At 66.2% G+C, this 56,731-nt stretch carries 51 protein-coding genes (2 of these 51 running past the window's edge); 32 read left to right on the top strand and 19 right to left on the bottom strand.

What is annotated here, in order from left to right:
- On the bottom strand, positions 1-430 hold the 5' end (the start) of the coding sequence (gene soxC, locus LPA45_RS28335; RefSeq protein WP_116319385.1) for a sulfite dehydrogenase. It extends 812 nt beyond the left edge of the window; 430 of the gene's 1,242 nt are visible here — the first part of the coding sequence; it begins with the start codon at positions 428-430; its stop codon lies off the left edge, out of view.
- Between the two features lie 236 nt (positions 431-666).
- On the opposite strand from soxC, the gene LPA45_RS28330 reads away from it, so the two are divergent.
- From LPA45_RS28330 to LPA45_RS28305, 6 genes are all read left to right on the top strand, one after another.
- On the top strand, positions 667-1,821 hold the full coding sequence (locus LPA45_RS28330; RefSeq protein ID WP_233528114.1) for an ABC transporter substrate-binding protein: 1,155 nt from the start codon (positions 667-669) through the stop codon (positions 1,819-1,821).
- Between the two features lie 4 nt (positions 1,822-1,825).
- Positions 1,826-2,668: an ABC transporter permease gene (locus LPA45_RS28325; RefSeq protein ID WP_116319384.1), complete on the top strand. Its 843-nt coding sequence runs from the start codon at positions 1,826-1,828 to the stop codon at positions 2,666-2,668.
- Between the two features lie 13 nt (positions 2,669-2,681).
- On the top strand, positions 2,682-3,479 hold the full coding sequence (locus LPA45_RS28320) for an ABC transporter permease (RefSeq protein ID WP_116319383.1): 798 nt from the start codon (positions 2,682-2,684) through the stop codon (positions 3,477-3,479).
- Between the two features lie 36 nt (positions 3,480-3,515).
- On the top strand, positions 3,516-4,304 hold the full coding sequence (locus LPA45_RS28315) for an ABC transporter ATP-binding protein (RefSeq protein ID WP_116319382.1): 789 nt from the start codon (positions 3,516-3,518) through the stop codon (positions 4,302-4,304).
- A gap of 42 nt (positions 4,305-4,346) precedes the next feature.
- The gene (locus LPA45_RS28310; protein WP_116319381.1) at positions 4,347-5,303 is read left to right on the top strand and encodes a TauD/TfdA family dioxygenase; all 957 of its coding nucleotides are present in this window, start codon (positions 4,347-4,349) and stop codon (positions 5,301-5,303) included.
- A 204-nt stretch (positions 5,304-5,507) separates the two neighbouring features.
- Positions 5,508-6,782: an O-acetylhomoserine aminocarboxypropyltransferase/cysteine synthase family protein gene (locus tag LPA45_RS28305; protein WP_116319380.1), complete on the top strand. Its 1,275-nt coding sequence runs from the start codon at positions 5,508-5,510 to the stop codon at positions 6,780-6,782.
- Positions 6,783-6,819: 37 nt separating this feature from the next.
- On the opposite strand, the gene LPA45_RS28300 is transcribed toward LPA45_RS28305, so the two are convergent.
- From LPA45_RS28300 to LPA45_RS28290, 3 genes are all read right to left on the bottom strand, one after another.
- The gene (locus LPA45_RS28300) at positions 6,820-7,809 is read right to left on the bottom strand and encodes a lysylphosphatidylglycerol synthase domain-containing protein (RefSeq protein WP_116319379.1); all 990 of its coding nucleotides are present in this window, start codon (positions 7,807-7,809) and stop codon (positions 6,820-6,822) included.
- A complete protein-coding gene (locus LPA45_RS28295) occupies positions 7,809-8,066 on the bottom strand; it encodes a hypothetical protein (RefSeq protein WP_199414576.1) in 258 nt (85 codons plus the stop codon). The genes LPA45_RS28300 and LPA45_RS28295 overlap by 1 nt, the downstream gene beginning before the upstream one ends.
- A gap of 65 nt (positions 8,067-8,131) precedes the next feature.
- Positions 8,132-8,473: a hypothetical protein gene (locus LPA45_RS28290; protein WP_116319378.1), complete on the bottom strand. Its 342-nt coding sequence runs from the start codon at positions 8,471-8,473 to the stop codon at positions 8,132-8,134.
- 179 nt (positions 8,474-8,652) lie between these two features.
- Here LPA45_RS28290 and LPA45_RS28285 point away from each other — a divergent pair, with 179 nt between their 5' ends.
- The 5 genes from LPA45_RS28285 (at position 8,653) to LPA45_RS28265 (ending at position 13,285) form a co-directional block, all read left to right on the top strand.
- The gene (locus LPA45_RS28285) at positions 8,653-9,468 is read left to right on the top strand and encodes a MetQ/NlpA family ABC transporter substrate-binding protein (protein WP_116319377.1); all 816 of its coding nucleotides are present in this window, start codon (positions 8,653-8,655) and stop codon (positions 9,466-9,468) included.
- Positions 9,469-9,670: 202 nt separating this feature from the next.
- The gene (gene pdhA, locus LPA45_RS28280) at positions 9,671-10,756 is read left to right on the top strand and encodes a pyruvate dehydrogenase (acetyl-transferring) E1 component subunit alpha (protein WP_116319376.1); all 1,086 of its coding nucleotides are present in this window, start codon (positions 9,671-9,673) and stop codon (positions 10,754-10,756) included.
- Positions 10,757-10,802: 46 nt separating this feature from the next.
- Complete coding sequence (locus tag LPA45_RS28275) at positions 10,803-11,780, top strand: alpha-ketoacid dehydrogenase subunit beta (RefSeq protein ID WP_116319375.1); 978 nt, start codon at positions 10,803-10,805, stop codon at positions 11,778-11,780.
- Between the two features lie 35 nt (positions 11,781-11,815).
- Positions 11,816-12,934, top strand: a complete 1,119-nt coding sequence (locus LPA45_RS28270; protein WP_116319374.1) for a dihydrolipoamide acetyltransferase family protein — start codon at positions 11,816-11,818, stop codon at positions 12,932-12,934.
- Between the two features lie 156 nt (positions 12,935-13,090).
- Positions 13,091-13,285, top strand: coding sequence for a ribbon-helix-helix domain-containing protein (locus LPA45_RS28265; RefSeq protein WP_116319373.1), 195 nt, complete (start codon positions 13,091-13,093; stop codon positions 13,283-13,285).
- Between the two features lies 1 nt (position 13,286).
- Here LPA45_RS28265 and LPA45_RS28260 read toward each other — a convergent pair whose 3' ends face one another.
- The gene (locus LPA45_RS28260) at positions 13,287-14,996 is read right to left on the bottom strand and encodes a SulP family inorganic anion transporter (protein WP_116319372.1); all 1,710 of its coding nucleotides are present in this window, start codon (positions 14,994-14,996) and stop codon (positions 13,287-13,289) included.
- A gap of 299 nt (positions 14,997-15,295) precedes the next feature.
- Here LPA45_RS28260 and LPA45_RS28255 point away from each other — a divergent pair, with 299 nt between their 5' ends.
- Positions 15,296-15,733 carry a universal stress protein gene (locus LPA45_RS28255; protein WP_116319371.1) on the top strand — a complete coding sequence of 146 codons (438 nt, stop codon included), beginning with the start codon at positions 15,296-15,298 and terminating at the stop codon, positions 15,731-15,733.
- Positions 15,734-15,819: 86 nt separating this feature from the next.
- Positions 15,820-16,476 (top strand): peroxiredoxin, encoded by a 657-nt coding sequence (locus LPA45_RS28250; RefSeq protein WP_116319370.1) that lies wholly within the window; start codon positions 15,820-15,822, stop codon positions 16,474-16,476.
- A gap of 358 nt (positions 16,477-16,834) precedes the next feature.
- On the opposite strand, the gene LPA45_RS28245 is transcribed toward LPA45_RS28250, so the two are convergent.
- Positions 16,835-17,791 (bottom strand): chemotaxis protein, encoded by a 957-nt coding sequence (locus LPA45_RS28245; RefSeq protein WP_116319369.1) that lies wholly within the window; start codon positions 17,789-17,791, stop codon positions 16,835-16,837.
- A gap of 246 nt (positions 17,792-18,037) precedes the next feature.
- Here LPA45_RS28245 and LPA45_RS28240 point away from each other — a divergent pair, with 246 nt between their 5' ends.
- Genes LPA45_RS28240 through LPA45_RS28205 form a run of 8 tightly spaced genes read left to right on the top strand, consistent with a single transcriptional unit; the run spans position 18,038 to position 25,421 of the window.
- Entirely contained in the window at positions 18,038-18,940 is a 903-nt protein-coding gene (locus tag LPA45_RS28240) for a GntR family transcriptional regulator (protein ID WP_116319368.1), read from the top strand.
- Positions 18,937-20,706 carry a fumarate reductase/succinate dehydrogenase flavoprotein subunit gene (locus tag LPA45_RS28235; protein WP_116319367.1) on the top strand — a complete coding sequence of 590 codons (1,770 nt, stop codon included), beginning with the start codon at positions 18,937-18,939 and terminating at the stop codon, positions 20,704-20,706. The genes LPA45_RS28240 and LPA45_RS28235 overlap by 4 nt, the downstream gene beginning before the upstream one ends.
- A 24-nt stretch (positions 20,707-20,730) precedes the next feature.
- Entirely contained in the window at positions 20,731-20,976 is a 246-nt protein-coding gene (locus LPA45_RS28230) for a ferredoxin family protein (protein WP_063237363.1), read from the top strand.
- A 50-nt stretch (positions 20,977-21,026) separates the two neighbouring features.
- Positions 21,027-22,451: an ABC transporter substrate-binding protein gene (locus LPA45_RS28225; RefSeq protein WP_116319366.1), complete on the top strand. Its 1,425-nt coding sequence runs from the start codon at positions 21,027-21,029 to the stop codon at positions 22,449-22,451.
- Between the two features lie 14 nt (positions 22,452-22,465).
- Positions 22,466-23,311, top strand: coding sequence for an ABC transporter permease (locus LPA45_RS28220; protein WP_317923733.1), 846 nt, complete (start codon positions 22,466-22,468; stop codon positions 23,309-23,311).
- Entirely contained in the window at positions 23,308-24,126 is an 819-nt protein-coding gene (locus LPA45_RS28215) for an ABC transporter ATP-binding protein (protein ID WP_116319364.1), read from the top strand. The genes LPA45_RS28220 and LPA45_RS28215 overlap by 4 nt, the downstream gene beginning before the upstream one ends.
- Positions 24,127-24,153: 27 nt before the next feature.
- The gene (locus LPA45_RS28210) at positions 24,154-25,152 is read left to right on the top strand and encodes a HEAT repeat domain-containing protein (protein ID WP_116319363.1); all 999 of its coding nucleotides are present in this window, start codon (positions 24,154-24,156) and stop codon (positions 25,150-25,152) included.
- On the top strand, positions 25,149-25,421 hold the full coding sequence (locus LPA45_RS28205; RefSeq protein WP_367395060.1) for a gamma-butyrobetaine hydroxylase-like domain-containing protein: 273 nt from the start codon (positions 25,149-25,151) through the stop codon (positions 25,419-25,421). The genes LPA45_RS28210 and LPA45_RS28205 overlap by 4 nt, the downstream gene beginning before the upstream one ends.
- A 12-nt stretch (positions 25,422-25,433) precedes the next feature.
- Here the strand turns inward: LPA45_RS28205 and LPA45_RS28200 are convergent, their stop codons facing one another.
- From LPA45_RS28200 to LPA45_RS28165, 8 genes are all read right to left on the bottom strand, one after another.
- The gene (locus LPA45_RS28200; RefSeq protein WP_317923735.1) at positions 25,434-29,003 is read right to left on the bottom strand and encodes an ImcF-related family protein; all 3,570 of its coding nucleotides are present in this window, start codon (positions 29,001-29,003) and stop codon (positions 25,434-25,436) included.
- Positions 28,984-30,153, bottom strand: a complete 1,170-nt coding sequence (locus LPA45_RS28195; RefSeq protein WP_233528113.1) for a hypothetical protein — start codon at positions 30,151-30,153, stop codon at positions 28,984-28,986. Before LPA45_RS28195 ends, LPA45_RS28200 begins: the two co-directional genes overlap by 20 nt.
- A gap of 119 nt (positions 30,154-30,272) precedes the next feature.
- A complete protein-coding gene (locus LPA45_RS28190; RefSeq protein ID WP_116319357.1) occupies positions 30,273-30,539 on the bottom strand; it encodes a PAAR domain-containing protein in 267 nt (88 codons plus the stop codon).
- Positions 30,536-31,051 (bottom strand): hypothetical protein, encoded by a 516-nt coding sequence (locus LPA45_RS28185; RefSeq protein WP_317923736.1) that lies wholly within the window; start codon positions 31,049-31,051, stop codon positions 30,536-30,538. The genes LPA45_RS28190 and LPA45_RS28185 overlap by 4 nt, the downstream gene beginning before the upstream one ends.
- Before the next feature lie 49 nt (positions 31,052-31,100).
- A complete protein-coding gene (locus tag LPA45_RS28180) occupies positions 31,101-33,458 on the bottom strand; it encodes a hypothetical protein (RefSeq protein ID WP_271815855.1) in 2,358 nt (785 codons plus the stop codon).
- A gap of 2 nt (positions 33,459-33,460) precedes the next feature.
- A complete protein-coding gene (locus LPA45_RS28175) occupies positions 33,461-35,791 on the bottom strand; it encodes a type VI secretion system Vgr family protein (protein WP_317923737.1) in 2,331 nt (776 codons plus the stop codon).
- Between the two features lie 574 nt (positions 35,792-36,365).
- Positions 36,366-36,626: a MoaD/ThiS family protein gene (locus LPA45_RS28170; RefSeq protein ID WP_116322394.1), complete on the bottom strand. Its 261-nt coding sequence runs from the start codon at positions 36,624-36,626 to the stop codon at positions 36,366-36,368.
- 13 nt (positions 36,627-36,639) lie between these two features.
- On the bottom strand, positions 36,640-37,785 hold the full coding sequence (locus LPA45_RS28165; protein ID WP_116322395.1) for a glycosyl hydrolase: 1,146 nt from the start codon (positions 37,783-37,785) through the stop codon (positions 36,640-36,642).
- Positions 37,786-38,011: 226 nt separating this feature from the next.
- Here LPA45_RS28165 and LPA45_RS28160 point away from each other — a divergent pair, with 226 nt between their 5' ends.
- The gene (locus LPA45_RS28160; protein WP_116322396.1) at positions 38,012-38,191 is read left to right on the top strand and encodes a glycosyl hydrolase; all 180 of its coding nucleotides are present in this window, start codon (positions 38,012-38,014) and stop codon (positions 38,189-38,191) included.
- Positions 38,192-38,349: 158 nt separating this feature from the next.
- Positions 38,350-38,982, top strand: coding sequence for an N-acetyltransferase (locus tag LPA45_RS28155; RefSeq protein ID WP_116322397.1), 633 nt, complete (start codon positions 38,350-38,352; stop codon positions 38,980-38,982).
- A 26-nt stretch (positions 38,983-39,008) separates the two neighbouring features.
- Here the strand turns inward: LPA45_RS28155 and LPA45_RS28150 are convergent, their stop codons facing one another.
- Positions 39,009-39,242 (bottom strand): hypothetical protein, encoded by a 234-nt coding sequence (locus LPA45_RS28150; RefSeq protein ID WP_116322398.1) that lies wholly within the window; start codon positions 39,240-39,242, stop codon positions 39,009-39,011.
- A gap of 478 nt (positions 39,243-39,720) precedes the next feature.
- Here LPA45_RS28150 and LPA45_RS28145 point away from each other — a divergent pair, with 478 nt between their 5' ends.
- Positions 39,721-41,115, top strand: a complete 1,395-nt coding sequence (locus LPA45_RS28145) for an NCS2 family permease (protein WP_317923741.1) — start codon at positions 39,721-39,723, stop codon at positions 41,113-41,115.
- A 127-nt stretch (positions 41,116-41,242) separates the two neighbouring features.
- On the opposite strand, the gene LPA45_RS28140 is transcribed toward LPA45_RS28145, so the two are convergent.
- Positions 41,243-41,653 (bottom strand): VOC family protein, encoded by a 411-nt coding sequence (locus LPA45_RS28140; protein ID WP_116322400.1) that lies wholly within the window; start codon positions 41,651-41,653, stop codon positions 41,243-41,245.
- A gap of 276 nt (positions 41,654-41,929) precedes the next feature.
- Here LPA45_RS28140 and LPA45_RS28135 point away from each other — a divergent pair, with 276 nt between their 5' ends.
- Positions 41,930-42,244, top strand: a complete 315-nt coding sequence (locus LPA45_RS28135) for an H-NS histone family protein (protein ID WP_116322401.1) — start codon at positions 41,930-41,932, stop codon at positions 42,242-42,244.
- A gap of 90 nt (positions 42,245-42,334) precedes the next feature.
- Here the strand turns inward: LPA45_RS28135 and LPA45_RS28130 are convergent, their stop codons facing one another.
- Entirely contained in the window at positions 42,335-42,895 is a 561-nt protein-coding gene (locus LPA45_RS28130; RefSeq protein ID WP_317923742.1) for a hypothetical protein, read from the bottom strand.
- Positions 42,896-43,446: 551 nt separating this feature from the next.
- Between LPA45_RS28130 and LPA45_RS28125 the strand changes: the two genes are divergently transcribed.
- A complete protein-coding gene (locus tag LPA45_RS28125; protein ID WP_116322403.1) occupies positions 43,447-44,457 on the top strand; it encodes an AraC family transcriptional regulator in 1,011 nt (336 codons plus the stop codon).
- 75 nt (positions 44,458-44,532) lie between these two features.
- Here the strand turns inward: LPA45_RS28125 and LPA45_RS28120 are convergent, their stop codons facing one another.
- Positions 44,533-45,453, bottom strand: coding sequence for a LysR family transcriptional regulator (locus LPA45_RS28120; RefSeq protein WP_116322404.1), 921 nt, complete (start codon positions 45,451-45,453; stop codon positions 44,533-44,535).
- 131 nt (positions 45,454-45,584) lie between these two features.
- Here LPA45_RS28120 and LPA45_RS28115 point away from each other — a divergent pair, with 131 nt between their 5' ends.
- Complete coding sequence (locus LPA45_RS28115; RefSeq protein ID WP_116322405.1) at positions 45,585-46,829, top strand: MFS transporter; 1,245 nt, start codon at positions 45,585-45,587, stop codon at positions 46,827-46,829.
- Positions 46,830-46,856: 27 nt separating this feature from the next.
- Here LPA45_RS28115 and LPA45_RS28110 read toward each other — a convergent pair whose 3' ends face one another.
- Positions 46,857-48,077, bottom strand: a complete 1,221-nt coding sequence (locus LPA45_RS28110) for an NnrS family protein (RefSeq protein WP_116322473.1) — start codon at positions 48,075-48,077, stop codon at positions 46,857-46,859.
- Positions 48,078-48,345: 268 nt separating this feature from the next.
- On the opposite strand from LPA45_RS28110, the gene LPA45_RS28105 reads away from it, so the two are divergent.
- The 5 genes from LPA45_RS28105 to narJ form a co-directional block, all read left to right on the top strand.
- Complete coding sequence (locus tag LPA45_RS28105; RefSeq protein ID WP_116322406.1) at positions 48,346-49,626, top strand: nitrate/nitrite transporter; 1,281 nt, start codon at positions 48,346-48,348, stop codon at positions 49,624-49,626.
- 53 nt (positions 49,627-49,679) lie between these two features.
- Positions 49,680-51,065: a NarK family nitrate/nitrite MFS transporter gene (locus LPA45_RS28100; RefSeq protein ID WP_116322407.1), complete on the top strand. Its 1,386-nt coding sequence runs from the start codon at positions 49,680-49,682 to the stop codon at positions 51,063-51,065.
- 187 nt (positions 51,066-51,252) lie between these two features.
- Positions 51,253-55,002 (top strand): nitrate reductase subunit alpha, encoded by a 3,750-nt coding sequence (locus LPA45_RS28095; RefSeq protein ID WP_116322408.1) that lies wholly within the window; start codon positions 51,253-51,255, stop codon positions 55,000-55,002.
- The gene (gene narH / locus LPA45_RS28090; RefSeq protein ID WP_317923746.1) at positions 54,999-56,549 is read left to right on the top strand and encodes a nitrate reductase subunit beta; all 1,551 of its coding nucleotides are present in this window, start codon (positions 54,999-55,001) and stop codon (positions 56,547-56,549) included. The genes LPA45_RS28095 and narH overlap by 4 nt, the downstream gene beginning before the upstream one ends.
- 27 nt (positions 56,550-56,576) lie before the next feature.
- Positions 56,577-56,731 carry the 5' portion of a nitrate reductase molybdenum cofactor assembly chaperone gene (gene narJ, locus LPA45_RS28085; RefSeq protein WP_116322410.1) on the top strand. The gene runs 511 nt beyond the window's last position, so 155 of the gene's 666 nt are visible here — the first part of the coding sequence; its start codon is at positions 56,577-56,579; the stop codon falls past the right edge of the window.

Below are 56,731 nucleotides of genomic sequence, written 5' to 3'. Positions count from 1 at the left end.
CCAGGAAATGGATGCGCGACACCGACGGCAGGCGCACCAGGTCGTCCATGGTGAAGATGCGTGGCCGCGCCACGAGTCCATGGACGGCAAGCCGGTGCTGCGCGGGATCGATCTGCGGGATGCCGGCGTGGTGGCGCTCGAACACCAGCCCGGTCGGCGTGATGATGCCGTGCAGGTCCTGCAGCGGCGTCATCGATGAATTGGCGCCGGGCAGCGGTGCCGCGCTGCGGCTGCGGCGCACCACGTTCTTCTCGAACGGGGACGGTTCGCCATAGGGATGCCACAGCACCGGCTCGCCGGGCGTGCGCGTCCAGGGGGGCACGGTCAGCGGCTCCGCACGCGCTGCGGTGACGGCCCCCGCAGCGGCGGCTCCGAATACGGCGCCGCGCCGCAGGAAGCGCCGGCGGCCGCCGGCAAGTTGGTCGCTCATGATGAAGGCGTCGCAGGCGAAATGCGCCTGCCGGGGATCGAAAGCGCTGACTGTAGGACACGGGCCTGCCTCGGCAAACGAAGAAGATCGCATGCCGATATGCCGGCGCTGCACGGCCTTGCACCAGGGTGCGCCATATGCGCCGAGCCGATATCCAATGCCGGAATCATTCGTTCAGGTGCGCGCGCGGCGCCGCTTATCGTGGAGCCGTCCTCCACTTCGAGAAGGTCTGCACGATGAAGACCCCGCGCCCCCGTTACGCCGCCGGAATCCACGGTACCGATGCACTGCAAGCCCGATTGAGCCGCCGCGACCTGCTGCGCGGCGCCGCGTGGTCCGGCGTCGGCCTGGCCGCATCGCTGTCGCCGCTATCCGCGTTCAGCGCAAGTCCGTCCGCACGTCCCGACGTGATCCGCATCGGCGTGGCGCAGCCGGCCACCGGCACGCCGCCCAGCTTTGCCGGCAGCTCGCTCGCCATCGCCCATGCACGCGGCTGGCTGGAGGAATCGTTCAAGCCCACCGGCACGCGCGTCGAGTGGTTCTTCTTCAAGGGCGCAGGCCCCGCGGTCAACGAGGCGCTGGCCAACCGCCAGCTCGACTTCGCGCTGCAGGGCGACCTGCCGTCGCTGGTCGGCCGTGCCGCCGGGCTGAAGACGCGGCTGGTGCTTGCTACCGGCGTGCGCGCCAACATCTATGTCGGCGTGCCGCCCGACTCGCCGCTGAAGACGCTGGCCGACCTGCGCGGCAAGCGCGTGTCGCTGTTCAAGGGCACCAACATGCATCTGCCGGCGCTGCGCCTGCTGGAGGCCAACGGCCTCACCGACAAGGATCTGCGCCTGCTCAACCTCGATACCGCGGGCTACCTCGCGGCGCTGTCCACGAAGGACATCGACGCGGCCATCGGCGCCATGGACATCCTGCGCCTGCGCGACAAGGGCGCGGTGCGCATCCTCTATTCGAGCAAGAACCAGTCCCCGGTCTACACGCGCCAGAGCCACGTGCTGGTGACCGACGATTTCGCCAGCCGCTATCCCGAGGCCACCCAGCACCTGGTGAAGACCGCGGTCGAAGCCGCGCGCTGGGCCTCCGATGAAAGCCATCGCGAAGAGGTCCTGCGCACCTGGGCCCGCGCCGGCACGCCGTACGAGCACTGGAAGGAGGACTTCGACGGCGAGCCGTTGCGCGTGCGCCTGAACCCGAACTTCGACCCCTTCCTGGTGAGCCGCTACAAGGACGCCGTGGAGCAGGCCTATCGCTTCCGCCTGAGCCGCGCGCGCTTCGATGTCGACCAGTGGATCGACCAGCGCTTCCTCAAGGCAGCGCTCAACGACCTGAGCCTGCAGACCTACTGGCCCGTGTACCAGCCCAACGGCAAGATCCTGGGAGCCTGATGCCATGTCCGTCGCCGACCTGTCGCTACCCGCCGCCGCACAGCGCGATGCCTCGCGCGCGGCCCCGCCCCGCAAGACCCTGAACTGGCGCCACGCCACGCGCTGGCTGCTGGCCTGGCCAGTGCCGCTGGCACTGCTGCTGGTCTGGTACGTGGCATCGCGCAATGCCTGGATCCCGCCGCAAGTGCTGCCCGCGCCAGAAGAGGTGGCGCACACGCTGGCCGACCTGTGGACCAGTGGCGAACTGCAGGCCAACCTTGCCATCAGCGCGCTGCGCGTGGCGGGCGGCTTCGGCGTGGGCCTGCTCGGCGGCCTCGCGCTGGGCGCGGCGATGGGGCTGTCGCCGACGTTGCGCGACTACGTGTACCCGACCTTCAAGGCCTTCAGCCAGGTGCCGGTGCTGGGCTGGCTGCCGCTGCTGATGCTGCTGGTCGGCATCGACGAGGCGCTCAAGGTGATCCTGATCGCCAAAGCGGCGTTCGTGCCGGTGGCGTTGAACACGTACAAGGGCATCGGCAGCGTGCCGGTGCGCTACCTGGAAGTGGCGCGCGTGCTGCAGCTGTCGCGCTGGCAGACGCTCACGCGCGTGGTGCTGCCCGCGGCGGCGGCGCCGGTGTGGAACGGCGTGCGCTACGGCCTCACGCATGCGTGGCTGGCGCTGGTGGTGGTGGAGCTGCTGGCCTCGTCCGAGGGGCTGGGCTACATGATCGTCTACGGCCGCCAGCTGTTCCAGCTCGACATGGTGCTTGCCGCGGTGGTGGTCGTAGGCGTGATCGGCTTTGCGCTGGACAAGGTGCTGGCGCTGGCCGAAGGCGCGGTGCTGCGCTGGCGCAAGCCGGGATTCTGAGACGGAGGCCACGATGACTGTATCCGCCAGGCGTTCCCGTTTCGTCGTGCCGCGCGTGTTGCGCGGCTGGATCCTGCCGCTGGTGCTGGTGGTGCTGTGGTGGGCTGCGGTGCGCTTCCAATGGACTACCTCGCCACTGCTGGTGCCGGTCTCCGCCGTCTGGGACACCGCGGTGCGCCAGGTGCAGAGCGGCGCGCTCCTGGTCTCGCTGTCAGCCAGCCTGTGGCGCGACGTGGCGGGCTTTGCGATCGGCGCCAGCGCGGGGCTGGTGTTCGGCGCGGCGCTGGGCCTGTCTCGGCTGTTCGAGCGGCTGGTCGGCCCGAGCTTCCATACCGTCAAGCAGATCTCGCTGTTCGCATGGATCCCGCTGATCTCGGTGTGGTTCGGGCTGGGCGACACGGCCAAGGTGGTGTTCCTGTCGCTGGCGGCATTCTTCCCGGTGGTGCTCAACACCTTCGAAGGCATCCGCGCGGTGCCCGCCGACCTGCTCGAAGTGGCCCGCGTGCTGCGTTTCAGCCGCGTCCAGGTGCTGTGGCGCGTGGTGCTGCCGTCGGCTGCGCCGTCGATCTTCGCAGGCATCCACCTGGGGCTGATCTATGCATGGCTGGCGACGCTGGGCGCCGAGTACCTGCTGGTCTCGGGCAAGGGCATCGGCAACACCATGATCGATGGGCGCGAGAACTTCTGGATGGATCTGGTGATCTTCGGCGTGATCGTGGTCGGCCTGGTCGGCTTCACGCTTAACTGGATCGCCAGCCGCATCGAACGACGGCTGCTCGCGTGGCGCGGCAGCTCGGTGGCGGCGGGCTGAACCGACCGCTTCCTCAAAATTTCTGGAGAGAACGACATGGCGCATGCCGGCACGCTCAGCATCGCTCACCTGCACAAGCAGTACGAGGTCAAGGGCCGCACCCTGCCCGTCCTCGAAGACATCACGCTGACCATCGCCCCGGGCGAGTTTGTCAGCATCGTCGGCGCCAGCGGCTGCGGCAAGTCGACCTTGCTGCGGCTGGTGGTGGGGCTGGAAGAAGACTACCGTGGCGAAATCCTGCTCGATGGCAAGCGCGTGGCCGGCACCAGCCTGCAGCGCGGCATCGTGTTCCAGGAGCACCGGCTGTTCCCGTGGCTGACGGTCGAGCAGAACATCCGGCTGGCGCTGCTGAACACCCCGGGCAGCGCGGCCGAAAAGGATAGCAATGTTGCCGAGCATATCGCGCTGGTCGGGCTGCGCGGCTTCGAGCAGGCGTATCCGCACCAGCTCTCCGGCGGCATGTCGCAGCGCGTGGCCATCGCGCGTGCGCTGGTGACGCGCCCCGAGATCCTGCTGCTAGACGAACCGTTCGGCGCACTCGACGCGATGACGCGCGGCTACCTGCAGCAGGAGCTGCACCGCATCTGGCAGGCCGAGGGCATCACCATGATTCTGGTCACGCATGACGTCGAGGAAGCGGTGTATCTCGGCGACCGCGTGGTGGTGATGGAACCCCGGCCCGGCCGCATCCGCCGCATCTTGCCGGTCGACCTGCCGCATCCGCGCGAGCGCGCCGGCCAGCCGTTTTCGCGCGTGCGCGATGCCGTGCTGCAGGAATTTGCCGGGCAGGCCATCGCCGCGGAAGCCATTGCCGAACCCGCCTGACCTGATTCGAACGATCACCCCACCCTCATTCCGGAGCCAGCGATGACCCAAGCAACCCAGCAAGACCAGGCAGTCCAGCTCGACATCCACCAGGTGGCCAGCCGCATCGGCGCTGAAGTGCGCGGCGTCGCCCTGCACGGCGACCTGCCTGCCGAGACCTTCGCCGCCATCCGTGCCGCGCTGCTGCAGCACAAGGTGCTGTTCTTCCGCGACCAGGTCCATCTCGACGACACCGCGCAGCAGCGCTTTGCCGCGCTGTTCGGCGAGCTGGTGCCGCACCCGACCGTGCCCTCGCGCGATGGCACGCAACTGCTCGAACTCGATTCCGAGCATGGCGGCCGCGCGAATTCCTGGCATACCGACGTGACCTTCGACCTGGCCTATCCGGCGGTGTCGGTGCTGCGCGCGGTGACCGTGCCGGCGTTTGGCGGCGACACCGTGTGGGCCAACACCGCCGCGGCGTACCAGGATCTTCCCGAGCCGCTGCGCGAGCTGGCCGACAAGCTGTGGGCGCTGCACACCAACGACTACGACTACGCGGCCACGCGCGTGAACGCCAGCAGCGAGGGCCTGAAGCGCTACCGCGAATTGTTCACCTCCGCGCTCTATGAAACCGAGCACCCGGTGGTGCGCGTGCATCCCGAGTCCGGCGAACGCACGCTGGTGCTGGGGCACTTCGTCAAGAAGCTGCTTGGCTATTCATCAATCGATTCGGCACACCTGGTGTCGGTGCTGCAGGGGCATGTGCACCGGCTCGAGAACACCGTGCGCTGGCGCTGGCGCGCGGGCGACGTCGCCATCTGGGACAACCGCGCCACCCAGCACTACGCCATCAACGACTACGGCGACGCCAAGCGCGTGGTGCGCCGTGCCACCGTGGCCGGCGCGGTGCCGGTCAGCGTGGACGGGCGCCACAGCGTGGCGGTCAAGGCCGCCGTGCGCCGCGACGGCACGGCACCGGCCAACCAGGCGGTCGATCAAGCCGTCGCGGCCGCGTAGCGCGCCGCTTAGGTTGTGCACGCGGCCGGCACGCTCGTGCCGGACGCATATCCAAATGCAATAAGGTTCCTTGCCTCGCTGGGGTGCCGTCGATGACCATAGCGCCCGGACTGCCCGGGCGGTGCGGCGGCCGGCTGGTACCATCGCACAGCCGGTGGCGCGCCGCGCCGCACGGCATGTCCGGCACACAACCCAGAGAAGAACATGAGACTCGAAACCCTGGCCGTCCATGGCGGCTACTCGCCCGATCCGACTACCCGCGCCGTGGCGGTGCCCATCTACCAGACGGTGGCCTACGCCTTCGACAACGCGCAGCACGGCGCCGACCTGTTCGACCTGAAGGTCGCGGGCAATATCTACAGCCGCATCATGAACCCGACCAACGACGTGCTGGAGCAGCGCCTGGCCGCGCTCGAGGGCGGCGTGGGCGCGCTGGCGCTGGCGTCTGGCATGGCCGCGATCACCTACGCGATCCAGACTATCGCGGAAGCCGGCGACAACATCGTTTCGTCGAGCCAGCTCTATGGCGGCACCTACAACCTGCTGGCGCACACGCTGCCGCAGTCGGGGATCGAGACCCGCTTCGCCGATGGCCGCAACCCGTCGAGCTTCGGCGACCTGATCGACGAACGCACCAAGGCCGTGTTCGTCGAGTCGGTGGGCAACCCGCTGGGCAACGTGGTCGACATCGAGGCGATCGCGCGCGTGGCGCATAACCACGGCGTGCCGCTGATCGTCGACAACACCGTGCCCTCGCCGTACCTGTGCCGTCCGTTCGAGCATGGCGCCGACATCGTCGTGCATTCGCTGACCAAGTACCTGGGCGGCCACGGCAACAGCGTCGGCGGCGCCATCATCGACAGCGGCAAGTTCCCGTGGGCGCAGCACAAGGCGCGCTTCAGGCGCCTGAACGAGCCGGACGTGTCGTACCACGGCGTGGTCTATACCGAGGCGCTGGGCGCGGCGGCCTACATCGGCCGCGCGCGCGTGGTGCCGCTGCGCAATACCGGCGCGGCGCTGTCGCCGTTCAACGCGTTCCTGATCCTGCAAGGCATCGAGACGCTGGCGCTGCGGCTGGACCGCATCACCGAGAACGCGCTGGCGATCGCGCGCCACCTGCGGCAGCATCCGAAGGTGGAATGGGTCAACTTTGCCGGCCTGCCCGACCATGCGGACCACGCGCTGGTGCAGAAGTACCTGGGCGGCCGCGGCCCCGGCATCTTGTCGTTCGGGCTGAAGCAAGGCGGCCGCGAAGGCGGGGCGCGCTTCCTGGATGCGTTGCAGTTGTTCACGCGGCTGGTGAATATCGGCGACGCCAAGTCACTGGCGACGCATCCGGCTTCGACCACGCATCGCCAGCTCAATGCCGAAGAACTGAAGGCGGCTGGTGTCAGCGAGGACATGGTGCGGCTGTCGGTGGGCATCGAGCATATCGATGACCTGATCGAGGACCTGGATCGCGCGCTGGCGGCAGCGTAAGGTTTGCTGCCCTCTCCCGCGCGGGAGAGGGCAGCGTTCACACCCGGCGTTGGCCTTCTTCGGCCTCCGTCCCCGCCGCCAGCTTCTTCCCCCGCGCCTCCAGCAGGAAATACCCCACCGTCCCCACCCCCAGCGGTATCAGGTAATACAGCGCCCGGTACGCAATCAACGCCGCCAGCAGCAGCCCGTGCGGCACCTGCCCGCCCAGCATCGTCAGGAACACCGTCTCGACCACGCCGAGCGCGCCCGGCACGCGGATCACCACGCCGGCGAGCCCGGAAGCGAGATACACGCCCAGCACCGTGAAAAAGTCCACATGCGTATGCAGGAAGGCATGCAGGATCGCCGCCACCGCCGCCCAGTTGCCTGCCGACACCAGGATCTGCATCAGGGCGAAGCGCGGCGACGGCACGTAGATGTCATGGTCGCGCACGGTACGGTGCCGTCCCTGCCACGCCGCGCACGCCGCCAGATAACCTGCCGGCGCGGCCAGCATCAGCACGCCGATCAGGCGCGTGGCTGCCGGCAGGATCCCCCACTCGGATGGCAGGACCACCAGTTGCGCGGCCAGGATCGTTCCCGCCAGCAGCGCATAGCCCAGCCAGTTGCTGGTGACCGCCACGGCAAAAACGCTCCAGATCTGTGGCGGGCTCAGCCCGGCGCGCGAGTACAGCCGGTAGCGCACGCCGGCGCCGCCCAGTGTCGCGCCCAGGTTCAGGCTCATCGTGTAGCTGACATAGGCGATCGCCATCACCCGGCGTACCGGCAGCGGATGGCCAGCGTAGCGGCAGCCCAGCACATCGAACTGGGTGTACAGCAGCCCCGTCAGCACCACGAAGCCGGCAGCCGGCAACAGCGAGCGGCGGTCGAAGCCGCGCAGCGCGGCGAGCACCGCATCCCAGTCGATGGTTCCCAGCTTGCGCGCGATCAGCGTCAGCACTGCGGCGATGAACAGGATGCCCAGCGCGCGCCGCCACATCGGCCAGCGCGCGTGGTTCCGGATTGCCGAAAGCGCCTGCGCGACCATCACGTGCCCTCCCCTGGCCCAGGGGGCAAGTGATGCGCGCCGAAGCCATCCACGATGACGGCCACGCGCACGCCACGCCGCGCGGCAGCCAGCGGCGCGGCGTGCAATTTCTTTCCCGCCTCGTCGTCGAACAGGATAAAAGTTTCCATCGGCACGCTTTCCGGCGTGCGCGCAATCGCCTCGAATGCGCGCGGGAAGTACTGTTCTCCCTTCTCCAGCAGGCGGATGCTGTCAGGGGCATACGGCAACGGTGTCATGGCCCGCGATTGCGCCGCAAACACCATGCCAGCGCCGGGGTGTTGCCAGGGGACGCCTGAGCCGCTCAGCCAGGCCCGCGCCGTCGACGGACCACCAGGGCCGTCAGCAGTACCCCGGCCAGCATGCCCGCCGTGCCCACGCCGGCCAGGGTGAGCGGAGGCATCCCGGGATTGGGCGGCGGGCCCGCCTGCTGTGCCAGGGCGCGCCAGTCGGCGGCTGTGATCTGCGTCATCGTGATGGCGTTATCCAGCCCGTAAACGCAGACTTCGCCGCCGGGCAGCTTGCAGAAGCGCTCGCGCGGACAGGCCTTGAGGATCTCCTGCGGTACGCCTTCGCCGCAGCGAGCGCCGGCGCTGCGCAATACCTGCAGCGTGACGTCAGGATGCCGGGTCAGTTGTTCGGGCATGTCGGCCTCCGGGCAAGATGGGCTGGACGTCCTTCAGCGTAGTGCACTGAGCTGCCACGATGCGGTCTATATGCGCTTTGGGTATATCAGCATGATTAAGTACTCGTTCGCCAGATGACTTGGCTTCCATACAATGGGCTCTCCAACGAACGACCAACGAACAACAGGGGAGCGCTTTGATGCGATACGGGAAATTCGGCTTCGCGGTGGCCGCGGCAGTGCTGGCGCTGGGCGTGATGCAGGGCGCAAGCGCCGCCGATCCGGACAAGAAGGAAATCCGCTTCGGCGCCACCGCCGGCCCGTACGCCGACCAGATCCGCTATGGCGTGAAGCCGGTGCTGGAAAAGCGCGGCTACAAGGTCACGATCATCGAGTTCAGCGACTACGTGCAGCCCAACCTGGCGCTGGCCGACGGTGCCATCGACGCCAATGCCTTCCAGCACGTGGCTTACCTGAAGAAGTTCTCGGCCGACCGCAAGCTGCAGCTGACCGACATCATCCAGGTCCCGACCGCGCCGATCGGCATCTACAGCCACAAGCACAAGACCCTGGCCGAGGTAAAGCCGGGCAATACCGTATCGCTGCCGAACGACCCGACCAACCTGGCACGCGCCATCGCCATCCTGCAGCAGGTGGGCTGGGTCACGCTCAAGCCGGGCACCGACCCGATCCGCGCCAGCGAGCGCGACATCGACGCCAACCCGCACAAGCTCAAGCTGATCCAGCTGGAGGCCGCGCAACTGCCGCGCTCGCTCGACGACGTCGACTACGCCTTCGTCAACGGCAATTTCGCGCTGGCCGCGGGGCTGAAGCTGACCACCGCGCTGGCGCTGGAAAAAATCCCCGACTACTACATGAACCTGGTGGCGGTGAAGACGGCCGACCTCAACAAGCCGTTCGTCAAGGACATCAAGGAAGCCTACCAGTCGGCCGAGTTCAAGGCAGTGACGCAGCAGCGCTTCGCGGGCTTCGTGCCGCCGCCGTACCAGCGCTGATCCGGTCCGGAAACCCTGCAAAGGGGCTCCCGCATGGGAGCCCCTTTTCGTTGGTCGTGCCTGGACCCGGCTCCCGTTGTGCGCAGCAAGACAATTGGCCCGCTAAGCCGCCGCAAATACCCTACACTCGACTACACATGCCGCGCGCGCCCACAAAGCACGCCCGGGATCACAACACGACACGCGCATCAAGAGACCTGCCATGTCCATGGTTGCGAGCTTCGAGATCGGCTATACGCGTTATCTCGCCCCGCCGGGCGAACCCTCTTCCCCCACTTCCCCGCCCCCGCCCCTTGCCAGCGACCCGGACGCGCTGCTGCCGCTGTACCAGGCCATGGTACTGACGCGCCAGTTCGACCTGAAGGCGATCGCGCTGCAGCGCACCGGCAAGATCGGCACCTTTGCCTCGGCCCTCGGGCAGGAGGCCATCGGCGTCGGCGTGGCCTGCGCGATGCGGCCCGAAGACGTGCTGGTGCCCTCTTACCGCGACCATGCGGCGCAGTTTGTGCGGGGCGTCACGATGACCGAGAGCCTGCTGTACTGGGGCGGAGACGAACGCGGCAGCGGTTTTGCGGCGGCGCCGCATGACTTTGCCAACTGCGTGCCGATCGGCACCCAGGTATGCCATGCCGCCGGCGCTGCCTATGCCTTCCAGCTGCGCAACGAGCCAAGGGTGGCAGTGTGCCTGCTCGGCGACGGCGGCACCTCGAAGGGCGATTTCTACGAAGGCATGAACATGGCCGGCGCGTGGCGCGCGCCGATGGTCATCGTGATCAACAACAACCAGTGGGCAATCTCGATGCCGCGCAGCGGGCAGACCGCGGCGCAGACGCTGGCGCAGAAGGCCATCGCGGCAGGCATACCGGGCGAGCAGATCGACGGCAACGACGTGGTCGCGGTGCGGCACCGCGTGGGCGAGGCCATCGAGCGCGCGCGCGCAGGCGGCGGGCCCGCGCTGATCGAGGCCATCACCTACCGGCTGGGCGACCACACCACCGCGGACGATGCCTCGCGCTACCGCGACGAGGCCAGCGTCAAGGCGCACTGGCAGGAAGAGCCGCTGCTGCGCCTGCGCACGCATCTGCTGTCGCTGAACGCCTGGGACGCGGCCCGCGAAGAGGCGCTGGTCAAGGCCTGCTCGCAGCAGGTGGCGCAGGCGGTGGAAGCCTACCTGGCGCTGCCGCCGCCGGATCCCGCGGCAATGTTCGACTGCCTGTACGCCACCATGCCGCAGGCGCTGCAGGCGCAACTGGAGACGGCGCGGCGCTATCCCGCGCAGCACGGCTAGCGCCCGACCAACCCTGACGGCGTTCAACGACCAAAGCGAGCTAACCATGGCGGAAATCAATCTGGTCGAAGCGGTCAACCTGGCACTGGGCCATGCGCTGGAGAGCGATCCCGACGTATTGCTGCTGGGCGAGGACATCGGCGTCAACGGCGGCGTATTCCGCGCCACCGCCGGCCTGCAGGCGCGCTTCGGCGCGGCGCGGGTCATGGATACGCCGCTGGCCGAGGGCGGCATCGTCGGCGCCGCGATCGGCATGGCGGCGATGGGGCTCAGGCCCGTGGCCGAAATCCAGTTCACCGGCTTTATCTATCCGGCCATCGACCACATCATCAACCACGCCGCGCGCATGCGCCACCGCACGCGCGGGCGGCTGAGCTGCCCGCTGGTGGTGCGCTCGCCGTGCGGCGCGGGCATCCACGCGCCCGAGCATCATTCGGAAAGCCCGGAAGCAATGTTTGCGCACATGCCAGGGCTGCGCGTGGTGGTGCCGTCGTCGCCGGCACGCGCGTACGGGCTGCTGCTGGCCGCGATCGCCGATCCCGATCCGGTGATCTTCCTCGAGCCCACGCGGTTGTACCGGCTGTTCCGCCAAGAAGTGGCCGACGACGGCGCGGTGCTGCCGCTCGATACCTGCTTCACGCTGCGCGAAGGGAGCGACATCACGCTGGTGACCTGGGGCGCGATGGTGCAGGAGACGCTGACCGCCGCCGACGAACTGGCCGCCGAGGGCGTGAGCGCAACTGTGATCGACGTCGCCACGCTCAAGCCGCTCGACATGCAGACTATCCTCGAAGCGGTGGCGCGCACCGGACGCTGCGTGATCGTGCACGAAGCGCCACGCACCGCTGGCTTTGGCGCCGAGATCGCGGCGGAGCTGGCCGATGCCGGGCTGTATTCGCTGGCAGCGCCGGTGCAGCGCGTGGCCGGCTTCGACACCGTGGTGCCGCTGGCGCGGCTGGAATACACCTACCTGCCCAGCGCCGCGCGCATCGCCGACGCGGCACGCAAGGCCATGGCCGCCTGACTGACGCCGAGCAGCACCGAGCCAAGGAAGCGCCGATGAGAGTCTTCAAGCTGCCCGACCTGGGCGAAGGCCTGCAAGAGGCCGAGATCGTGAACTGGCACGTCAAGGTGGGCGATGCGGTCGCCGCGGACCAGCCGCTGCTGTCGGTGGAGACCGCCAAGGCCATCGTCGAAATTCCCTCGCCTTACGCGGGCACGATTGGCAAGTTATACGCGCAGCCCGGCGATATCGTCCATCTGGGCGCGCCGCTGGTGGGCTTCGAGGGCGCGGGCGAGGATGCCGATGCCGGCACCGTGGTCGGCTCGGTCCAGGTCGGCGCGCGCGTGGCCAGCGAAGCCGCGCCGCAAGGTACGGCCGCGCCCGCCACCGGCATGGGCGCGCGCATAAAGGCCACGCCAGCGGTGCGCGCGCTCGCACGGCGCCTTGGCGTCGACCTGGCGATGACCACCGCGTCGGGGCCGGAAGGCACTGTTACCGCCGCAGACGTCGAACGCGTTGCCGCCGCGCTGGCCGAACTTGGCGCGCCCGAAGAACTGCGCGGCGTGCGCCGCGCGATGGCGCAAAACATGGCGCGCGCGCAGAACGAAGTAGCAGCGGCCACGGTGATGGACGATGCCGATATCCACGCCTGGCAGGCGGGCGCCGACGTCACCATCCGGCTGGTGCGCGCGCTGGTGGCCGGCTGCCGAGCCGAGCCGGGCCTGAACGCCTGGTACGAGGGCCAGACCGGCCGCCGCCATGTGCTGAAGAAGATCGACGTCGGCATTGCCGCCGACCTGCCCGAAGGGCTGTTCGTGCCGGTGCTGCGCGACGTGGGCACCCGCGACGCGGCCGACCTGCGCCATGGGCTCGACCGCATGCGCGCCGACATCCGCGCGCGCACCATCGCCCCCGAAGAGATGCGCGGCAACACCATCACGCTGTCCAATTTCGGCATGATCGCGGGGCGCTACGCGGCGCCGATCGTGGTGCCGCCAACGGTGGCGATCCTTGGCGCGGGACGGGTGCGGGACGAGGTGGTCGCGGCTGGCGGTGTGCCGGCGGTGCATCGGGTGATGCCGCTCAGCCTGACGTTTGACCACCGGGTGGTGACGGGGGGTGAGGCGGCGCGTTTTCTGGCGGCGGTGATTGCGGATCTGGAGAAGCCGGCTTAGCGGGACATCGGGGACAGCGCCTGCAAACCCTGCTGCCCGCTTTGTGAACGCTCCCCTCTCCCGCGAAGTGGGAGAGGGGAGCAAACCGGCGCGATTTGGCAGGTTTGCGCTGTATATAATGCCGTCGATCCCCGCCGCCGGACCGCCTGACCGCTCATGGAATCCAAAACCGCCCGCCTGACCATCCTGATCGACCCGGTTAAGAAGAAGGCCTTCGAAACCCTGTGCGCCGCGCAGGACCTGACGCCATCGCAGGTGGTGCGCCAGCTGATCCGCGAATACCTGGCCCAGCATGGCGTGGAGTACGCCACCAAGCCACGGCCCGCCGGCAGCGGACGGCAGAAAAAGTAGCTCAGCGGGGGGCGCCCGTATCCCCGCGATCCCGTTCCACACCGCCCTCGCCCGCCAGCACGCCGCAGCGCTGCACCGCCTGCGCCAGCGCGTCCGCGTAGTTCTCCTCGCCCAGTTCCGCCAGCACCCCGGCCCGCGCCAGCTTGTGCCGCACGCGCGCATTGGCCTCGGCCAGTACCACCGCCACGCCGCGCCGGCGCAGCGTGCGGATCACGGCTTCCAGCGTCTGCAAGCCGGTCATGTCGATGAACGGCACCCGGCCCAGGCGGATCAGCAGCACGCGCGGCTCGGTATGGGTGTGCACCAGCGCCTGCTCGCAGGCCTCGACCGCGCCGAAGAAGAACGGGCCGTCGATGGCGTAGACCAGCACGCCCGGCGGGATGCGGGCAGCCAGAGGATCGGCCGCGCCCGCTTCGAAGCTCAGCTCGCGCTCGATGCCCGTCGCGTCCTGGCGCGTCACTTCCACCGACGCCGACATGCGCCGCAGGAACTGCAGCATGGCCAGGATCACGCCGATATTGACCGCGACCACCAGGTCGGTCAGCACGGTCAGCGTGAAGGTGATCAGCAGGATGACCACGTCGGCGCGCGGCGCGCGCCGCACCATGCGCGCAAACTGGCGCGCCTCGCTCATGTTCCACGCCACCACGAACAGTATCGCCGCGAGCGTAGCCAGCGGCACGCTCGCCGCCAGCGGTGCCAGGAACAGCAGCACCAGCACCAGCGTCAGCGCATGGGTGATGCCGGCCAGCGGGCTGTTGCCGCCGTTGCGGATATTGGTGGCGGTGCGGGCGATGGCGCCGGTCGCGGCAAACCCGCCAAACAGCGGCGCCAGGATATTGGCGATGCCCTGCCCCACCAGTTCCTGGTTGGAATCGTGCCGGGTGCCGGCCATGCCGTCGGCCACCACCGCGGACAGCAGCGATTCGATCGCGCCCAGCATGGCGATGGTGAAGGCGGGCCCCGCCAGTTCGATCAGGCGCGCCAGCGTGACTTCCGGCAACGCCGGCACCGGCAACCCGCGCGGCAGGCCGCCGAAGGCGCTGCCGATGGTGGCTACGCCATCGAAGCGGAACAACGCCTGCACCGCGGTCGCCACCACCAGCGCCACCAGCGGGCCGGGAATGCGGTGCAGCCAGCGGATCCGCGGCGCACCCAGCACCAGCAACAGGCTCCCCAGCGCCAGCGCGGTGGTGGCCGCGTGCCACTGTGGCAGCGCCTGCAGCAGGTGCCACAGCTTTTCATGGAAGTGGGTGCCGGCTACCGGCGGCAGCCCGAAGAAGTCGCGCCATTGCCCGACAAAGATGATCACGCCAATGCCAGCAGTAAAGCCGACGATCACCGGCGCGGGAATGTAGCGGATCACGCCGCCCAGCCGCGCCAGGCCCAGCGCCAGCAGGATCAGCCCGGCCATCAGCGTGGCGAGTTGCAGCCCGCCAATGCCATGGCGCGCGGTGATGGCGGACAGGACCACGATGAACGCGCCGGTGGGGCCGGCAATCTGCAGCCGGCTGCCGCCGAACAGCGACACCGCCAGCCCGGCGACGATGGCCGTGTACAGCCCTTGCTCGGGCTTGGCGCCGGATGCGATCGCAAACGCCATCGCCAGCGGCAGCGCCACCACGCCCACGATCACGCCCGACACCAGGTTGGGCAGCCAGTTGCCGCGGCGGAACAGCCCGGCCTGCCATGCTTCGCGCAGCGCGATCATGCGGAAATTCCTTGCAGTGGGTCAACGTTGGAGGGAGGGGCACAGGTGCATCGAATGATAACAACATGTTAATGAAAGTGACATGTGACACCGGCACTTGCCGCTTGCGCCGGCTCCGCGCTGGCGACTCGGCAAGGGCCAGCGCAAGGGTCTCCGCAAAGGGCCGTGCGAAGGCGTTGTAAAGCCTGCACGCGACCTGTCGCTATCACCGGCCAATTCCTATACTGGAGTGGCTCGTCCGGACGGCCCGGGCGGAAGAGCCCGGCGGACGCGGTCACTCACTGCAATCGGAGGCCATCATGTTCACGCACCTCCTTGTGCCCACCGACGGCTCCGCACGTGCCGAAGCGATGGTGGCCCGCGCCATGGCCTTCGCCAGCCGCATCGGCGCCCGCGCGACCGGCCTGCATGTGATTCCCGAGTACCACGTCATGACATACCGGCTGACCAGCCTGCAGGACACCAAGGAGTCCTTCGCGGCAGAGGCCGCACGCCATGCCGATACCTTCCTGGCCGCGGTCACGCGTGCGGCCAGCCAGGCCGGCGTGCCATGCGACACCGTCACCGCCACCGACGATCACCCCTGGCAGGCCATCGTCCAGTGCGCCGAACAGCGCGGCTGCGACCTCATCGTGATGTCGTCGCACGGGCGGCGCGGATTGCAGGCCTTGCTGATCGGCAGTGAAACGCAAAAAGTCCTGACGCACAGCACGATCCCGGTGCTGGTCCTGCGCTAGGCGGCAGCCAATCGCACGCGGTGCCGGCCGGCACGCCGGCACCGCGCTTTTTCCACCCCCCAATGCCAACCGCAAGGAGCGCAACCATGGCGATTCGACTGGGCGAACAAGCCCCGGATTTCACCGCAGACACCACGGAAGGCAAGCTCAGCTTCCATGAATGGATCGGCGACAACTGGGCGATCCTGTTCTCGCACCCAAAGGACTTCACGCCGGTCTGCACCACCGAACTGGGTTACATGGCGCGGCTCAAGCCCGAATTCGACAAGCGCAATACCAAGATCATCGGCCTGAGCATCGATCCCGTCAGCGACCACCAGCGCTGGGCCAAGGACATCGAGGAAACCCAGGGCGCCGCCGTCAACTATCCGATGATCGGCGACGCCGACCTGACCGTGGCCAAGCTCTACGACATGATCCACCCCGAAGCCAGCGGCAGCGGACCGCGCACGGCGGTGGACAACGCAACCATCCGCTCGGTGTTCATCATCGGCCCGGACAAGAAGGTCAAGGCGATGCTGGTGTATCCGATGAGCGCGGGGCGCAATTTCGATGAAGTGCTGCGCCTGCTGGATTCGCTGCAGCTCAATGCCAAGCACACCGTGGCCACGCCGGTGAACTGGAAGCCGGGCGAGGATGTCATCATCCCGACATCGGTCTCGGACGAAGATGCGAAGAAGAAATACCCGCAGGGGTTCAAGACGCTGAAGCCCTACCTGCGCACGGTGGAGCAGCCCAAGTAAAGGCGCCGGGCAGGCCCGGGCAAGACCAGACAAGGGAGAGAGCGAGCAAGGGAGCGCGGCAGGGCGTGGAGGTCACGCAAGACCGCGGGCAGGCGTCCCGGGCAGTGCCAGCCGGGACGCCTGACTTGTCCACAGGGAACTATCCACAGGTTCAGTGGATATCCCCCCTCTTGACAACCGCCAAGGGCGCGCCGGCCTTGGCTCGTACTGGAGTGCCCGTTTTATAGGCAACCAGTTAACGTAAGGGAATGCTTGCAGCCTGAAGGGTTTTGTGCCTTGTGCTGCCTAAGACCACCCAGGTTGTGCTCTCGGGCACCGAACTCAGGCACTCAACTCAGGCACCCGACTCACGCAGCGCTCATCGCGTCAGCACCTGGCGAATGGTATCGGCCAGTTCCTTGGCGACGAACTTCGCCACATAGGCATCCGCCCCTACCTTGCGCACATGCTCTTCGCTGGCCTCGCCTGACAGTGACGAGTGAATCACCACCGGCAGCTGCTTCAGGCGGCTGTCGGCCTTGATCTTGCGCGTCAGCGTAAAGCCGTCCATTTCGGGCATTTCCAGGTCGGTCAGCACCAGCGCCACCTCGTCCTGCACCGACTTGCCGTGGCTGGCCGCCTCGGCAGCGATGCGGTCGAGCAGCTCCCACGCTTCCTTGCCCGACTTGGTCATCAGCACCGGCGCGCCCAGCGCCTTCAGGCCCTGCTCGATCAGGCCGCGCGCCAGCGCGGAATCGTCGGCGGCGATCACCTTCAGGCCCGGACGCAGGTTCAGCTGCGGGCCGACCGAGCCCGGCTCGACGTCCGGCTGCCGCGTCGGCAGCACATCGCGCAGGATCTGCTCCACGTCGAGTACCTGGACCAGGCGCGCCTGGTCCGTGCCGGCGTCCAGCTTGGCGATGCTGGTGACATGGCCGGTGCGCACGCTGGCCTCTGCCGAGTGCACCTGGTTCCACTCCAGGCGCACGATTTCCTCCACCGCCTCGACCGCGAAGCCTTGCGTCGAGCGCGCGTACTCCGTGACCAGCAGGATGCCGAGTCCGTTGCGCGGGGTGCAGCCCACCAGCCGGGGCAGGTCGATCACCGGGATCACCTGCCCGCGGATATCGGACATGCCCAGGATCGACGGGTCGGCCCCGACCACCGTCGTCACCGGCGGCATCACCAGGATTTCGCGCACCTTGAAGACGTTGATGCCGAACAGCTCGGACTGGCCGGTGTGCTCGGCATCGCCCAGCCGGAACAGCAGCAGTTCGAACTGGTTGTTGTTGGTGAGGTTAGTCCGTTCGTCGATGTCCCTCATGGAACTGCTCATGCGTCGCTCCCGTACCGTGCGTTGAATGATCTGTGGCCGCCGTTTGTGCCTTGCCCTGCTGCCGCGGCGGCTGGCGGACGGCAGGAGTCATGACTGGATATCGGCCCGGGGACTGGAGAGTTGAGGGAGGCCGCCACGGGGGCATGTTCGGATTTCATCGTTGGATATCCGGATTGCTTCGTTCCTTGGCGGCGGGGTCGTCCATATAGTTGTTCCCAACTTGTCATAACAAGATGGATCGATCCGATGACGAACCGGACCCAGCCCCTCCCCGACCTTTCCGCCCTTTCCACCCTTCCCGCCCCCACCGCGCCTGCGGATTCCGCCCCGATCCCGCTGCCGCTCTATACCCAGATCAAGGAGGCCCTGCGCGCACGCATCCTCGACGGCACCTACCCGCCGCACCACCAGATGCCGTCGGAAAACGAGCTGTGCGAGCTGTTTTCCACCAGCCGCATCACCGTGCGCCAGGCGCTGGGCGACCTGCAGAAAGAGGGCCTGATCTTCAAGATCCACGGCAAGGGCACCTTCGTGTCCAAGCCGCGCGCGTTTCAGAACGTGACCTCGCTGCAGGGCTTCGCCGAGGCGATGTCGAGCATGGGCTACGAGATCCTGAACCAGGTGCGCAGCTGCAAGACCGTGCCCGCGACGCGCCAGGTGGCAGCGCAGCTGCGGCTGCGCGAGGGCGATCCGGTGGTGGAGATCCGGCGCGTGCGCCTGCTCAACCGCGAACCGGTATCGCTGGAGCTGACCTGGGTGCCGGAAGCCGTCGGCAAGCGGCTGCTCGGCGCCGACCTGGCCACGCGCGACATCTTCCTGATCCTGGAGAACGACTGCGGCATCCGCCTCGGCCATGCCGACCTGAGTGTCGATGCCATCCTGGCCGACGAAGACCTGACCCAGGCGCTGCGCATCCAGGAGGGCGCGCCGGTGCTGCGCATCGAGCGCCTGACCCACGATGCGCAGGGCACGCCGATCGACTACGAATTCCTCTACTTCCGCGGCGACGCCTTCCAATACCGGCTGCGCGCCGAGCGCCACAAGGCGCAGCCATCTAATTCACCAGCAGCGCCGGCCACGCCCGCACCCAGGCGGACGGGCACCGCGCGGTCCCGCAAACCTGCCAGCAAGGGAAAAACCAACGCATGAACACCCTGACCCACGAATACGACATCGTCGTCGTCGGCGGCGGCACCGCCGGCCCGATGGCCGCGATCAAGGCCAAGGAGCGCAACCCCGCGCTGCGCGTGCTGCTGATCGACAAGGCGCACGTCAAGCGCAGCGGCGCGATCTCGATGGGCATGGACGGCCTGAACAACGCCGTGATCCCCGGCCACGCCACGCCCGAGCAATACACCCGCGAGATCACCGTGGCCAACGACGGCATCGTCGACCAGTCCACCGTCTATGCCTATGCGCGCCACAGCTTCGCCACCATCGAGCAGCTCGACCGCTGGGGCGTGCGCTTCGAGAAGGACGAGACCGGCGACTACGCGGTGAAGAAGGTCCACCACATGGGCTCGTACGTGCTGCCGATGCCGGAGGGCCACAACGTCAAGAAGGTGCTGTACCGCCAGCTCAAGCGCGCCCGCGTGGAGATCACCAACCGCATCGTCGCCACGCGCGTGCTGACCGATGCCACCGGCGCCGCCTGCGGCGTGATGGGCTTCGACTGCCGCAGCGCCGACTTCCACGTAGTACGCGCACGCGCCGTGATCCTGTGCTGCGGCGCCGCCGGCCGCCTGGGCCTGCCCGCGTCCGGCTACCTGATGGGCACCTACGAGAACCCGACCAATGCCGGCGACGGCTATGCCATGGCGTATCACGCCGGCGCGGCGCTGGCCAACCTGGAATGCTTCCAGATCAACCCGCTGATCAAGGACTACAACGGCCCCGCCTGCGCCTACGTGACCGGCCCGCTGGGCGGCTATACCGCCAACGGCAAGGGCGAGCGCTTCATCGAATGCGACTACTGGAGCGGCCAGATGATGTGGGAGTTCTACCAGGAACTGCAGGGCGGCAACGGCCCGGTGTTCCTGAAGCTCGACCACCTCGCCGAAGAAACCATCCAGACCATCGAGACCATCCTGCATACCAACGAACGCCCCAGCCGCGGCCAGTTCCACGCCGGGCGCGGCACGGACTATCGCCGGCAGATGGTGGAGATGCATATCTCGGAGATCGGCTTCTGCAGCGGGCACAGCGCCTCCGGCGTGCATGTCAACGAGCGCGCCGAGACCACCGTGCCGGGCCTCTATGCCGCCGGCGACATGGCCGCGGTGCCGCACAACTACATGCTGGGTGCATTCACCTATGGCTGGTTCGCCGGGCAGAACGCCGCCGACTACGTCGCCGGGCGCGCCCTGCCTGAAGCGGATGCGGCACAGGTCGACGCCGAGCGCGCGCGCGTGTTCGCGCCGCTGGCGCGCGAGCACGGCCTGCCGCCGGCGCAGGTGGAATACAAGCTGCGGCGCATGGTCAACGACTACCTGCAGCCGCCCAAGGTCACGCGCAAGATGGAAATCGGCCTGCAGCGCTTCGATGCCATCGCCGAAGACATCGGCCAGATCCGCGCCGCCAATCCACACGAGCTGATGCGCGCGGTCGAGGTCATGGCGATCCGCGACTGCGCCGAGATGGCGGCGCGCGCCTCGCTGTTCCGCACCGAGAGCCGCTGGGGGCTGTACCACCACCGGGTCGACTACCCGCAGCGCAACGATGCCGAATGGTTCTGCCATACGCACCTGATCAAGGATGCTTCGGGCCGCATGGTCAGCCACAAGCGCGCGATCGAGCCCTACGTGGTGCCGGTGGAAGGCGATGACGCCACCGCCTACCAGCGGCTGCGCGTCAGCCGCGCCGATGCCACCACCGCCCCCACCACAGCTGCCGAACCCACCCTGGCAGCCGCATGAAGCCTGCAACGAGGAAACCGAGCCATGGCCTACACCCCGCATGAGATCGCCCAGCGCAGCAGCGCGCCGGTCACCATCGATGAAGACAAGTGCATTGCCGACAAGGGCTGCACGGTGTGCGTCGATGTCTGCCCGATGGACCTGCTGGCCATCGACGTGAGCAAGGGCAAGGCCTACATGCAGTTCGACGAATGCTGGTACTGCATGCCTTGCGAGAAGGATTGCCCCACCGGCGCGGTACGGGTCGAGATCCCGTATTTGCTGCGCTGACTGCATTGCCTGACGACAACCGCCCTACAGGGACCTACCGGGAACGCCCCATGAAGACTTCTCACAGCATTCGCCTGCTGCTGGCGCTGGCCGCGGCAAGCCTGGCCGGCAGCGCCGGCGCCGAGACCATCCGCATCGCCATCGGCACGCAGGACACCACCATCAACTGCGCCACCGGCGGCCTGCTGATCCGCGAACTGAAGCTGCTCGACAAATACCTGCCGCGCACCGGCAAGTACAAGGACGTCACCTACGACGTGCAGTGGAAGAACTTCACCTCGGGCCCGCCGCTGACCAACGAGATGGTGGCCGACAAGCTCGATCTCGGCGCGATGGCGGATTTTCCCGGCTCGCTGAATGCGGCGGCGTTCCAGAAGGCTGGCAAGAAGAGCCTGTTTATCGCGCCGCTGTCGGGCAATGCCATCGGCACCGGCAACGGCATCGTGGTGCCGGCCGATTCGCCGATCCAGTCGCTGGCCGAGCTCAAGGGCAAGACCATCTCGGTGCCGTTCGGCTCCACCGCGCATGGCATGCTGCTGCGCGCGATCAGGCGGCAAGGCTGGGATCCGGACAAGGACGTGACGCTGGTGTCGCAGTCGCCGGAGGTGGGCGGCTCGGCGCTGCAGGCGCACAAGGTCGACGGGCATGCCAACTTCGTGCCGTTCCCCGAGTTGTTCACCTTCCGTGGCTTCGCCCGCAAGATCTATGACGGCTCCCAGGCCGAGGCGCCAACCTTCCACGGCGCGCTGGTCAATGCGGCCTATGCGCAGAAGTATCCGGAGATCGTGGTCGCCTACCTGCGCGCCGCGATCGAGGCCGACCGCCTGATGGCCGCCGAGCCTGAGAAATACAGCGAGCTGATCGCGAAGGTGACCGGCATCGACGCCGAGGTGGACTACCTGTTCCACGGCCCGCTCGGCCTCCAGAACCGCGACTACACGTGGAAGCCGGAATACCGGCAGGCCTTGCAGACCTCGATCGAGACGCTGAAGCTGCTCAAGCGCACCGATGCCGACCTGAATGCCGACGGCGTGATCGACGACCGCTATATCCGCGAAGCATTCAAGCTGGAAGGTCTCGACTACGACGCCCGGCTGAAGTCGTACGACAAACAGCCGCTGGCGGCCAGGGACGCCACCACCGGCAAACCCATTGCCGATCCGAAGCTGGCCGCGCAGCTGTGGCTGCAGGGCGAACCCACGGTGCGCAACTATGCCTCGCCGGCAGCGGCCTTCGCCGCGCTGCGGCAGGCCGGCAAGGAAGGCAGGAAGGCGCGCGTGCTGTACGTGCATGACCGCAACACCGGCCTGAAGCTGCTGGCCGACAAGGTGTGGTACGTGCAGGACTCCAAGGGGCAGGTGAGCGCCTTCCTGCACAAGGGCTCGGCCGACAGCTATGCGAAGAGCCATGGCGGCAGCGTGCGCAACTACGCCGCGGTCAGCGGCGCCGCCGTAGCCGTCGCCAGCAACCCCTGAAGCGGAGCGCGCCGATGACATCGATCACCCTTTACGTTGCGGCGCCATCCACGGCGCCCGCCTCCACGGCGCCGTCCCGCGCGCGGCTGGCGCGCTGGCTGGTGCGGATTGCCGCGCTGGCGAGCTGCATCGTGCTGTGGCAACTCGCCTCGTCGCACAAGGCGCACCTTGGCATTGTTACCTTCGCCAACGTGCCCGCGCCCAGCGACGTGGTGCCGGCGGCCTGGCAGTTGCTGCAGTCGCCCAAGCTGGTGCTGCACCTGGGCAACAGCCTGGCGCGCGTGTTTGCCGGCTTCGGCGCGGCGGCGCTGGTCGGCATCGTGCTCGGCATGCTGATCGGCCGATCTCGCTGGCTGGAAGACCTGCTGCTGCCGCCGCTGGAAGTACTGCGGCCGATCCCGGGCGTGGCGTGGATTCCGCTGGCGATCCTGATGTTCCCCTCGTCGGAACTGAGCATGATCTTCATCACCTTTATCGGCGCGCTGTTCCCGATCCTGCTCAATACCATCCACGGCGTCGAGCGTACCGATCCGCGGCTGGTCGCCACCGCGCGCAGCCTCGGGGCGCGGCGCTGGTCCGTGTTTCCCGAGGTGCTGCTGCCGGCAGCGCTGCCGAGCATCGTCACGGGGCTGGCGATCGGCATGGGCACGTCGTGGTTCTGCCTGGTCACCGCGGAGATGATCGCCGGCCAGTACGGCATCGGCTACTACACCTGGGAGGCCTACAACCTGCAGAACTACGCCGATATCGTCGTCGGCATGCTGCTGATCGGCGCCTTCGGCATGGGCAGCAGCGCGCTGATCAAGCGCGCCGGCGCGTGGCTGATGCCGTGGACGCAGTTGCAGGAGGTGCGCGCATGACTGCATCCGGCCACACTATCGACGCGGGCCGGCTGCAGGTGCGCGGCGTCGATGTCGCACTGGGCAAGGGCGATGCCGCCTTCACCGCCGTGCACCAGTTTTCCCTCGACATCCCCGCCGGTCAGTTCGTCTGCATCCTCGGGCCGTCGGGCTGCGGCAAGTCGACCCTGCTGGGCGCCATCGCGGGGCACCTGCCGGTTGCGGCGGGAGAGATCCTGCTCGACGGCGTGCCGGTGCGCGGCCCCGCGCCGGAACGCGGCCTGGTGTTCCAGCAGCATTCGCTGTTCCCGTGGAAGCGCGTGCTCGACAACGTCAGCTTCGGCCTGAAGATGCAAGGCATGCCCGCCGCCGAGCGCCAGCGCGAGGCGCAGGCGCTGCTGGACCTGGTCGGGCTCGGCAGCTTCGCGCGGCGCTACCCTGCGCAATTGTCCGGCGGCATGCAGCAGCGCGTGGAAATCGCACGCGTGCTGATCAACCGGCCGCGCGTGCTGCTGATGGACGAGCCGTTCGGCGCGCTCGACGCGCAGACCCGCGCGCATATGCAGGCACTGCTGCTCGACGTCTGGGCGCAGATGCGCACCACCGTGGTCTTCGTCACCCACGATATCGACGAGGCGCTGTTCCTGGCCGACCGCGTGCTGGTGATGTCGCCGCGGCCCGGCCGCATCCTGGACGACATCGATATTCGCTTCGACCGGCCGCGCCACGGCGACCTGCTGACCGACGACGCCTTTATCCAGCTCAAGCGCCGTTGCCGCGCGCTGCTGCACCACGACCACGAAGGTGTGCCCCGCACCGCCGGCGCCACTGCCTGACCGCCCCATTGCCACCAGATTGCTTCCATGCCGCACGTTTCCGCCTTGCCCGACGATTCCCTGTTCACCCTGGACCCAGCCATCGGCGCGATTACGCCGCGCCTCTCCGACCCAGACCCCGCCGTGCGCCGCGTGGCGGTTCTGCAGCTCGCCGACCTTGAAGACGAAGCCGGTGTCCCGCTGCTGCTGCAGCGGCTGCAATCCGACCCGGCCGCGGCCGTGCGCGCCGAAGCCGCGCGCACGCTGGCGAGCTGGGAAGCGGATGCAGTCGTGCGCGCGCTGGCTGCCGCACTGGCCGATGCCGACCGCGAGGTGGCAGAAGCCGCGGCACTTGCGCTGGCGGAACTGAAGGACCCCGGCTCCGGCGCGGCCGTGCTGCCCTGTGTCACGCATGAAGATCCCTTTGTCCGCGCGTCAGCCTGGCGCGGCCTGCGCGAATTGCGCTACGCGCCGGGCTTCGATGCCGCGATGGCGGCGCTGGCCGATAGCGCCGCGCCGGTGCGGCGCGAAGCGGTGACCGTGCTGGGCTGGCTCAGGCGCAGCGAAGCGCTGCCCGCGCTGGCGCGGGTCGCCGCCGGCGATGCCGACACCGAAGTCCGGCGCGCCGCGGCCGGGGCGCTCGGGCTGGCTGCCGACGCGTCGGCGCGCGACGCGCTGCTTGCCGCGCTGGGCGACAGCGCCTGGCAGGTGCGCGAGGAAGCCGCGCAGACGCTCGGCAAGCTGAAATTCGCCGAAGCCGTGCGCCCGCTGATCGCGGCTCTGGAAGACGCCTATTGGCAGGTACGGCTGCAGGCGGCGCGTGCCTTGGGCAAGCTCGGCGACCGGCAGGCACTGGCGCCCCTCACCGTGCAGCTTGCCCATGCGATCAGCAACCTGCGCAAGGAAGCCGCGCTGTCGCTGGGCAGCCTGCGTGATCCCGCGGCTCTTCCGGCACTGTCCGCCGCGGCCAATGATGGGGATCCCGAGGTGCGCAAGGCCGTGCGGATCGCGCTGGCGCAGATCGGCCAACCGCATGGCGAGGCATGAGCATGCTGGTGCCCGCGCGGTTGGAATTGGTCAGCACTGAAGCGACACTGCGCATTCACTGGCCGGATGGGCGTTGCCAGTCGCTCGATCACTCGCGCCTGCGTGCGGCGTGCCGTTGCGCTGCATGCCGGAGCAAGCGTGCGGAGGATGCGCCGGCGCAAGCGGTGCGCGTCGTCGGCGTGGAGGATACGGGCTATGGCATCCAGATCGTGTTTGACGATGGGCACGATCGGGGCATCTATCCGTGGGCTTACTTGCAGACGCTATAGACGCCAGTACTTTCATCGTGCCCCTCCGCGTCTGGCCTTCGCTGCAACAGGCGACGGCGCTTGTACGGCAGCCTCATCTTTGCCGACCAGAAACACGCGCGACGGCATCTTCAGCCCCACCAGGGACAGCATCTCCAGTGGCCCAGGACCGGCCTCGCTACGCATCTGGAACCGAATCATGCGAGGCATGGGCTGTGACGGTGCCGCTCCGTCTTCAGGTGCGGAGCGTGTGTCGGGTTCGGCCGGCCAACCGATCTGGTAGGTGGCGCCGTCGATCTGCTCGATGTGGCCGCTTGCCAGCATGCGCAACAGCGCGAAGCGCCCGCCGAATTCGAAGCTCTTGCTGGTCCCCGCCGTCTCGGTTTGCCATCGCAGAAGTGTTCCCGGCTCCTGGAGGTTGTTCACAGGCCAAGCCATCCGCTGCCAGGTCTCGCGCTGGTTGTAGTAATGCAGCTTCTGCCCGTCGATGGAGAGCACCGTATCGGTAAGTCCCGGGGTGGGAACCGGCTTGAGTTCGAAGCGGTATTGCGGCTCTCCTTGGACCAGCATGTGGGCGCCGATGCGTTGAAGCAAATTGATGGTCTTGAGGAACGCGGGGTCGAAGGTGATGCCGTCAGCACCGGCTGCGGGCACCCACTGGTTGCCCTGCAACTCCAGTACTCCCGCGAGCTGGGTAGCCAGGAAGGTGTTGATCATGCCGCCCTGCGGACGCAGGAACTGCGCGAGTTCGGGTAACGAGGCGTCATTGGTGGTGTCGGCGAACGGATAGCGTCCGGCAAAGGTCCGGTCCCACTCGGCGACAATGAAGCGCTGCCACGCAGCATTCAGGCTGGCCTGCGCGGGCAGCACGATGGCCTGGGTGGCCTGCATGATGGGGCGCACAAACAGGGCATCGCCCATGCCGGCCCATTCCGCGCCAAGACTGGCCGCAATCAACTGCGCATAGGCGTGCGTGTCGGCGAGATCGGAAGTCCTGCCCTGGAAGAGGGCTTGCGCCATCTGGCGGGCCTGCTCATCCGCATCGGCGCTCGTGCTGACCTGCTGCAGGCGCAGCCGCAGCGCCGTGACGCGGTCAAAGTAGCGTTGCAGGCTCAGGTCGCCGCTGGCGCCTTGCCCGGTCTGCCCCACCAGGCGCAGCACCGGCCCGAATGCGGCGCCCAGCGAGCCTGCCGTATTCGGCTTGGCGGTGTCCGGTCCCTGCGCCTTCTTGCCCAGCAGGTCCTGAGCCTTGGCTACCAGTGTGTCGGACAGGGAGTCTTTGCGGGCACCGGCACCACCCTGGTATTCGAGCGACTTCATGAGCGCGATGACGGGTGACTGGCGGGCATCCGCCATCAGCGTGAGCTGGTCGATCGCGGCGGGCAGCGTCGGCGCCGCTTCCCATTGCACGCTGTTCATGAAGCCCTGCCAGCGGTCTGCGTAGTCGGCGAAGTACTGCTCGGTCAGAGCCGCCTGCAGGGCTTCGGCCGAGCGGCCCGTCGTTTGTTGAGCGCCCTGCGCCTTGCCATCGCTCAGCACCCAGTCGCTGGCGATCTCAGTCCGCTTGGCGGCCGCCTCGATCGCGGGGGCGACATATCCCTCGTAGGCCTGGCGGGTGAAGACGCCAGGCACGATCGCCGCGGTGCGTAGCAGCCCGCGGGGATCGGTGCCCGCTGTGAGCGACACCAGGTTCAGGTCGGGGTACTTGTTACTACCGTTGTCGCCGAAGGCGTTGATGATGCCCTGGTAGACCGTGTCCTCGGCGTTGCGCTCCCCGATCGCCGCCAGCAGGGTCTGGCGCGCGCCGGCCACCAGGTCGGACCGAGGCTCGATGCGCCAGGCCGGGTTGGCTTTCAGGTGCTGCGCGTAGAACTTGAGCAAGCGTTCGCCAAGATCCTGCTGCTCGCCCGGCGTGATCCGCGCGTCGGTAGACCAGTGCTGCACCAGTTGCGGTGCCAGGAAGGCGGAGTCGGCCCGCTCGGGCTCGGCCAGCATCAGGTACGTCTTCAGCCCTGCATGGCCGCCCAGCGCCCAGCGGCTGGTTTGCTCGTCCAGCGAGTCGGTCCGCATTTGCGAGAGATCCACCAATGATGCTTCCAGGTCCTGCTGCACGGGCGCGACCAGTAGCAGGCGGCTCGCCTGCGTGTACGACTTCCACAGGGTCGCCAGCACCTCCCGGTCACGGTTCAGGCCAAAGCGGGTTGCGAGAGGCGCATGATGCTGGACGCGATGCTCGTGGCGCTCGATCTGCTGCTGCAGGGCCAGCAGCGCTTTCAGGCGCGCGGCGGCGTTGGAAGCCGTGTGAATGGCCTGAATGGTTTGCCGCGCCGTACTAATGTCCTGCGCATTGCGCAGGCCGGACACCAGCATGCCGGCACTCCACGCGCCGGCGAGCACAACAGCGAGTACCGCCAGCACCACCATCGGATGCATCCCGATGCGGCGAACTCGATGGCGCTTGGCGCCTTCGGCAATCCCTCGCCAGGTGGGCAGCAGCGTGGCTTGATGAAGGCCAAGGCGTTCGGAGGGGAGCATCGCTGTCGCCCGCTTGACCACATCGTCGGGGGCATCCTCGCTGGGGACGGGAATCTGCATCGCAGGCGTGGCGAACACAGGTGCGAACATGACGCCGGCCAGTGGAGAGCGCCGCCATGCCGATGCCTGCCATGCGGTCCACCGGTTCACGATGCCGGCGCGATGCGCGCCGATATAGGCCGAGATGCTGGCGATGAAGCGCGTCGGCTTGGGTGCTATCGCGCACTGCACCCCGAGCACGGCGCTGCGCGTCTCAAGCGAGGCCAGTGCCTCATGTAGGCCGGTGGCTGTGCTGCCGTCCGTCCGGCAATTGGCCGCTGCCGGGAATGTGCCGATAGCGGCAAACTCCTCCGGGTGGATGCCTTTCAATTCGACGGGATGAAGGAATGTCACCGGCGCGGCCCAGCCCAATTCGGTTTGGAGCGCCGCCAGGACACGCAGCGATTCTATGTCCGGTGCCACCGCCTGGTTTCCCGGGACGACTTGCACCATCCCATCGACCGGGCGGCAACGTAACCCGCGGAGTTGCTTGAGCCATAAGGATGCCGCGATGCCATCGGGCGAGGCGTGGACGAGTACGGCTGTGTCCGAACGCCAGACGCCGGCCTGCTTGAGGCCGGGCGCCACCTCGTTGATCCTGGTCTCGTCGCCACACAGCATCAGCCATGGCATGCGGTAGCGCCAACGCCAGCCCAGCAGGCTCCGCAGTTCATTGCACAATTCCTCCAGGCGGGCGTCGCGCTTCAGCTTCTTGAGCGATGGCGATCCGGTCTTACCTGTCTCGCGTGCAAATAACCGAGCTGTGGCCTTGTCGGCGCCAAGTAGTATGGCGATCAGGTACAGCACGATGGCGACAACGGTGATCAGCAGAATCCACAGCAGGACAGTAAGTCTGGCATCGAGCGAGGCTAGCCCAAACAAACCCCGTTCGAGCCATGTCACGAGGGCCGCTGCCGCGCCCATGCCGGTTAGGACCAGGCAGCCACCCCACAGGGCTATGGCACCAGGCTTTTTTGAGGGCGGGGCATCGGAAGCCAGCGCCGCCAGGTCATTGCTCAGATTCGTCATGCGGTGACGGGAGGACGTGCAGGACCGCCGCGTGGGTGTGGTCGAGCACAAGGTGGACGCCGCTCTCGCGGGATTCGATGGCGGCGGCGATGGATAGCCAAGGGTTCATCGTGCCGCTCTCGCCGACTACGCGATCGGGTCGGCGTTGTGCCTCCAACTCGCCAAGCTGCGGCAGGTGCGCCGCCTTCAGCGCGGCAAGCAGTGCGATATCGTGCTCGCCGCCCAGTCGGGTCACCCAGGCTCGCTGCAAGGTCGCCGGCTCGGCGTTGCCCCACAGGACCGCGTTGGCAATGAGGTCGCCCAGGGCACTAATTCCGCCGGCCAGCGGGCGGTGGAGTTTGCCGAGGACCTTGACCGGCGCGGGCAACTGAAAGCAGCCAGGGTCAAGCAACACGGCGACGCAGCCCTCGACGCTGTTGACCGGGGGGTTGGCATCGTGCCATTCGGCGGCCACAAGCAGCATGGGACGCCATTCTTGCTGGTCGAGCCAAGCGTCGACCACCATAAGCCCATCAGACGCCGGCACTGGCTGACAATCCAGGCGCGGCAAGTCCATGCGGCGCAAGGCCTCCTGTACCTGGGCCAGTCGCAGGACGGCCATCTCGGGACCAACCAGCACGTGAACCGCTGGTGCATACCTCTGTCCATACCGGCTGAGCGCGCGCAGGCTCTCGGCCAGCGGCTGCAGTGCCTCGACCAGCTTCAGGACCATCGTGGCCACCGTCTCGGTAGCTGGCTCGACAGGCGCATCGAGATCAGGGACTTTCTCTCGCAAAGTGCCTTCGACGGGGACATCGGACTGTGACTCGCCCTCGAAGCGGTTATGCGGGATCAGTCCTGCGCCTTTCCTCGGGGACTGCTCCGCAATCAGCGGCTTACCCGCTTGCAGCGCTCCGGACAGGCTCTCGTGCCCGGGAAGGGGCAAACAGGAGCCCGCCCCCAGCACCTGCAAGGGACGCTGGGCCTCGCGCACCCGCGCCCCAAGCCATCGCCGTCGATGCCCATTCCAGTGATGGGCGCGATACCACTGCACCTCATAACCCATGCGCGCGACCCCGAGCACAATCACGAATGCGAGATTCGATATGCCGACAATGCGCCACCAGAACAGGATCCCACGTGCCGGCACGCCCTTGGGCCACAGCGACAAGCCAATTGCTGCACCGGCGACGCAGAAAGCGACCCATATGGCGAGCCACGGCAACAAACGCGGACCGCGCTCCGGGTACGGGCTTGCCTCCCCAGCCGGGGATAAATCAATCGGCATGCTCAGGCAATATGGACGTTCTGGAGTGATGAAATCAATCGGCAGCCGCATGCGCAGCGGTGGTGGTGCATGACGACGGCCCTGCCATCCTGATCGGGGAAACCGTCGTGACCTTCTGCAAGCGTCGTCGGGCCGTGACGGGCGCAGAGCGCGGCATCGCCCTCGCGCGCGAGCGGGCGGCCCATGAAGGTCATGGTCGGTGAGGCGCTGGTGACCTGGCCGCCGTTTTCGAGTGCGTCACCGAGACGGATCGGAGAGCGGGCACTCATTCGGCACTCGAAGTTTTCGTCTTCAATATCAGCTTCTTAAAACGCTCTACCTGTGCATCGCCTTTACGGGTATGGGGCGCACAGAACCGCGCTTGCAAAGAGTGTCTTTCGTTACCAATGACTGCTGACAGACATTTTACATTTAACGAATATCCGGAATTTGGCTCTTTATATTCTGAAGCCACCTGAACAAAACCAACCCACTCGCCAATATAAGCAGTTAATCCATTAGTCTTTGTCTGTAAAATGGGTTTGTTTTTGATTGTGTGTTGCGTGAACCTCGGATCATCCACCTCATCAAAGACAAAATATCTAGCGCCGCTGCCCATGTATGTAGTGGATTCGTTTGCAATTCTGCTTTTCACGGAATCATTAAAAATGTAGGCGTAATTCAGCCCCGCATAATTTTTATAATTCTTTATCTCAAATACGCATTTTTCACCCTCTGCAAAGACAATTTTTTCGTCTTTTGGAACTATCAATCCGCAATCTGTTGATGCAAATCCAGACAAGGGAAATATGAGAAAATAAAAATCACTGAGGCTGAGTGAAATTTCATCATTAATTTTTCATTGGCTTGTAATCAGGAAGAAAATCTTGCGCCATATCGGAAATGTATGAGTAAGCGTGAATGAAATACTTCACCCGATTACCTAGCCCATCTCTAGCAGCATTAACACACACCGTGACATCGCTCACCACTGTTTTGGCAACAGTTGTAACCGTTAGTTTCCCAAGATTGCCTTGATCGGCCCAGTAGTTGATTCCCTGTTTCCCTAAAGGGATGAGTTTTTTGTTTTGCATTGTGTATCGTTGTTTGCTTGCCCAATAATATCCGCCGGTATCGCAGGCATTGTTAGCATTCGTTATGATGGTCTCCGGCGCAGGATCAATTGTGAAATTCTCTCCGCCTCGATAGGCTTCGTACTTCCTGTAATTATCCCCACCAGTTAACTGAATCATTCCTTTTCCAGAAAATCTCGCACCGTCGCCAGGATTGCAATTTCCAAGAGGGCTTAGTTTTTGTAACACCCCCCCAATTATGCGCTCCACTTTCTCCTTGCAGCGGCCTTCATAGTAATTTTTGAAATACTCGAAATCACCTAGCTCTCGCATGCAGGAAAATAGCCCAGTCTCTTGGAGGATTTGTCCAAACCAATGGGCTGCGCGTTCAGCATTGTTGATGCCATATTTTCTCATGGCTTTCGGCAGCGATGGATACAAGTTCGCTGGACGCAGCACACGATTATGTTTGTCTCGCAATTCATTAGCAAATAGATCGCAGACGAACTTGATTGTCCTTTTGCCCTCAGCGGGCACTGCTTGCGAAAACTCCCGTATATCTAGCCATCCGCACTTCCTAAAATGCCGCAAGAACGCCAGCGGATGGAAGAACCAGAATTTCTTGCCACCGCCCAGCGGCGTTTTCTCCAGAAACTGAAGTTGCGTGTGGAACTTGAGAAAATTGGCGTACCCATTCGGATCGGTTTCCTTGCGCTTGCCGAAGAACCCATCCGGGTCATTCAGACGCTTGAAGCGCTCTTCATTGCCGGAGGCATCCCATTCGCTCGGGGCATGACAAATAAAGCCTCTGAGCTTCTGTCGCACCTCGGCGTGGGTCGAGATAAAGTCAGCCAGCTTGTCTTCCTGCACCCACTCCGAGCGCAGCCGCTCGGCTGGCGCTTCCATATCCTCAACCACATCGACAATCTTGCGCAATTCGTCGTGGTCGCACAGGCCGTCCTGGCTGAACGGCGTATTGCCTTCGTCGAGCTTCTGCCAACCCATAAAGAACGGAAAATCCGCATCCGAGAGTTTTTGGATGGCACTCTGGCTAATATCAACATAGCCCTGCTTGCCCGCATCGAAGGTCACCGCCACCCACGTCTTTGGCGGGGCAGCAGGCGGAGTCAGATCTTTGCTTAAAATCCGCCCGAACCGGAGCATCTCGTAGCCGTCGCTCGGGCATGACGGATAGAGCGCGGTGGCGCGCGCGTACATCTTGTACTCGTAGTCGGCATAGGCGTCCCGTTCTGGGGCAGGCGTCAGCGGCGTAATGGTGTCGACCTTTTCCAGCCAGGAACGTGTGTAGCGTTGGCCCTTGTGAAAATAGGCTTCGACATACAGCTTGGTGCCGGCGTCCAGTGTGCCCGCCTGCAGCGCTGGAAAGTACTCGGCGGCTGCTCCGACCGCATGGGGAGTACTGACGAACGCTTGAGGGCCTGTGATGACGAAGTAGCTATGCCCCCAGTAGTCTTTTGACGCTGGGGTAATGGGAGCCGCATTTCCAAGCTGCACCGTGTGGCCAGCCTGTTCGAACCATGCCCCGAAGTCGACTTCGGTCATGAAGATCTCGAAGTGAAGGTGCGATTGCCCGTGGCAGGCTCCGGGATATCCGAGCATGTCCTTGCGGTAGACCTTCAGGTTTTTCGGCACCTTTACGCCATCGCTCGGATAGCAAAGCCATTTCGGAAGCACCGTGGATGATCCGACCGCCGGTGGGTTAGCCGGCAACGGCTTGATGTTCGTGCGCGTGCTTTCGAGATCCAGCAGGTGCATGTACAACGAATAAAAGGTAATGGTTCTGCCATCCCCTGTCTCGGTGGTGTGCTTGAGCAGTACAAAGCCGGTGTTCGAGTTCAGTGCATCGCTGCCGTCGTTCTTCTTTTGCCCATCTCCAAGGGCTTTCTGGCTGACGCGATAGGCAACGACTTCACCATCCGCGATGGCGCGGACCGCCTCATTCTGGAGGCTTGGCTGCAGATGCGCACCGCAATGCCAGCGGCGGTCAAACGCGATGGGGTAGACGCCGTGATGGGGCAATTCGAGCTTGTCCACGACATCCATCATCGGGTCAATCCTGGCCGGATCGCTGGATTCCATGCCGTTGGCCGGCAGGAAGGGGGGGCTGATGATCATGATCAGTGGGATGATGGATACAGGTTGCTGAGCTGCAATTGGCTATTCGGCAGGGTCGGCAAGGCAAAGTCCTTCCCGTCCGGACCTTCGAACGTAAAGGACGCGGCTTTCACCTTGAAGGCGCCGGAGCAATGGAAGGTGGCGCTGTGATTGTCGAAGACGAGGTAAGCACCGCTGCTGCCTATCACAGCCTTCTTGGCAGCATTGATCACCACGTCCTCGCTGGCGCTGGCGATATGGACCTGCTTGTGGGCGAACACATCCATCGCATCGGCCTGCGCCTGGATCTCGACCTTGCCTTTCGCGGCGAAAACCTTGATGCCGCACCTTGAGGCGAACAGGGACAGCGCTTCACCGGCGGCAATGGCGATTTTCGCCAGGGCGCTGACATTGAAGCCCGCCTTGGTGGCGACGTTGACATCCCGCCCGGCTGCGACCGATACCCGGTCCGGCGTGGTGACGGCCACCCCGTTTGGGGCGGCTAGCATCATGACGGCCTGCTTGAGGTCGTTCAGGCTGTCACGCAACCATCCGTTCTCGGCTTTCAGGTCCGCGATTTCGGCCTTCGACTGACTGGCCGCGTTCATCAGTCCCTGTGCTTGAGCAAGGATCGAGCGCATTTCGTTCATGGCTGCAGTCATGTCAAGCTGCTGGCCGTTGGCCTGCTGCTGTGTCCACGCCGTAACCAGAATGCCCCGACCGCCGCGCACCGCACCTTTGAGGTCGGTGCGTAGTTCGAACCCTTCGCCGCGCTTCTTCTTAGTGTGGTCAACCAGGCAGCCCAGGTTGAGCTGGGTCTTGCCACCGTATTCGGTCGACAGCTTGATTCCTTCCTGCCCCTCCCAGTCCTCGAAGCGCAGCTTGTTGTTGCTCTGCGTACGGATCACGTTGCGCGACAACCACCGGTCCTGGTTGGTGATCAGGTCCGTGTGCTGGCTGTTGTGCTGCACGTGCGCGATATACGGCTTGTTCGGATTGCCGTCACGGAAGGCCACGTCCACATAGGTGCCGTCGATCAGCGGGAAATGGAAGCCCGTCTGGTTCGCCCCCGCGAACGGCTTGGCAAACGCCAGCGGCACGCTCTCTCCGCCGTTGGGCCATTCCTCGAAATCCAGATCGAAGCGGACCACGTAGCGGCCATCCTGCGTGAGGTAGGCATACTTGTACTCGCCCGGCGAGGTGATGCGCGCGCTGAGCGTGCCGGCAATGCGCGGCCAGTTGGCCTCGTCCAGAGGCAGGCGGAAGCGCCGGTCCGAGGGGATCGCCCGATAGGTGTTGCGGTAGGCCGCATCGCGCGCGCCGCTGTGGATGACCTCGGTGACGACCTGTCCGTTGGGCGCGTCAGGCAGCGCGTAGTCCATGCGCAGGATGCGCGCCGGGCACAGCGCCAGCACATTACTCTCGCCCGCGTAGACCAACTGTTCGGCAAACTCCGCCTCGTGGCGCAGCAGCGCCTCCCACTTTCCCCCCTCGAAGTCCAGGTGGTGCGTGCCGTAGACGTAGGACTGGCCGTAGGTTGTCTTCTCCTTGCGCGCGACGTTGGCCTCGCCGGTGGGTCGCTCCCACGCCTTGTCGGGGTTGAAGTCCGCGACCCGGAACGACTCGGGGATGGTCCTGGCATGGGTCGTGAGCGAGAACACTGTTTCCTGCCCGGACTCCAGTCCTGCCGTCTCGCGGTATGGCACGCGCAGTTCAGGCTGGTAGAGGTAGTGGTCGATGTCGTCGGCGAACACGATCATCTCGCCGAACTTGCCGGGGGTGAAGTAGCAATACAGGCCTTCCTGCACCATCAGCAGCCGGATATAGTCCCAATCCGACATCTGGTATTGCATGCGGAAGGCGTGCGGCGGGTATTTGCGGCGTGTCTTGAAGACGAACCGGTGGCCCTTGAGGTCGTGCCGGCGCAGGATCGCCTCGATGATTTGCGGAGCGGTCTGCTGCTGGTAGATACGGCTGGCGCGCGTGAGCCGCAGCCGCGCGACCAGCGGCTCGACCACGATCTCGTAGCCACAGAAATCGCGGGTCTGGCGGGTCTGGCTGAAGTGGGTGATGCATCCCGCGAACTTGCGCGGCTCGCTGCCATCGGCGGGAGCGATCAGGAAGGTGGCTTCCTTGCCCAGGTAGTCGGCACGGTCGAGCGCAAGCGGGTGCGTGAGTTGGATGGTGACGACATAGGGGGCGCCCATCCGTTCCACCGCTTCGATGGACACCACCGACAGCGCGGCGGCGCTGGCCGTGCCGGGTACTTCGAGGAAGTAAGCCTGCCGCCCGGTGGTCAGCTCGTTGAGTGCGCGGGCGCCGGGAGCCTTGAGTTCGTCAAATCCTTCCGCCATTCTTGTTCACTCCGCTTTCGCCATACCGTTACGCTTGGTACTTCGTGCCAGGTTGGACATTCGCTGCCGCAGGCAGCCAGGGATTGGCAATTTTGCGGAGCAATCGCTGCGCCCGCATTTGAGACGCGTCAATACATGGCGAATGGTATGGAAGGGAGCGCGCTGCGGAATATCGGACGTTTCCTAAAAATCATTCGATCATGCGGAAATCAGGTTCTAGAGAATCTGAATTCCCCAGAATGATTTTTTTTTCGTGCATGCAGACGAACGAATGCCGGCGCGCCGGAATCTCCCCGCGACGTCGTGACAATTATTTGCAAGACGATTAAACGCTCAGTGCGCGCGGAAATCGCGCCGACAGCCCCGCACGTCCCAGGTCTCGATGTTGACGGAACCGCCTTCGAGGGTGACGTGAATGTAGGCGCTCATCGCATCGGCGGCGCAGGCCGGAGGGGATGGGAGAGATGGCCGACGTGGCCGGTCTTTGGAAAACGGCACACAGGATCCTTGAAAGCCCGCCGCTCATTGTCACGGGAGGGTGGCCGGCCCGACGACGAGGGGAGCAAACCAGCCGCTAGCCCCCCGCCAGCGCCTGCAGGATATGCACCTCATCCGTTTCCCGCAGCGGCGCATCCAGCCGCATTAACTGGGTCCGATTCACGAACACCCGGATATACGGCCGCAACTTCCCCTGCTCATCGACAATGCGAAACCGCATACCCGGAAACTGCCGGTCGAGGTCGTCCAGCAGCGCGCCGATGCTCTCTCCTTGGGCTTCCACGTACTCGCGCTGTCCGGTATAGGAAAACAACGGCGTGGCGATGCGGACTTGCATGGCTGCGCTCCGCTCAGGCCGGCCGCGCCACGCTGACGGCGTAGACCTGCGGCAGGTGGCTGGCGATGCAGCGCCAGTGCTCGCCCTCATCGACACTGGCCCAGATCTCGCCGCCGGTGGTGCCGAAGTACACGCCCACCGGCCCATGGCTGTCAGTGGCCATGGCCTGCCGCTTTACCGTGAACCAGCCCTGCTCGGGCGGCAGGCCGCGGTCCTGGCGCTGCCAGGTTTCGCCGGCGTCGTGGGTGACATAGGCCGCTGGCTGGCCGCCCGGACTGACACGCGGCCAGACATCGCTGCCGTCCATCGGGAACACCCACACCGTGCGCGCATCCCGCGGGTGCGCGACGATCGGGAAGCCGATGTCGCCCACCTCGGCGGGCATTGCCTCGCCAATGCGCTTCCATACGCCTTCGCGCCGGTCCATGCGATAGATGCCGCAATGGTTCTGCTGGTAGAGGATGTCGGGATTGGCCGGGTGCTGCAGCACGCAGTGCGGGTCCTGGCCGTATTCCGGATTGGGGTCGGGCAGGAAGAGGGCCAGGCTGCCGCGGTTCAACGGCTGCCAGTTGGCGCCCGCGTCGGTGCTCTCGAACACGCCGCCGCTGGACATGCCGATGTAGAGATGGCGCTTGTCGCGCGGGTCGACCAGCACGGAATGCATCTTGGGGCCGTCGGGCGTGCCGTCCTGCTCGCCGCCGGTCCAGTTGCGCCACATCGGGTTGTCGTTGAAGCCCGACACGGGCTCCCACGAGGCGCCGTGGTCGGTGCTGCGGAACAGCCCCTGCGGCGAAGTGCCGGCATACCAGGCGCCGGGTTCGCTGGCGTGGCCGGGGGTAAGCCAGAACACATGGTCGACCACGCGGCCGGACTCGCCTTCTGGCGCCTTGTCGAACGCGGGCGGACGCGCGGCTTCGGTCCAGTTGCGCCCGCCGTCCGCGGAGCGGAATACAGTCGGGCCAAGGTGGCCGGTACGCGCGGCCATCAGCATCCGCGACGGCTCGCGGGGATCCTGCACGATGTGGTGGATGGTGTGGCCAAGGAAAGTAGGACCTGCCACCTGCCAGTGGCCGCGGCCAGCGTCGCTGGTCAAAGTCCACGCACCCTTGGTGGTGGCGACCAGCAGCGTGATCGGGCCGGTTTCGGGGGACGTCGTCATCATGGCTCCTGCGGGAAGGCCGTTGAACGATGCTTCCGAGTCTAGTACATGTAGACAGTGTTCACAATTGAGATTCGTGCTGACGCTATCGGCGAGGGCACGTCGCAACTGCATTCCACCAGTGGGTAGGCAGCAGATAAAAGCGGATATCTGCACGTTAGCTGGACATCGCCGCGCAAATATGGCATAAGCGTGGTTCCCTCTTATTCCCGACTCACCGCGCCCCATGTCTCGCATCGTCCGCTTCGCCGCATCGAACCGCCCGGCCCTGCCGGCGGCGGCGTTCGCCATGACCGCGCAGCAACCGGGCTACGCCATTGACCACGCCGCCTCCGGCGTGGTCCGCAGCGCCGTGCTTTTCCTGGCCGTGCGGGCAGCTCGGGACACTACCCTCCAGCAGACCTGAGCTTCCCCGCACGGCACATGGCGCGGATTGCCATCCGGCATCCGCTTGATCATGCAGCCAGGAGAAAGCCAGCCATGCCTCAGCTCTACCGCCAAACCCTTCTTGCCATGGCGGCGCTCGCCGCCCTTTATCTGCTCCTCGAAGCCTGAGGCGCAGCCATGGTCCCGTTTCCTTCACTGGGCCCGATGTTGGCCCCGACGCCGGCCCTGACGCGTCCGCTGGCTTTGCGCATCGACGTGGAACTCGCCCCGGGTGAGATCGAGCGCGAACTGGACGCGCTCCACGATCGCATCCACCGGCCCGGCGACCGCCTGCACGGCATGCCCGCACTACCGGCGGGCACGCCGGCGCTACGGCTACGCTACCGCGAAGCCGACGGCGAGTACTACGTGTATGTGGAAGACGTGATCCAGAAGCGTCTGGCCGGCTATACCGTGTTCAACCGCCTGATCGAGGTGGGCCGGCGCGCCGACCCATGGGTGCGCGCACCGCATACGAAGTTTGCGCCCGCTTACCAGCGCCGCGGCCTGGCCAAAGCGCTGTACCGCTGGGCGCTGGACGGGGGGCTATGCCTGCTGAGCGGCGCCCGCCAGTCGGCCGGCGCGCATGCGCTGTGGCAAGTCCTTGGCGCGGATTACGCCGGCGGCTACGTCGACCTACGGCAGAAGACGCTGACATGGCTGGGCGAGACGGTCAGCCCACCGGAGCGCGAAGGCCTGCATACGCGCCGGCTGCTGCTGGGCCGTGGCTGCACCCTGCAGGCGTTCATGGCGCGTACCGGCATGTACTGAGCGCCGGCTGTACCACGACAACAGCTTTACAGGTGGACCAGCGGCGCCACGGCGCGGGCGTTGTCGAGGTAGAGCGTCCAGCCGCGGGCGAAGTACTCGCGGACACGGGCCGACAGCGAGCGGCCGCTGCCCATGCGGGCGTAGTAGTCGACCTCGCGCGCCGCTTCGGCGGCAGGTCGGACGCTGGACTTGGCCTGCGGTTTAGCCTGCGATTTGGCTTGGGCGGGTTGACGATAAAGGGTATCGGCGAGCACTTGCATGGCAATGTTTCCTTTTCCGGATCGGAGGAATGTTTAGTGCCTCGCAATGCACATCTGACCGGATTCCAGTCAGCCGTGCGAGGCAGTTCAGGGTTATCCCTAGTATAACGAAGTACCTCGGGCGGCATCCGGGTCAGTACCTATAGGCCGTATATGGCTCGCGTGATAATGCCAGGCGCCCAAAACGCCACCTGGCAACGTTCTTCGACCCCAAGATAACAATCCTCCACTTCCGGTATTCCCCACAACGCATGCCGCGCATTTTGCTGCGGTTATGACGACTCCCTCGCGCTCACCTAGCCTTCAGCCTTGCCCAGATCACGCCCGCACAAGAAGGCAACGACAAGCCGGCACACCGATAACAGCGGGTTGGCGAGGCTCCATGCCCCCAACCGAAAACAGCCAGAACCACGTGAGACAAGCCTGACGACGCGCCGTACGACGGACGTTGCAGCGCCCTGCAAGGAGACAGTTCATCATGATCGAGCAGCCCTATCCGTCGTCAGCGACGGAAGCCGATGCGGCACGCCCCAACGTCCCCGAGGTCCGAAACCGGCTCGACGCCTATTTTGAGATCACCGCACGCGGCAGCACCCAGCGCAAGGAAGTGGTGGCGGGTATCACCACCTTCATGGCAATGGTCTACGCGGTCTTCGTCGTGCCCGGCATGCTGGGCAAGGCCGGCTTCGACACCAGCGCGGTTTTTGTCGCGGTGTGCCTGACCACAGCCTTCGGCTCGCTGCTGATGGGCCTGTGGGCCAAGCTGCCGATCGCGATCGGATGCGCCATTTCGCTGACTGCGTTCATGGCCTTCGGCCTGGTGCTCGGCCAGGGCCTGTCGCCGGCAGTCGCGCTTGGCGCCGTGTTCCTGATGGGCCTGATCTTCACCGCGATCTCGGTGACCGGGGTGCGTTCCTGGATCCTGCGCAACCTGCCGGCAGGCGTGGCGCATGGCACGGGCATCGGCATCGGCCTGTTCCTGCTGCTGATCGCCTCCAATGAAGTCGGTTTGGTGGTCAAGAACGCCCACGCCGGCCTGCCGGTCTCGCTGGGCAAGATCACTTCGTTCCCGGTGGTGATGTCGGTGCTCGGCCTGGCCGCAATCTTCGGCCTGGAGCGACGCAAGGTGCCGGGCGGCATCCTGCTGGTGATCATCGCGATCTCGGCGTTGGGCCTGGCCTTCGATCCGGCGGTGAAGTTCACCGGAGTGTTCGCGCTGCCGTCGCTGAGCGCACCGGGTCACGTCTCGCTGATCGGCGCCATGGACGTGCGCGGCGCGCTGTCCGCGGCGGTGCTGCCGAGCGTGCTGGCGCTGGTGATGACTGCCGTGTTCGACGCCACCGGCACCATCCGCGCCGTGGCCGGACAGGCCGGGCAGCTCAATGCCGCCGGCCATATCCACAATGGCGGGCGGGCGCTGACGGCGGACTCGGTCAGCTCGATCTTCTCGGGCTTCTTTGGCGGCGCACCGGCAGCGGCCTATATCGAATCGACCGTCGGCGTGGCCGCGGGCGCCAAGACCGGCCTGACCGCCGTGGTGGTGGGCCTGCTGTTCGTGGCGGTGATGTTCTTCTCGCCGCTGGCGGCGCTGGTGCCGTCGTACGCCACCGCGCCGGCGCTGATGTACGTGGGCCTGCTGATGCTGTCCAGCGTCAGCCGCCTGCATATGGACGACATGGTCGACGCCATGGCCGGCCTGGTCTGCGCGGTGTTTATCGTGCTGACCTGCAATATCGTCACCGGCATCATGCTGGGATTCTGCACCCTGGTGGTGGGCCGCGTAATCGCCGGCGAATGGCGCAAGCTCAATGTCGGAACCGTCGCCATCGCGGCGGTACTGGCTGCGTTCTATGCCGGCGGCTGGGCGATCTGATCCTGCCTGACGCATCCCGGGCAAACTGCCCGGGACGTCCACGACAAGTTGTCTCCTCCACCGCGATCCAGGTGGATTTCAAGCCCGGGCTTCCTGCTTTCCCGGGCTGTTTTTTTTGGTGCGCGCCTTACTGCGCCCCCTGCATTGCCGCCATATCCATGTAGACCAGTTCCCAGACATGGCCATCGAGGTCCTGGAACCCATGCCCGTACATAAATCCCAGGTCCATCGGCGGCTTGTAGATATTGCCGCCCGCGATCACTGCGGCATTCACCATTTCATCGACACGCGCACGGGTATCCATCGACAGGCAGACCAGCACTTCGGTGAATTTGCGCGCATCGCAGATGTCGTTAGGCGAAAAGCTGCGGAACTTGGCTTCGGTCAGCAGCATCACGAAAATGTTCTCGCCAACGATCATGCAGGTGGCGGTGTCATCGGTAAATTGCGGATTGAAGGCAAAGCCGAGACTGGTAAAGAACTCGATCGACTTTTGCAGGTCGCTTACTGGCAAATTGACAAAGATCTGCTGGCTCATGGCGTCTCCGGAAACGTTGTGCAACGCAGAGAACCAGTCTAGGTGCAAAAGGCGGCAGCGCCAGCCTTTTCCATTTCCCGAAAATCGATGGCGGTATTGCCATTGCAGCAAGACCAACACCGCAATGGCGCGCCGTGGTGCGCTATAAAACAGTCCGGCTACGGGCCACGACAATCAGTTCGTGCAATCGCCGTTATTTTTTGTAAAATTTTTATGTCAACCGACGCCTGATGTTCTAGTACCATGCAGCCGCCTAAATGCAGAAAGGGGATATAAATGGCGACATACAAGCAACTCCTGGCTGAGAAGGAAGCGCTGGAAGCCAAGCTGAATGAAGTGCGCGCGACGGAAGTGGCCAGCGTGATCGACAAAATCCGCGAATTGATGACCGAATATGGCCTGACCGCGGAAGACATCATGCCCCGGCGCAAGCGCGGCCGCCCCGCAGGTGCCGCCAGCAAGAAGGCGGCTTCGGGCTCGGCATTGCCGCCCAAATACATGGATCCCAAGACCGGCAAGACCTGGTCCGGCCGTGGCCGCGCCCCGGCATGGCTGGGCAAGCGCCCCGAGCGCTTCCTGATCGAGCAGTAACCCCGCGCCACGGGCGGGCGGGGGCCTGCCCGGACGGATCCGCCCGATGCCCGCATCAGGCGCTATCGTCCCGACATCGCCCGGGCGCGGTCACAGCGCCTGGCAGACATACTCCTTGCGCAGCGCGCGAAAGCCTTGCTGCGTCGGCTCGGCGGTCAGGCGCGCGCCGCCACCTTCCAGCGACTGCATCCGCAATACCTGCGCCGAGCACTGGCTCGCGTCCTCATCACGCTGATACCGGATTTCATACAAGCCGCCAGGGGCGGGCACGAACGACACGCCGGCCGCACAACGCTGCTCGGGCAACGGCGGCTCGGCTTTGGACGTCACGGCCACGTAGATGCGCCGGCCCGCCTCGACCAGCCGTTCGCGCGTGCGCGCCGGCGGCTCCGGCGAGCGGCCCGGCAAGCCCAGTTCACGATCCCGGCCGATTGCCGACAACTGCTTGCCAGTGCCGGCCAGTACCAGCGGGCGTGCCGGCACCGGGCACTTGGCCGGATCGACCACGGCGAAGGAGGTGATTTCGTCGGTATTGGTCAGCAGGCGCACGCTGGCTGTGGGGGCGCCCGACGGCACCCGGTATTGCGCCACGCAGCCGCATAACGCCGCTGTGGCAGCCAACGTGACGACCGAGATCAGGCGAGAGGGCACTGCGGACGACCGGTCATGGCGCATGGCGGCAGGCAATCTGGAGTTGCGGTTATGCCAGCCGGACGATCGCTGGCAGTGGGATAGCAGCAATTGACGGCGGAATAGCCTGCGAATCACGCGCGATATCGGCATGCACCGCAACCGGCAGGTAACTTCGTCGCAGCTGGCGCAGCGTAGCCTGGTCCCAAAGCTGTGCAGCATACCGGTTTCCGGGACATTGCGGCAGCCGCACAAACCCATGTTGAAAATCCCGGCGTGATATCCACAGAATCTGTGGATATCCTGCCTCCTCCCTCCCCGGAAGCCTTGGTCTGTGCGGCAACGCACCGGACCGCACAAATTTTAGGCAACGCGTTGCATCGAACCGTGTTAACGCCGTCGATGCCCTCCCGCAAGGCCGCTCCCCCACCCTGGCCCAGTCCCCTGGTTGCGCTGCCTTGGCCACACATCCACCCCCCACGTGCCCTTGAAGGCGCCGCCGGCACCGCGTAATCTCAGTCTTACCGGGGGCTAGCACGGGCGCCTTGCGCCAATTTGCCAGTCCAATAACAATGCCACTACAAGAGCCAATCCAGGCCAGGCCGTTCCCTCGTGACCTGCTGCACGCGCTGCGTGAAGGCGGTTACGATGTGTCGGCGCTCGTGCCTGCTCCTGAATCCGATCCTGAAACCCTTCCCAGCCCGGACATGCCCGAGGCCGGGCCCCAGCAGGCGAGCCACCTGCTGTGCACCGTCTACCAGGCCACCGGCGATCCCGCCATCGGCCTGTGGCTGGCCAGCCGGATGCAGCCCGACCTGCTTGGCCTGGCGGGCATGCCGGCCATGGCGGGTCCCTCGCTGGGCACGGCGCTGCGGCGTATCGCGCGCTACCAGAAGCTGATGATGGGCGACCGCATCGAGCTGCGCCGCCAGGGCGAGGAGGCCTGGGTCTGCATCCGCCCGAGCGAACCGGAGGCGCCCGACACCCGCCCGCGCATCGACATGGAGTTGTGCTCGCTGCTGGCCTTCGGGCGCCAGTTCACGCGCAAGCCGCTGCATCCGCTGCGAGTTTCGCTGCGCATCGGCCAGCCCGACTGGCACCTGCGCTATACCGAAGCCTTCGATTGCCCGGTGCGCTTCGGCGAGCCGGAAGACGCGATCGTGTTCGGACGCCGCGACCTGGCGCTGCGCCTGGTCGCCCGGGCCCACAGCCGTCCGCCGGCGCCCGCCGCCACGCACGATGCGCGGCACGCGGCGGCATCGCTGGACGACGTGCGCGCCGCCCTGCACCAGCTGGCCGGCGAGCGCGCGTTGAGCCTGGCCGCGGTGGCGCGCCACCTCGACATCAGCGAGCGCACGCTGCAGCGCCGGCTGATGGCGGCGGGCACGGGATTCCGCGCGCTGTGCGAAGATGTGCGTCGCGAACTGGCCGGCCGATACCTGACCGAAGGCAATATGTCGTTGGGAGAAATCGCTTTCCGGCTCGGCTTCGACGATGCCAATTCGTTCTTCCGCGCCTTCCGCCGCTGGACCGGCATGACGCCGGGCGATTACCGGCGCTCGGCGGCGCACCCGCCGGGCTAAGGCGTCGCGCCCCGGGGCCGGCCTTCCGACCCCGCCTCCCGGTCCCGCCTTCCGGGCCCGCTTCCCCGGCCGGCTTCATGCGCCGGTCGGCGCTTCCCACGGCGGGTTGCCGCCGTACTGCTGCGCCAGGTAATCGACAAAGGCGCGCACCCGCGGCGGCACCAGCCGCCGTTGCGGCATCACCGCGTAGATGCCGGTGTCGGCGATCGGGAAGTCCGGCAGCACCTGCACCAGCCTGCCGGCGCGCAGGTCGCCGGCGACATGCCAGGTCGAATGCAGCGCGATGCCGAACCCGGCCAGCGCCGCGTCCGACAGCAGCTCGCCGGTATTGGCCTCGATGCGCCCACGCACCCGTACCGCGATTTCCCCGCCCTGGCCATCACCCAGCCGCCAGACGTCCTGCCGCCCCTGGCTGCCCACCAGCACCAGGCAGTCGTGCCGCGCCAGGTCTTGCGGCGTGCGCGGCGTGCCGCGCCGGCGCAGGTAATCCGGCGCGGCGCACAGCACGCGCCGGTTGACGGCCAGGCGGCGCGCCACCAGCGTGGAATCGTCGAGCCCACCGATGCGGATGGCCAGGTCAAAGCCGGCGCTGACGAGGTCGAGCACGTTATCGGTCAGGTTGACGCTGACCGATAGCCCGGGATGCTGCTCCAGGAACCGCGGCAGCAGCGGCGACACATAGAGCCGGCCGAATGATGACGATGTCGTCACCCGCAGCGTGCCCGATATCCCGGTGCCGGCCTGCCGCAGCGACGCCCCCAGCGCTTCCAGGTCATCGACCAGCGCACGCCCCTGCTCGGCCAGCACCGCGCCCTCGGGCGTGGCATGCAACCGGCGCGTGGTCCGGTGCAGCAGGCGCACGCCAAGGTCGCGCTCCAGCCGCTGAAGGCGCTGGCTGGCGACCGCCACCGACAGGTCCAGGCTGCGCGCCGCGGCGCTGATCGAGCCCAGGTCGAGCACGCGCAGGAACAAGCCGATATCCCCGATGCGATCCATGATTATCAAGATTCTGTTGAAACTGATTATGGATCATGCCGGTTTTTGCAAAAGACAGGAAGGTGCAGACTGCGGCCTTCCTGCCTCGCTCCCATCTTCTTTTCTTAACTTCTCTCCCTGAGCTTCCAACCATGGCCGCCCCACTTTCCCCTCCCGCCCCCGCTGGCGCCGCCCCCGCGCACGGCGGCCGGCTGCCCCTGGCGCTCTATGCGCTGACCGCCGGCTCGTTCGGCATCGGCTGTGCCGAGTTCGTCATCATGGGCCTGCTGCTGCAGGTCGCCGCCGACCTGCAGGTGACCATCGCCGCCGCCGGCATGCTGGTTTCCGGCTACGCGCTCGGCGTGTTCGCCGGCGCACCGGTATTGACGCTGCTGACCCGGCGCATGCCGCGCAAGGCCGTACTGCTGGCGCTGATGGTGATCTACACCGTCGGCAACGCCGCCTGCGCGCTGGCGCCCGACTACACCACGCTGATGGTCGCGCGCGTGCTGACGTCGCTGACCCACGGCACGTTTTTCGGTGTCGGCGCAGTGGTGGCCACCGGCCTGGTGCCGCCCCACCGGCGCGCCTCGGCAATTTCGGTGATGTTTTCCGGCCTGACGCTGGCCACGCTGCTGGGCATGCCAGCGGGTGCCTGGCTCGGCCTGCACCTGGGCTGGCGCGCGACCTTCTGGGCCATGACGCTGATCGGGCTGGTGTCGCTGGCCGTGATCGCGCTGCTGGTGCAGAAGAGCCGCGACCAGGGCGCCCCGGTGGCGCTGCGCGACGAGCTGGCCACCGTGGGCCGCCCGCAGGTGCTGCTGGGCCTGCTGATGACGGTGCTGCAGTCGATGGGCACCTTTGCCGTGATCACCTACGTGCAGCCGCTGCTGACGCGCGTCTCGGGCTTTGGCGAGGGGGCGGTGTCGCCGATCCTGTTGCTGTTCGGCGGCGGCATGATCGTTGGCAATATCCTTGGCGGCCGCCTCGCCGACCGTGCGCCGGCGCGCGCGGTGCTTGGATCGCTCGCCACGCTGACGCTGGTGCTGGCGGCCATGACGCTGGCCATCCACAACCAGGTGATGGTGGTGGCGTTCGTGGGCATCCTGGGTATCGCCGCATTCGCCACCGTGTCGCCACTGCAGCTGCGCGTGCTGCGGCATGCCAGCGGCGCGGGCGAGAACCTGGCCTCGAGCTTCAATATCGCGGCGTTCAACCTCGGCAATGGCATCGGTGCCTGGATGGGCGGCGTGGTGACCGACCACGGCCCCGGACTGACGGCGTTGCCGTGGATCGCGGCCCTGGCGCCGCTGGCCGCGCTGGCGGTGGCCTGGATCAGCGTCAGGCTCGAGCAGGGCCGCGGCGCCGCCGCACCGGTAGCGCAAGCTTGCCCCTGACTTGCTTGCCTCGCTCTCCCCGCTAGCTCAGCCCGGCTTGCCGTCCACCCGTGGGCGCGCAAGCCGCGGCGCATAGGTCAGCGCATAAAGGCCAAATCCAGCCACCCAGCAAGCCCCAGCGCCCCAGATCCAGTGCAGGTAGCCGGCCGGCCACACCATCGGACCGAACACGCGCAATACCGCGGCCAGGGCAATGAGCCAGTACGCCACCGTTTCCGCACGGCCGGCCACCAGCATGCGCCCGGTATGGCCCAGCGCGGTGCGGGTGATCATGGCGATGATGGCCACGCCGAGCACGCCCACCGTGAACGCATGGGTCGCCAGCCCGGCCATTACCAGGCCAAGCGCACCCAGTGCCTGCAGCAGCAGCGCCACTGGCAGCCACGCATAGGCGAGGTGCAGCACCCACAGCAGCGGCCGGTTGCCCACCGCATAGCCGCGCCATCCGGCCACGCGCACCGCCAGCACGCCGGCGCCGAGCAGGGACAGCGCCGCGGCCAGCCATCCCGGCAAGGGCAGCAATGCCGACGCCAGCCCCAGCACCGTCGCCGGGATCACCATGCGATCGATCTGCTTGTACTGCCGCAGGCGGAAACCGGGAATCGCGTTGGTGGTGAACATCGGGATCACGCGGCCGCCGATCACCACCACGAACAGCGTCACCAGCGCCACGCCGGCGCGGCAGGCATGCAGCGCCGCGGCGTCGTGTCCGCCGGCCTGCAGCGACAGGGCCGCAATATTGGCCACGGCGAGGAGCCATAGCGCCAGAGCGAGCGGGTAGTTGCGCCGGTTGCCGGCCCTGGCCAGCGTGCGGGTGAAGGCCAGCGCCGCCAGCGGCAGGAATGCGCCTTCCACGGCGAAGGCAGCGGTGCCCGGCGCCACCCACATGCCCACCCGCCCCGCCAGCCATAGCAGGAACAGCACGGCAAGCGCCGCGCCGGTCGGCGTGGGCTGGCCAGTCCAGGCGCGCCCCGCCGTGAACAGGAAACCCACCACGATCGCCGCGGCAAAGCCGAACACCATCTCGTGCGCGTGCCAGAACATCCCCGGCAGCACCGGCGCCGGCCCGGCCGACTGCATCCCCGCGAGCATTGCCGACCATGCCGCGATCGCCAGCGCGGCAAAGACCGCGCCACCCAGGTAGAACGGCCTGAACCCCAGCGCGAACAGGGCGAAGCCGCGCGGCGGCGGCCCGGCAGGCGTCTTGCCTGAGGGCGGCCGGGCGGGAAGGATGGGAATGGTTTCCATGGCAGCAAAATAAGTGTAGCGGGCAGGGCCGATGCGGCCTGCAGCCTGATTCTTGATCTGGCGCAGGATTGCCGCAAGCACGCAAACGGGTGCCATGCGTGCCGCAATCACGATAGCACCAGCGCCGCGCCACCAACCTCCGCCGGTAGAACTACTTCCAACGACAGATCGCTCCATGTGGCGCGCTGTGCTGCCGGCGAATAGGCAGCACCAGTGGCCGCCCCTACTCTGGCATCACCCCCGCCAAAGTTGACACAGGAGCATGGCCATGGCCACCCAAACACGCGCGCCGGAACCCGTTCCGGCCGGCGCGGCAATAACGCTGGCGTCCAGTACCTTCGCATTCACTATCTGCTTTGCCGTGTGGATGCTGTTCGCCGTCCTCGGCATCCCGCTCAAGCAGGAGCTCGGCCTCAACGACACGGAATTCGGCCTGCTTGCCGCCACGCCGGTGCTGAGCGGGTCACTGATCCGCGTGCCCCTGGGCATCTGGACCGACCGCTTCGGCGGCCGCATCGTCTTCTTCGTGCTGATGCTGGCGACGGTGATCCCGATCTGGCTGATCTCCTACGCGCACAGCCTGTGGCAACTGCTGGTGCTGGGCCTGTTCGTCGGCCTGGCGGGCGGGTCGTTCTCGGTCGGCACGCCCTACGTGGCACGCTGGTTCCCGCGCTCGCGCCAGGGGCTGGCGATGGGCATCTTCGGCGCCGGCAACTCGGGCGCGGCGCTTACCAAGTTCGTCGCGCCGGCGATGATCCTGGCAGCCGGCACCTGGACCGTCGTGCCGCGCGTGTATTCGGTGGCGATGCTCGTCACCGCCCTGCTGTTCTGGGTGTTCTCGCGCAGCAACCCGGCGCACATGGTCAAGTCCAGCGTGGGCTGGCGCGAACAGCTGGCGGTGATGCGCGATCCGCGCGTGTGGCGCTATTCCCAGTACTACTCGGTGGTGTTCGGCGGCTATGTCGGCCTGTCGCTGTGGATGACTAAGTACTACATCGGCGAATACGGCTTCGACATCAAGACCGCCGCCTTCCTGGCCGCTTGCTTCTCGCTGCCCGGCGGCGTGCTGCGCGCCATCGGCGGCTGGATCTCCGACCGCTACGGCGCGCATCGCACCACCTGGTGGGTGATGTGGGTGAGCTGGGTCGGCTTTTTCCTGCTGAGCTATCCGCAAACCGATTTCATCATCCAGACCACCGGCGGCCCGCAGGCCTTCCGCATCGCGCTGACGCCCACGGTGTTCACCATCCTGCTGTTCGTGGTCGGCATCGCCTTCGCCGTCGGCAAGGCCTCGGTGTTCAAGTTCATCTCCAACGACTTCTCGCACAACATCGGCGCGGTGTCCGGCGTTGTCGGCCTGGCCGGCGGCCTGGGCGGCTTCATCCTGCCAATCCTGTTCGGCATGCTGGCCGACCTGACCGGCGTGCGCAGCAGCTGCTTCATGCTGATGTACGGCACGGTGTGCGTGAGCCTGGTGTGGATGCACTACAGCCACCGCGCTGAACGCCAGCGCAAGGCACAGGCCGTTGGCCTCACGCAGGCAGCCTGATCGCTCATCTCCCAAGCGCGCCTCCGCGCTTTCATCACCAAGGCACACCTATCATGACCTCATCCGTACTCACCCGCTGGGAGCCCGAGAACGCGGCGTTCTGGCAAAGCGAGGGCGAGCGCATCGCCTATCGCAACCTGTGGATCTCGATCCCGGCGCTGATGCTGGCGTTCGTGGTCTGGATGTTGTGGAGCGTGGTCGCGGTCAACCTCGACCGCGCCGGCTTCCAGTTCACCAAGAACCAGCTGTTCTGGCTGACCGCGCTGCCGGCGCTTTCCGGCGCGACGCTGCGCATCTTCTACTCCTTCCTGGTGCCGGTATTCGGCGGGCGCCGCTTCACCGCGATCTCCACCGCGCTGCTGCTGATCCCGGCACTGGGCATGGGCTTCGCGCTGCGCGACCCGTCCACGGGCTATCCTACGCTGCTGGTGCTGGCGCTGCTGTGCGGGCTGGGCGGCGCCAACTTCAGCTCGTCGATGGCCAATATCAGCTTCTTCTTCCCCAAGGCGAAGAAGGGTCTGGCTACCGGGCTGAATGCCGGCATCGGCAACCTGGGCGTGTCGGTGGTGCAGTTCGTCACGCCGCTGGTGGTGTCGCTGGCGGTGTTCGGCGCGCTCGGCGGCGACCCGCAGCAGTACCAGGCCAATGGCGCCACGCAGGACCTGTGGCTCCAGAACGCGGGCTTTATCTGGGTGCCGTTCATCGTGGTGTCGGCACTGGCCGCGTGGTTCGGCATGCATGACATCGCCGATGCCAGGGCATCGTTCGCCGAACAGGCCGTGATCTTCAAGCGCAAGCACAACTGGCTGATGTGCTGGCTGTACGTGGGCACCTTCGGCTCGTTCATCGGCTTCTCGGCCGGGCTGGCGTTGCTGACCAAGTCGCAGTTCCCGGGCGTGAACCCCACCGCCTATGCCTTCCTGGGGCCGCTGGTCGGCGCGCTGACGCGTCCCGTGGGCGGCTGGATCTCTGACAAGCTCGGCGGTGCGCGCGTCACGCTGTGGACCTTCGTCGGCATGATCGCGGCGGTGTTCGCGGTGCTGGCCGCGCTGCCGCATGACGGCGCCGGCGGCAACTTCACCAACTTCCTCGCAGCCTTCATTGCATTGTTCGCACTGACCGGCATCGGCAACGGTTCGACCTTCCGCATGATCCCGGTGATCTTCCTGACCGAGCGCCAGCGCGCCGCCAGGGGCAAGGGCGACGCCGCCCAACGCCAGGCGCTGCAGGAAGCCGGCAAGGAATCCGCGGCGGTGCTGGGCTTCTCCGGCGCGATCGGCGCGTACGGCGGCTTCTTCATCCCCAAGAGCTTCGGCACCTCGCTGGAGCTGACCGGCGCACCGGACACCGCGTTGTACTGCTTCATCGCCTTCTATGTCAGCTGCCTGCTGGTGACCTGGTGGTACTACGCGCGCCGCAACGCGCCCATGCCCTGCTGACCCCCTTGCCGGCCGGGCTAGTTCTTCAGAACTAGTCCCGCGCCCGGCACCTCCCCCGATCGCCATGCGGCGGCTGTTCCACCAGCGAATTGGCTGCCGCCCCGCTCCCCCATAAGCTCAAGGTGTCCCTGCAAACGCTCCCGCAAGCCCCGGAGCGCCGCAGAAAAGCCTCGCGGAGAACAAGCAAATGAGTCATTTCCTGGATCGACTGAAGTTCATGTCGCGCGTCAAGTCCACCTACGCGGACGGCCACGGCGCGGTGGTGAACGAAGACCGCAAGTGGGAAGACGGCTACCGCAGCCGCTGGCAGCACGACAAGATCGTGCGCTCCACCCACGGCGTGAACTGCACCGGCTCCTGCTCCTGGAAGGTCTACGTGAAGAACGGCCTGATCACCTGGGAAACGCAGCAGACCGACTACCCGCGCACGCGCCCGGACCTGCCCAACCACGAGCCCCGCGGCTGCCCGCGCGGCGCGTCGTACAGCTGGTACGTCTACTCCGCGCAGCGCGTCAAGTATCCGATGATCCGCGGCCGCCTGATGGAGATGTGGCGCGAGGCCCGCAAGACCATGGACCCGATCGCCGCCTGGGAATCGATCAGCCAGGACCCGAAGAAGGCGGCGCGCTACAAGAGCGTGCGCGGCCAGGGCGGCTTCGTGCGCGCCGACTGGAACACCGCCACCGAGATGATCGCCGCGGCCAACGCTTTCACCGTGAAGAAGTTCGGCCCGGACCGCGTGGTCGGCTTCTCGCCGATCCCGGCGATGTCGATGGTCTCGTACGCGGCCGGCGCGCGCTACCTGAGCCTGCTCGGCGGCGCCTGCCTGTCGTTCTACGACTGGTACTGCGACCTGCCGCCGGCCAGCCCGCAGATCTGGGGCGAACAGACCGACGTGCCCGAATCGGCCGACTGGTACAACTCCACCTACCTCATGGTGTGGGGCTCCAACGTCCCGCAAACGCGCACGCCCGACGCGCACTTCTACACCGAGGTCCGCTACAAGGGCACCAAGACCGTTGCCGTCTCCTCCGACTTCGGCGAGATGGTCAAGTTCGGCGATATCTGGCTGGCGCCGAAGCAAGGCACCGATGCCGCGCTGGCGATGGCCATGGGCCACGTAGTTCTGAAGGAGTTCCACGCCAGCGGCAAGTCCGCCTACTTCCGCGATTACATCAGGCAGTATACCGACATGCCGATGCTGGTGCTGCTGCGCGAGAACCAGGACAACGCAGGCACGCTGGTGCCCGACCACTTCCTGCGTGCCTCGCACCTGGCCGACAACCTCGGCGAAGCCAACCATCCCGAGTGGAAGACGCTGCAAATCGACGATGCCACCGGCGAGATCGTCGCGCCGAACGGCTCGATCGGCTTCCGCTGGGGCGAGGCTGCCCACAACGGCGGCGAGAAGGTGGGCCGCTGGAACCTGGAAATGAAGGATGGCGGCAGCGGCCGCGCGGTCGAGCCGCGCCTGTCGCTGGTCGGCAATGGCGACGAAGTGGTGGAAGTGGGCTTCCCCTATTTCGGCGGCGAGCACGACGAACTGCTGCGCCGCCGCGTGCCGGCGCGCCGCATCACGCTGGCCGACGGCAGCACCGCGCTGGTGGCAACCGTGTATGACCTGCAGATGGCCAACTACGGTGTCGACCAGGGCCTGGGCGGCCCCAACGTAGCGTCGTCGTATGAAGACGACGTGCCCTACACCCCGGCCTGGCAGGAAAAGCACACCTCCGTCCCGGCCCGCCTGGTGACCCAGGTGGCGCGCGAGTTCGCCGATAACGCCGACCGCACGCAGGGCAAGAGCATGGTGATCGTCGGTGCCGCGCTGAACCACTGGTACCACAACGACATGATCTACCGCGGCATCGTCAACCTGCTGATGATGTGCGGCTGCATCGGCAAGAGCGGCGGCGGCTGGGCCCACTACGTCGGGCAAGAGAAGCTGCGTCCGCAGTTCGGCTGGGCTCCGCTGGCATTCGGCCTGGACTGGTCGCGCCCGCCGCGCCAGATGAACGGCACCTCGTTCTTCTACAACCACACCAGCCAGTGGCGCCACGAGAAGCTGGCCGTCGACGAGATCCTGTCGCCGACCGCCGACCGCAAGCGCTATGACGGCATGTCGCTGCTCGATCTGAACGCGAAGTCCGAGCGCATGGGCTGGCTGCCGTCGGCGCCGCAGCTGGGCGCCAACCCGCTGGACGTGGTCGATGCGGCCGAACAATCCGGCAAGGACCCGGTGGCCTACACCGTCGAGCAACTGAAGTCGGGGGCGCTGCAGTTCGCCTGCGACGATCCGGACAATCCCGCCAACTTCCCGCGCAATATGTTCGTGTGGCGCTCCAATATCCTGGGCAGCTCGGGCAAGGGGCATGAGTATTTCCTGAAGTACCTGCTCGGCACCCAGAACGCCGTGTTCGGCGACGAGGCCGACGCGATCACGCCGAGCGAAGTCAACGTGCGTCCGGCCGCCGAAGGCAAGCTGGACCTGCTGACCGTGCTGGACTTCCGCATGAGCACAACCTGCCTGTACGGCGACATCGTGCTGCCGACGGCAACCTGGTACGAGAAGGACGACCTCAACACGTCCGACATGCACCCCTTTATCCACCCGCTGTCCGAAGCCGTGCAGCCGCTGTGGGAAAGCAAGACCGACTGGGAAATCTACAAGGTCATCGCGAAGAAGTTCAGCGAGATCGCCGGCCCGTACCTGGGCACGCGCAAGGACCTGGTGTGCACGCCGCTGCTGCACGACACCCCGGGCGAACTGGGCCAGCCGTTCGAGCCGAAGGACTGGAAGGCCGGCGAGTGCGACCTGATCCCCGGCAAGACCGCGCCGTCGATGACGGTGGTCGAGCGCAACTACGCGGACATCTACAAGAAATTCACTTCGATCGGCCCGCTGCTCGACAAGCTCGGCAACGGCGGCAAGGGCATCAACTGGAACACCCGGCATGAGGTGAAGGAAATCGGCGACCTGAGCCACACGGTGACGGAACCCGGCGTGAGCCAGGGCCGGCCGAAGCTCGAAACGGCGATCGACGCCGCCGAGATGATCCTGACCTTTGCGCCCGAAACCAACGGCCACGTTGCCGTCAAGGCATGGGAAGCGCTGTCGAAGATCACCGGGCGCGACCACACCCACCTCGCCGAAGGGCGCGAGCACGACAAGATCCGCTTCCGCGACGTGCAGGCGCAGCCGCGCAAGATCATTTCCGCGCCGACGTGGTCGGGGCTGGAATCGGAAGAGGTCAGCTACAACGCCGGCTACACCAACGTGCACGAGCTGATCCCCTGGCGCACGCTGACCGGCCGCCAGCAGTTCTACCAGGACCACCGCTGGATGCTGGACTTCGGCGAAGGCGCCTGCGTGTACAAGCCGGCAATCGATACCAAGACCGTGGCGCCGATGCTGGGCAAGAAGCCCAATGGCAACCCGGAGCTGGTGCTGAACTGGATCACGCCGCACCAGAAGTGGGGCATCCACTCCACTTATTCCGACAACCTGCGCATGCTGACGCTGTCGCGCGGCGGCCCGCACGTGTGGATCTCGGAAGCCGAGGCCAAGGCCAACGGCATCCGCGACAACGACTGGGTCGAGGTGTTCAACGTGAACGGCACGCTGACCGCACGCGTGGTGGTGTCGCAGCGCGTGCCCAAGGGCATGTGCCTGATGTACCACGCCCAGGAAAAGATCGTGAACGTGCCTGGCGCCGAGACCAGCGGCATGCGCGGCGGCATCCATAACTCGGTCACGCGCGCCGTGACCAAGCCCACGCACATGATCGGCGGCTACGCGCAGCTGGCCTACGGCTTCAACTACTACGGCACCGTGGGCAGCAACCGCGATGAATTCGTGATCCTGCGCAAGATGAAGAAGGTCGACTGGCTGGAAGGCCCGCTCGTGGAAAAGACTGAGAAGGAAGGAGCCTCGCAATGAAGATCCGTGCCCAGGTGGCCATGGTGCTGAACCTCGACAAGTGCATCGGCTGCCATACCTGCTCCGTGACCTGCAAGAACGTGTGGACCAGCCGCGACGGTGTCGAGTACGCGTGGTTCAACAACGTCGAGACCAAGCCCGGCATCGGCTATCCCAAGGAATGGGAGAACCAGGACAAGTGGCAGGGCGGCTGGAAGCGCAACGCCGACGGCACGCTCGAGCCGCGCCAGGGCGGCAAGCTGAAGATCCTGGCGAACCTGTTCGCCAACCCCAACCTGCCGCAGATCGACGAGTACTACGAGCCCTTCACCTACGACTACGAGCACCTGCAGAAGGCGCCGCTGTCGCAGACCCCGCCCACCGCGCGCCCGGTGTCCGTGCTGACCGGCCGCAAGATGGAAAAGATCGAGTGGGGCCCGAACTGGGAAGACGACCTCGGCGGCGAGTTCAGCTCGCGCGGACGCGACAAGCTCTTTGACGACGTGCAGAAGGAGATGTACTCGACCTTCGAGAACACCTTCATGATGTACCTGCCGCGCCTGTGCGAGCACTGCCTGAACCCGGCCTGCGTGGCCTCGTGCCCGTCGGGCTCGATCTACAAGCGCGAGGACGACGGCATCGTGCTGGTCGACCAGGACAAGTGCCGCGGCTGGCGCATGTGCATCTCGGGCTGCCCGTACAAGAAGATCTACTTCAACTGGCAGAGCGGCAAGGCCGAGAAATGCCTGTTCTGCTATCCACGCATCGAGGCCGGCCAGCCCACGGTCTGCTCCGAGACCTGCGTCGGCCGCATCCGCTACCTCGGCGTGATGCTGTACGACGCCGACCGCATCGAGCAAGCCGCGTCGGTGGCCGATGAGCGCGACCTGTACCAGTCGCAGCTCGACGTCTTCCTCGACCCGCATGATCCCGAGGTACAGGCCGAGGCGCTGCGCCAGGGCATCCCGCAAAGCTGGCTCGACGCCGCGCGCAAATCGCCGGTCTACAAGATGGCGTGCGAGTGGAAGATCGCCTTCCCGCTGCACCCGGAGTACCGCACGCTGCCGATGGTCTGGTACATCCCGCCGCTGTCGCCGATCCAGTCGGCGGCGGAAGCGGGCCACATGGGCATGAACGGCATCATCCCCGACGTCAAGAGCCTGCGCATCCCGGTCAAGTACCTGGCCAACCTGCTGACCGCGGGCGATGTGATGCCGGTGCTGTCGGCGCTGGACCGCATGCTGGCGATGCGCGCGTACAAGCGCTCGCAGGTCGTGGACGGCGTGCAAGACCTGGATGTGCTCAAGCAAGTGGGGCTGACGCCCGCGCAGGTCGAGGACATGTACAAGACCATGGCCATCGCCAACTACGAGGACCGCTTCGTGATCCCGTCCTCGCACAAGGAAATGGTCGAGGACAGCTTCAACGACAAGGCCAGCTGCGGCTTCACCTTCGGCAACGGCTGCTCGGGCGGCACCTCGGATGGCGCGCTGTTCGGCAAGAAGCCGCAGGGCAGCGTCCACTTTGTCGACATGCCCAGGTCGCGCAAGAATGCCGTGACGAGCTGAGCGCTCGCGAACGAACCGGAGAAGAACATGCCCCTCTACCCCATCCTCAGCGCGCTGCTCGGCTATCCCGAGCAGGACCTGCTCGACGCGCTGCCCGAGATCGACACTGCCCTGGCCGAATGGCCGCAGGCGCACGGACTGCTGGCACCGGTTACCGGAATGCTGCGCGGCGAGACGCTGAT

Source organism: Cupriavidus sp. Agwp_2 (assembly GCF_040784895.1).
Taxonomy (GTDB): domain Bacteria; phylum Pseudomonadota; class Gammaproteobacteria; order Burkholderiales; family Burkholderiaceae; genus Cupriavidus.
Note: the sequence above shows the minus strand (reverse complement) of the source record. Positions and strands in the feature narration are given on the sequence as shown.

What these genes read in the sequence shown, in the direction of transcription:
- LPA45_RS28330 (WP_233528114.1), top strand. Translation starts at nt 667, where the DNA reads ATGAAGACCCCGCGCCCCCGTTACGCCGCCGGAATCCACGGTACCGAT.
- LPA45_RS28325 (WP_116319384.1), top strand. Translation starts at nt 1,826, where the DNA reads ATGTCCGTCGCCGACCTGTCGCTACCCGCCGCCGCACAGCGCGATGCC.
- LPA45_RS28320 (WP_116319383.1), top strand. Translation starts at nt 2,682, where the DNA reads ATGACTGTATCCGCCAGGCGTTCCCGTTTCGTCGTGCCGCGCGTGTTG.
- LPA45_RS28315 (WP_116319382.1), top strand. Translation starts at nt 3,516, where the DNA reads ATGGCGCATGCCGGCACGCTCAGCATCGCTCACCTGCACAAGCAGTAC.
- LPA45_RS28310 (WP_116319381.1), top strand. Translation starts at nt 4,347, where the DNA reads ATGACCCAAGCAACCCAGCAAGACCAGGCAGTCCAGCTCGACATCCAC.
- LPA45_RS28305 (WP_116319380.1), top strand. Translation starts at nt 5,508, where the DNA reads ATGAGACTCGAAACCCTGGCCGTCCATGGCGGCTACTCGCCCGATCCG.
- LPA45_RS28300 (WP_116319379.1), bottom strand. Translation starts at nt 7,809, where the DNA reads ATGGTCGCGCAGGCGCTTTCGGCAATCCGGAACCACGCGCGCTGGCCG.
- LPA45_RS28295 (WP_199414576.1), bottom strand. Translation starts at nt 8,066, where the DNA reads ATGACACCGTTGCCGTATGCCCCTGACAGCATCCGCCTGCTGGAGAAG.
- LPA45_RS28290 (WP_116319378.1), bottom strand. Translation starts at nt 8,473, where the DNA reads ATGCCCGAACAACTGACCCGGCATCCTGACGTCACGCTGCAGGTATTG.
- LPA45_RS28285 (WP_116319377.1), top strand. Translation starts at nt 8,653, where the DNA reads ATGCGATACGGGAAATTCGGCTTCGCGGTGGCCGCGGCAGTGCTGGCG.
- pdhA (WP_116319376.1), top strand. Translation starts at nt 9,671, where the DNA reads ATGTCCATGGTTGCGAGCTTCGAGATCGGCTATACGCGTTATCTCGCC.
- LPA45_RS28275 (WP_116319375.1), top strand. Translation starts at nt 10,803, where the DNA reads ATGGCGGAAATCAATCTGGTCGAAGCGGTCAACCTGGCACTGGGCCAT.
- LPA45_RS28270 (WP_116319374.1), top strand. Translation starts at nt 11,816, where the DNA reads ATGAGAGTCTTCAAGCTGCCCGACCTGGGCGAAGGCCTGCAAGAGGCC.
- LPA45_RS28265 (WP_116319373.1), top strand. Translation starts at nt 13,091, where the DNA reads ATGGAATCCAAAACCGCCCGCCTGACCATCCTGATCGACCCGGTTAAG.
- LPA45_RS28260 (WP_116319372.1), bottom strand. Translation starts at nt 14,996, where the DNA reads ATGATCGCGCTGCGCGAAGCATGGCAGGCCGGGCTGTTCCGCCGCGGC.
- LPA45_RS28255 (WP_116319371.1), top strand. Translation starts at nt 15,296, where the DNA reads ATGTTCACGCACCTCCTTGTGCCCACCGACGGCTCCGCACGTGCCGAA.
- LPA45_RS28250 (WP_116319370.1), top strand. Translation starts at nt 15,820, where the DNA reads ATGGCGATTCGACTGGGCGAACAAGCCCCGGATTTCACCGCAGACACC.
- LPA45_RS28245 (WP_116319369.1), bottom strand. Translation starts at nt 17,791, where the DNA reads ATGAGCAGTTCCATGAGGGACATCGACGAACGGACTAACCTCACCAAC.
- LPA45_RS28240 (WP_116319368.1), top strand. Translation starts at nt 18,038, where the DNA reads ATGACGAACCGGACCCAGCCCCTCCCCGACCTTTCCGCCCTTTCCACC.
- LPA45_RS28235 (WP_116319367.1), top strand. Translation starts at nt 18,937, where the DNA reads ATGAACACCCTGACCCACGAATACGACATCGTCGTCGTCGGCGGCGGC.
- LPA45_RS28230 (WP_063237363.1), top strand. Translation starts at nt 20,731, where the DNA reads ATGGCCTACACCCCGCATGAGATCGCCCAGCGCAGCAGCGCGCCGGTC.
- LPA45_RS28225 (WP_116319366.1), top strand. Translation starts at nt 21,027, where the DNA reads ATGAAGACTTCTCACAGCATTCGCCTGCTGCTGGCGCTGGCCGCGGCA.
- LPA45_RS28220 (WP_317923733.1), top strand. Translation starts at nt 22,466, where the DNA reads ATGACATCGATCACCCTTTACGTTGCGGCGCCATCCACGGCGCCCGCC.
- LPA45_RS28215 (WP_116319364.1), top strand. Translation starts at nt 23,308, where the DNA reads ATGACTGCATCCGGCCACACTATCGACGCGGGCCGGCTGCAGGTGCGC.
- LPA45_RS28210 (WP_116319363.1), top strand. Translation starts at nt 24,154, where the DNA reads ATGCCGCACGTTTCCGCCTTGCCCGACGATTCCCTGTTCACCCTGGAC.
- LPA45_RS28205 (WP_367395060.1), top strand. Translation starts at nt 25,149, where the DNA reads ATGAGCATGCTGGTGCCCGCGCGGTTGGAATTGGTCAGCACTGAAGCG.
- LPA45_RS28200 (WP_317923735.1), bottom strand. Translation starts at nt 29,003, where the DNA reads ATGACGAATCTGAGCAATGACCTGGCGGCGCTGGCTTCCGATGCCCCG.
- LPA45_RS28190 (WP_116319357.1), bottom strand. Translation starts at nt 30,539, where the DNA reads ATGAGTGCCCGCTCTCCGATCCGTCTCGGTGACGCACTCGAAAACGGC.
- LPA45_RS28180 (WP_271815855.1), bottom strand. Translation starts at nt 33,458, where the DNA reads ATGATCATCAGCCCCCCCTTCCTGCCGGCCAACGGCATGGAATCCAGC.
- LPA45_RS28175 (WP_317923737.1), bottom strand. Translation starts at nt 35,791, where the DNA reads ATGGCGGAAGGATTTGACGAACTCAAGGCTCCCGGCGCCCGCGCACTC.
- LPA45_RS28170 (WP_116322394.1), bottom strand. Translation starts at nt 36,626, where the DNA reads ATGCAAGTCCGCATCGCCACGCCGTTGTTTTCCTATACCGGACAGCGC.
- LPA45_RS28165 (WP_116322395.1), bottom strand. Translation starts at nt 37,785, where the DNA reads ATGACGACGTCCCCCGAAACCGGCCCGATCACGCTGCTGGTCGCCACC.
- LPA45_RS28160 (WP_116322396.1), top strand. Translation starts at nt 38,012, where the DNA reads ATGTCTCGCATCGTCCGCTTCGCCGCATCGAACCGCCCGGCCCTGCCG.
- LPA45_RS28155 (WP_116322397.1), top strand. Translation starts at nt 38,350, where the DNA reads ATGGTCCCGTTTCCTTCACTGGGCCCGATGTTGGCCCCGACGCCGGCC.
- LPA45_RS28150 (WP_116322398.1), bottom strand. Translation starts at nt 39,242, where the DNA reads ATGCAAGTGCTCGCCGATACCCTTTATCGTCAACCCGCCCAAGCCAAA.
- LPA45_RS28145 (WP_317923741.1), top strand. Translation starts at nt 39,721, where the DNA reads ATGATCGAGCAGCCCTATCCGTCGTCAGCGACGGAAGCCGATGCGGCA.
- LPA45_RS28140 (WP_116322400.1), bottom strand. Translation starts at nt 41,653, where the DNA reads ATGAGCCAGCAGATCTTTGTCAATTTGCCAGTAAGCGACCTGCAAAAG.
- LPA45_RS28135 (WP_116322401.1), top strand. Translation starts at nt 41,930, where the DNA reads ATGGCGACATACAAGCAACTCCTGGCTGAGAAGGAAGCGCTGGAAGCC.
- LPA45_RS28125 (WP_116322403.1), top strand. Translation starts at nt 43,447, where the DNA reads ATGCCACTACAAGAGCCAATCCAGGCCAGGCCGTTCCCTCGTGACCTG.
- LPA45_RS28120 (WP_116322404.1), bottom strand. Translation starts at nt 45,453, where the DNA reads ATGGATCGCATCGGGGATATCGGCTTGTTCCTGCGCGTGCTCGACCTG.
- LPA45_RS28115 (WP_116322405.1), top strand. Translation starts at nt 45,585, where the DNA reads ATGGCCGCCCCACTTTCCCCTCCCGCCCCCGCTGGCGCCGCCCCCGCG.
- LPA45_RS28110 (WP_116322473.1), bottom strand. Translation starts at nt 48,077, where the DNA reads ATGGAAACCATTCCCATCCTTCCCGCCCGGCCGCCCTCAGGCAAGACG.
- LPA45_RS28105 (WP_116322406.1), top strand. Translation starts at nt 48,346, where the DNA reads ATGGCCACCCAAACACGCGCGCCGGAACCCGTTCCGGCCGGCGCGGCA.
- LPA45_RS28100 (WP_116322407.1), top strand. Translation starts at nt 49,680, where the DNA reads ATGACCTCATCCGTACTCACCCGCTGGGAGCCCGAGAACGCGGCGTTC.
- LPA45_RS28095 (WP_116322408.1), top strand. Translation starts at nt 51,253, where the DNA reads ATGAGTCATTTCCTGGATCGACTGAAGTTCATGTCGCGCGTCAAGTCC.
- narH (WP_317923746.1), top strand. Translation starts at nt 54,999, where the DNA reads ATGAAGATCCGTGCCCAGGTGGCCATGGTGCTGAACCTCGACAAGTGC.